Raw genomic sequence first — 53,465 nt, 5'->3', positions numbered from 1 at the left:
GTGATTGCGATTTTATTAGCATCATTTTTTTCATAATTTAAAAATTCAAAAAATTCAGTTAAACCATTTTGCATAGCAATCATAGGATTTAAAGATTTTTTGATTAAATAGTATAAAATTCCTATAACTACAATAATAAATATTATAAACTCATAAATTGAATTCATCATACTATTATGAATAGTATCATCAATATTTGCCTTTGGCATAATTGAGCAAACATCATATCCTGTTAATTTATCTTCTAAACAATAAGCTATATATTCTTTATCATTTTTATTAAATATAAAATTACCACTATTATCATTTTTATAATAATTTTGTAATTTACTTACAAATTCTTTTTTCCATTCAGGATTACCTAAATCATCTTTATTAGAACTTGAAATAATCTCATCATTTTTATCTAAAATTATAGTGCTAGAATTTTTTAAAGAATTTGCTCTAGTAATCTCATCGCTAAAATCATCAATTAAAATATTACCACCAACAACAGCTACTATTTTATTATCAATTACTACAGGTGCAAAAATAGTTGTAGCTGATTTTTTACTTGAAACATCTTGATATACTGAAGATAAATTTGCTTGTTTTAATTCTAAAGCTTCTTTATACCAAGCTCTAGTTCTACCATCAAAATTAGGGATTAATCTAAAAGTTAAATCAGATTCAGCCTTATAAACATCGCCATTTGTTAAACCTACAAATAAACCTTTAAAATCTAAAATCTTATTATCATCTTCTATTATTTGCTTAATAAAATTTGGGCTTACATCTTTTGCTTCTTCAAATTTTTTAGCAATTTTTTTAATATTATTTAATTTTACATCTATATAAGAATTTATATACAAATTCTTTAAAGTTATATCATTTCTATTTAATTCATTGTAATTTGAATTAATAATAGTTTTAACTCTATTTAATTCGTATGAAGTTAAAATTACTGATGCAATTATTAAAACTGCGGTAAGATATATGGAAATTTTTTGTGATAGTTTCATTTAAATCCTTTTTTGTAATAATTTAAAAAGGCGTAGTATAAATAAACAAAGTTAAATAAAACTTAAGTAATAATAATTATTAATTAAAAATATTAACTAAAAGAATACAATTTTAATCCTATTTTAAACAAGAATTTAAAATAGGACTTTATATTTATTTATCAATATTTTTTAAAGCCATTACGAATTGAATTCTATTCTTAACCCCTACTTTTTGATAAATAGTTGAAGTTATAGCCTTTATAGTTCTTTCACTAAGCTGCAAAATATTAGCAATTTGTGCGTTGTTTAATCCATCTTTTATATAATTTGCAACTACTTTTTCTCTATCAGTTAATAATTCATATAAATCATTATTATCTTGTTTATAGCTTTGATTAATAAGGCTTATCATATTATTAATAATATCAGGTAATAACCATATACCACCATTACTAATACAATTAATTGCATCTATAAAGTGAATTTTTTGCATTCTTGCATTTGCATAACCTTTAGCATTGCCATTTAAAAACGCTTGAGATTCTATAAAATTTGGATTTTTTGATATAGCTAGACATTTAAAATTATATTTTGATAATTCTTTTATACTATCAATATTATCGCAAATTATAACATTAGCATCTTTGTATTTAGCTATTATTACATCTAAATAATTTGTTGAATATACATTAAAATCATTCAATATTTCTTCTAAATAAGTTCTTAGCTCTTTATCTTCTACATTTATAATTATTTGCATCATCTTTCCCTTAAAGCATTTTGTTTGGTTTTAAATATTGGTTTTAATAAATAATCTAATATAGTCTTTTTACCAGTAACAATATCAGCATTTACTATCATACCCACTTTGATATTTAGTGGGTGTTCATCTGTTCCTAGATGATTTTTTTCTGTTACGATTTTTACTAAATAAAAACTCTCTCCTTTATCATTGGTTTCTGTATCGGCACTAATTTGCATAACTTGTCCTTCAAGTCCACCATAAATACTAAAATCATAAGCACTTACCTTAATAATAGCTCTTAAACCTTCTCTTAAAAATGCCACATCAGCAGGTTTAACCTTAACTTCAGCAATCAATCTATCATCAAGTGGAACTATTTCAGCTATATTTTCACCTGGCTTGATTACTCCTGAAACAGTATGAACATTAAGCTTTGAAACTATACCATTTACAGGGCTTTTTACTAAGGTTCTATCAACCCTATCATCAAGACCTATTTGACTTTTATTAATTCTAGCAATTTCAGCATTTGTTTCATTTAGTTCTTTTTTAGAATCATTAATAAAACCTAATCTTATTTCATTCAATGTAGCTTCTAATTTAGGTAGCGATAATCTTGCTTGAGATAATTCTCCCCTAATATCATTTAATTGTCTGCTAATTTGTAAATATTCAACTTCACTTACACTACCTTTTTTATAAAGACTATAAGTTAAATCATTTTGTTTAGATACTAAATTATAACTCGTGCTTAGATGGTTGATTTTTGATTTTAGTTCCTTTATTTCGCTTTCTTTTTGAGAAATTTTTTCTTTTAATTGCTCTATATTACTCTCATATAAACTTTGTTCGTTTTTTAAAGTCTGTGGGAAAATTTTATTTACTTCATCTTCGCTTAAAATACTAATATCAAATTCTTTACTATTTGCTTGAGCAAAAAGCCTAATTTTTTTAGCCAAAAGCTCACTAATTTTTACTTCACTCTCGCCTAAAGAACTCTCAAAACTTTTATTATCAATCTTAAGTAATACTTGACCTTTTTTTACAACATCACCTTCTCTTACTAATAATTCTTGAACTATACCACCTTCTAGGTTTTGAACTACTTGGTTTTGACCACTAGGCACTACCTTGCCCTGCCCCCTTGTAATCTCATCAATCTCTGCTACACTCATCCAAGCAATCAAACCAATTACACAAGTAATAATTATATAAAGCATAGTTTTTGTTTTTTGAGAGCTTTTTGATAATACAGCTTGTGATAAGCTATTCATAAAATCTAAATCATCTTTTGTATAGTTTTTCATCTACTAGCTCCTAACTTTGCTAAAACTTCTTCTTTACTTCCATCTAAAACTACCTTAGCATTATCAATTACAATTATTCTATCAACTAGATTAAGAAGTGATTGTTTATGAGTAATTACTATTAATGTTTTATCTTTGCAAGCTTCTTTTAAATTATTTATAACTTTTGCTTCTGTTTGAGTATCTATTTGATTTGTTGGCTCATCTAGTAGCATAATAGGTGTATTTGTTATAAACGCTCTTGATATTGCAATAGCTTGTCTTTGACCACCGCTTATACCTTCTCCACGCTCATAAACAGGCATATCAAATCCAAGTGGGTGAGAATTTACAAATTCACTAACGCAAGAAATATTTGCAGCTTTTATAATTTCTTCATCACTTGCATAAGGTGCTTTATAAACTATATTTTCTCTTAAAGTGCCTTTAAATAGCATAATATCTTGAGAAACATAGCCAATATGCTCTCTTAAATCCACTGGGTCAATTTGCTCAATATCAATACCATCTACATGAATACTGCCTTTACTTGGCTCATAAAGTCCCATAATTAATTTTTCTATAGTTGTTTTTCCACTACCATTTTTACCAATAATTGCAACTTTTTCTCCAGCATTAATCTTAAAGCTAACATCACTTAAAGATTCTTTTTTAGCTTCTGGATAAGCAAATGAAACATTTTTAAACTCAATACCACCTAAGAAATTATTTCTTCTTACAAATTTTTTGCCATTTTCACGCTCTACTGGCATATTCATAATATCATTAAGGCTCTTATAAGCTGTTTTAGTCTGCTCGTAATTTGATATAAGAGAAGCTACCTGACCCATAGGAGATATTGCACGAGAACTTAAAATCACACTAGCAACAAGACCACCCATACTAAGCTCCATATCCTTAATCATATAAACACCCAATACAACAATAGCAATAGTGTTAAATTGAACTAAAAACCCTGTAACCATAGGAATAGAACTAGATAATAATTTATTTTTTATACTTTTATTAGCAATTTCTCCTGTTGCTTCTTCGTATATCCATTGAGAAGAAGATGCTGCACCTAAAGTCTTAATTGTCTCAAGTGTATTTAAACTCTCAATTAAAACACCATTTTTAAATGCACTTGCTTGATATGTGCTTTCTATTGAAGTTTGTAAGGGTTTTCTAATACTAAATGTATAAATTAAAATAAGTATCATAACAACAACAGGAACTACTACTAAATGCCCTGCTAGAAAATAAATTGTTGCTAAAAATATTATACAAAATGGCAAATCCACAATAGCAGCAATACTAGCGTTTGCAAAAAAACTTTTAAGCGTATCAAATTCTTTTAGATTTTGCGCAAAAGAACCAACACTAGCAGGTCTAGAACTTAATTTAATATCCAACACTCTTTCATAAATTAATGAGCTCATAATAATATCGCTCTTTTTTGAAGCTGTTTCTAAAAAATAAGCTCTAACTAATTTAATAATCATATCAATTGTATAAACAACAAATACTCCTAAAGCTAAAACCCATAAAGTCTCAATTGCATTATTAGGCACAACCCTATCATAAACATTCATTGTAAAAAGCGGACCTGCTAAAACAAATAAGTTTATGATAAATGAAGCTAGTAAAACATCTACATAAATTGATTTTGATTTTTTAAGCGTATCCCAAAACCAATGCTCATTAGGGTTATTTTTAAGATTATTTATTTCATTTTTAATAACAAATTCTCTTTTTAAATAAAAAGCATAGCCTAAATATTCTTCTTCAATTTCTGCTTTACTAACCAATGTAGCTGCACCATCAAATCCTGGAAAAATAATACTTAATTTATCATTATCTTGAAAACTTTGTAAAATACATGCTTTTTGGTCTTTTAGCATTAAAATACAAGGCAATACTAAATTAGGAATATCTTTTAAATCTTTTTTCACTAATGTGCTAGCAAAACCAGCTCTTTTTGCAGCTCTACTAAAAAGAGATTTTTTATTATTTTTTGAAAATAGCTCTATACCGCCTAAATTTTTATCATAAGGCAACCCAGCTGTAAGTGCTTCGGCACTATAAGGATTGTTATAAAGCTTAGTAAGAATAACTAGACAATCTAGCAATTCATCTGTTTTTGTATTTATCATATTTCTTCCTTAACTTTACTTGTGTAATTTCCTTGAACTAAATTAATATTTAATTCTTTTATTTTGTTGTAAGTTTCTTCATCTTCTATACCTATTGCAATTATTTTTATTCCTTTTGAATTTAAGATAATTTCTAAAGCATTTTTAGCCCCACTAGCATTAACATCTTCTAATAAATCAAGCAATGTTCTTGCCTGAACTTTAATATAAGAAATATTTAATTCATTTAAAATACTTAAGTTTTCTTTGTTTAAAGTAAAATGGTCAAGCCCTAAAGCTATATCATAAGTCTTAGCAAATCTTGAAAACTCAATAAGATTTCTAATATTTAATTCCTTACTCATAGCAAGTTCTAAATAAACTTTTTCATTTTTTCTAGTTTTGAATATTTTTTCTAATTTTTGATAATTTTCTGCTTTTATTAAATCATTTGAAATATTTACAGAAATTCCTGATTTAAATTCTTCACTTAAAGCCTTGCTTAATACATAAATATCTAATTCTTTTGATAAATTAAGCTCATTTACAATAGGCATAAAATAAGAAGCATTTTTTAATTCATTTTTATATTTTAATCTCAAATATAATTCTTTATGATATACATTATTATCAGTATCTAAAACTTCTTGGCTAGCAAAACAAAAATCATTATTATTCATAGCGTTATAAATAAATGTTCTAAATTGCTCTTTACCTAAGATAATATTATCAGAATTATTTGATTTGTTTAAAGAATAATTAGTCTTATTTTTAATTAACAATAAGTCTAGTTCAGCAAGAATTTCATTTAGCTTTTTTCCTTCATAAGAACTTAAAGAACTGCTTATTAAAAACTCACTATCATCAAGTCCAAATTCTTTAAATAAATCTTTTATTTTATTTAGATAATTTACGCAGTTTTCTTCAAAACCTAAAGAATTCTCGCCTAAAACAGCGAAATCATTTTCATTAATTGAAAACACACATTCACTATCAAAAACCTTATCATTATCTCTTAAAATATCTGATAATCTTCCTAAAAATTCCATAGATTTATTAAAACCTAAAATCTTTTTTAGATTATAAGTTTCTTTAATACTTAATAAAAAGCAATATCCATTTGAATATTCTTCCCTACTTTTAATTGATTCAAATTTATTTATAAAATATCTTCTATTAAATAGCTTAGTTCTTTCATCTTTATAAAGCAAATCATTGTATTTATCTAGTGTTTCACTCTCTTTATCAAATATATCTTTAACCTTACCTACCATTGAGTTCATTGCCATTACCATTTTTCTAACTTCTTGGGTAAATGGTAGTTTATTTTGTATTATAAACTCGTGTTCAAGTATAGCTTCTGCTTGTTTTCTAACCTTATTTAGTGGTGCTAAAATCGCTTTTAGTGAAAAATAAATTAAAATCATAGAAACTATAAAAATAATCACTAAATTAATAAACAATTCTTTAAGGGTTGTATAAAGTTGCTCGTAAGCAAATGCAGGGCTAATTTGCACATAAATAGTGCCTATTTTATTCCATTGTCTAATCTCAAAACTCTCAACAGGAGTGCTAATATTTACAAGTTTTACAAATAAATCACTAACTCCATAAAATACTTTTTCTTTACTTTTATCATAAACTATCTCATCATTTGCGTCAGTGAATTTAATTTCTTGATAATATCCACTATCAAAAATAGCATTAATCATAAGCTCAACGCTATCTTTATCAACATTATCTAAAGTAGCAATTGATAATCCTAGTGAAGTTGCTGTATGCTTTGCATTTGCACTTAATTGCTCGTTTATAAAATCATTTGTAGTTTGATAATTTTTAACACCAACAATAGCTATTATAATTAATATAAAAACTATAGCACCTAATAAAATTTGCTTAAATAAAGTCATAAATCACCCTTTTTTAAATTCTCTAAATAACTAGACCAATCTTTTGTATATTTTGAAGATTTTGCCGATAATTTACCGCTTGATGCTTGTTGTGCTAAAAATAAGTCTTTAGCATTAAACGATAACACAGGCTTTAAATCAACTCTTTTATTTGCTCTTTTAATTGAATTTGTATTACTATCTAAAATAAAAGGAATATCGTTAGGTTTTTCATAATATGCTAAAACCATATGAGAAATCCATTTGCCATTTAAATTAGCATATACGTATGTAAAAAATAATTTTTCTTCACTAACTCCTAAATCAAGTAAGGTAAGATATTTTGCGATTACGAAATCTTCGCAATCTCCAAAACCCTTTCCAAGCGATTCAAATCTATTAGCCCAATAATCAGTCTTACCCCAAGTTATCATATCATCTTGCCATTTTATAATACTTGGGTCATTAAAAAATTCATTAACTTTTACTAATTTATTTGCATCATTTGTATTTTGTATATCTTGCATTAGCTTATCTAGTTTTTCAAGTCTTTTAACACTAACTTGTCCGTAAGTCTTCTCCATTCTAACATAAGTTTGTGGTTTAATGAATGAAGAACTAGATAAACTAATACCGATAAAAAGAGTGAATAAAATCACTCTTTTAAAAATTCTACTATACATTAATTACTTAATATCAGAGATTGAGCAAGCTTTATTAATGTATTGTTTTGCATAACCATTAACAAAACCTTCAGAAATTACACCCATATTATCAAGCATTTTGTATTGGGTTAATAAAATATTGCTCTTTGTATTAATTAATTCTTTAGCAGCTGAAAAATATTCGCTTTGAGCATCTAATACATTGATTAAATCTCTTTTACCAATTTTAAATTCATCTTCATAAGTTAAAAGTGTAGATTTAGCGTATTCAACATAATCATTTAAATAATTTAATTTATCATTACTAATTTTATATGAATTAAATGCGTATGAATTGCTTTCTTCTAATTCTCTTAAAGTAGCATTATAATCCATTTGACTTGCTAATGCCCCGATTTTACTTTTTTCAACATTTAGCTTATCTTGACCTTTATTAAATAGGTTGTATGAAAATCTTAAATAAGCACCTGCTGAAGTATCTTTAGTATCTGCTTGTAAATCTCTAAAGATTTTATCTTTTGCATAGTTTGCACTTAATTCTAAGTCTAATTTAGGTAAATAATTTCCTTTTTTAACCTTTGTTTCATATTCAAGCACATTGATATTTTCAGCTTGAATTCTCACACTTGGATTACATTTTTTACTAATTTCATTTAAGCCTTCAACTGAACTAGGAATTGCATAAGTAAATTCTGGCATTACAAGAGAATTAATATCTACATTTTTACCAAATAATCTTGTAAATCTTGATTCAGCATCTTTAAAATCGTTTTCTGCTGATAATAAGTTATTTTTAGCAAGTGCTAAACGGCTTCCTGCTTGTCTTTCTTCACTAGCTCTTGCAAAACCTGAACTTGTTCTATCTTTGATTAGAGCATAAATATCTTCGTGAGCTTTTACATTTTTTTGTGCTATTTCAAGTAATAGTTTAGTTTTTATCATATCTAAATATGCTTTAGTGCTATCATATACGATTTCATTTGAATTTTGAATTACTTTATAAGCTGTAGAATTTGTAATGTGGCTTTGTTGAGCCTTGCCATTCATATCTTTTCCACCATTAAATAAGTTTTCTGTTAAAACTATTGAAGCATCGTGAGTTGTGCCTGTTCCTTTTTGTTCAGGTTGTACATTAACTTTTTTCTTTTTATTAACATATCCACCATTTGCATATACATTTAACATTGGATAATATTCAGCACTTGCTATATCTAAGTCTTTTAAAGATTTTAAATATTCTTGTTTATAAGTATTTACACTTGGGTTTGTATCAAGAACACTAGCAATCATTTTATTTAAAGTAATTGAATTAGCGTCTTCAACATTGTTAAATGCAGGAATATTTAAACCATTATCATTTTTTTCATCTAAACTATCTAACATACTTGAAACAGATGAATTATTATCTACAACAGTTGGTTCGCTAGTTAATTCGTCATTGTTTAAATTAGTATCTACTTCACTATCAACCTTAGAAAATTTAGGTTCATTTGGTTTTCTAGTCGTAAAATAAGCGTCTTTATAGATAGAATTTGAGCGAAGATAGTTTCTAATCTCTGTTACTTTTGATTTAGACATATCAGCAGTTTCAACAACTACGGTGTGATATGTGCTATTGTTTACACTTTGTGGGTCACTAGCTCTTGCTTTTACCACCAATTCATTAGCGTATTTGCTACTATTAACAACTTTTTCAATATTTGATTTTATTTTGTTTAATGTAGCATAATCGTCTTTTTTAAAGCTGGCTATGAATATATTATATTCAGCTGCGTGCAAGCAACTAGCCGCAATAATAGATGTGATTAATGTTTTTTTCATCATTGTTCCTTAAGTTTAAAAATAAATTAAAGGTATTACTTTAATTAATTAAACTTAATATTTCCATAGATTTTTTACTTTTTTTTATAAAAAATTTTAATCTTATATAATTTTTAAGTAATTATTAAAAAATTATTTTATTTTTATAAAATTTAAAAATATTATTAATGATAAAACATCAGCACTTCCACCAAAACTAATGCTTTTACTTGAGTATAAAATATTTAATTTATTAATAATTTTTATTATTTTACTATCATCATATTTACTAAGTTTTAAGCAAGTATTTTTTACTTGTAAATAATTATCATAATTATAATTTAATCTTTTTATTAAACTCGTATCATCTATTAAATATACGATATAAAATAAAGTCTTTAATAAACTTATATCATTTTTAATCTTAAATGCTTGATAGAATTTAAAAGCCTTAAAAGTATTTAAAAATCCTTTCTCAACCTCATCTCTTATCCCCTTAATCCCAAATCTTTGAAAGCAAATCCCACCGATTGAATTAAGGTTATTATTTAACTCATTTTGACATAGATTTACACATAAATCTTTTGTAATTTTTGAGATATTTTCAAGCGATAATTCATCTTCACTTTTGCTACAAGCAAAAATCATAATCGCAAACAAAAATAAAGCACCTTTATGAGTATTTATATTATTTGTGGCATTAAACATAGATTTTTCTGCTATTTGACCTATTTTTTTAAGCCTAATAAAATCATTTCTTTTTGATAATTTTGCTAAAGTATAAAAGCTATCAAAATATTCTCTTAATTCACTTACGCTATCTAAAAAGGTATAAAAGTTCATATCATTATGAGAATTTGAACTAAATCTATCAACCAAGCCGATTTTAGGAGATAAGCTAACTTCATACAATAATGCCTTTAAAGCAGCTTTGCTAAAATTATTTTTAATACTTTTATTTATGCAAATATACACATAAAAATCATCAAATAATTCATCAAGCTTTTTATATATGCTAGATTTTGTATGAGTGTTATTTCTTTGACAAACTATGGCTAATTCATCACATAAAAAGCACCTCCTACCTGCATTTCTTAGCTTAATTGTCTCGTTATTAAAATACACATCAAAATCAAATAATCTTGAAAAATTATATTTATTTTCTAAAGATATAGTGAGTTTTTTTATATTTAAAGCTTCATCATCAATCGCAAATAAGCAAAATAATTCATCTAAATTAACACTATAATTTATGATATTTTCTAAACTAAGCACTTCGTTAATTCCGAATAAAAACAATTCTTTAACTTCACTAATATTAGCTATTTTATACATATAAGGAAGATTTAGGCTAAAGCAAATTACAGGAGTTTTATAAATATTTTCGTATTCAAGTCTTGCATTAAATCTCTTTTCTTTTTGTTCTAAAACTAGCTGAAGCAAATCTTTTTGCATAATTTCAAATTCCTTAAATGATTTTAATATAATGTATCCAAAAAACTATTAGGAATTTTAAATGAGATTATTTACAAAAATTACTTTAACATTTTTTTTAATTTCTTTTATAGTTTTAAGCATTACTTCTACATTTTTATTTTTTCAAAGCAAAAAATTAATTGAAAATGAAATAAGTCATAAAATAGAAGCTATTTCTAAAACCTTAGCAAATAATATAGATTTAAACGATGCTAATCTAAACGAAAATATAAATAAACTAAGCAAAGACTTAAACCTAGATTTTATAGTAATCATTGATAGCTCTTATAAAAGATTAACCCATCCAAATAAAAATCTTTTAGGAACTTTAGTTGAAGGTGGAGATGCTAATAGAGCAATTAGTAAAGCAGAAAGCTATATATCAATAGCAAAAGGCTCATTAAAGCGTTCAATTAGAAGCTTTAGCCCTATAATAAAAGATGAAAAGGTTGTAGGTGCTGTAATCGTTGGTGTTTTTGTTGATTATCTAAATCAAATTATCTTTGAAGAAAATAAATACAATATCGCCTTAGTAATTGCACTAATAATTATAATTTTATTATCAGCAAAATTATTAAATAAAAATATCAAAAATGTTTTATTTGGTTTAGAGCCAAAGCAAATCGCAAATCTTTTAGCAAGACAAAACGCAATTTTAAAAACCTTAAACGATGGCATAATAGCCGTTGATGACAAAAACACAATAACTCTAATAAACGATAAAGCAAAAGAGATTTTTAAACTAGCCTTAGTAGATGATGATTTAATAGGTAAAAACGCTAATATAATTCCGCATTCAAATATGAATGAAGTCTTAAGTACTAAAAAAGCCGAAATCAATCAAGAGCAAAAGCTAAATGATATAACCATTCTAACGACTAGAATTCCATTCTTTATAGATAATAACTTTGCAGGTGTAGTTGCGTCTTTTAAAGATTTAAGAGAGGTTAAAAAACTAGCTAGTGAATTATTAGATACTAAAAAATATGTAGATGCACTAAGAGCAAATCATCATGAGTTCTCAAACAAATTACACATAATAAACGCTTTAATAGAAAATAATAAATTTAATGAAGCAAAGAATTTTTGCGATGAGCTAATAAACAAAAATCAAGATAATTTAAATAGACTTACATACAACATAAAAGATAAAGTAATATTAGCCTTTTTTGAAAGTAAATTTGCATTCTTACAAGAACTAAAAATAAATGTAATTCTTAATAAAAAATCATCACTTAGCAATCTTGATGATATAAATATGCAAAACGATATTATAAGCATACTTTCAAATCTAATAAATAATTCAATAGATGCTTTAAATAATGTAAAAAATAAAAAGATAGAAATATTTATAAAAAACAATAAAAACTACCTTAAAATTCAATGTAAAGACAATGGCTGTGGTATAAAAGATAAAGCAAATTTATTTACCAAAGGCTATTCTACAAAAGGAGAATTAAGAGGATATGGGCTTTATTTATGTGCTAAAATTGCAGCTAATTATGATGGAACAATAAGTGTTAGTAAATTAAAAAACGGAAGCTCTTTTAGTGTAATTTTAAGGATTAATAATGATTAAGACAATAATAGTTGAAGATGATTTAATGGTTCAAGATATTAACAAAAACATAGTTTTATCGGTTGAAGGTTTTTGTTTAAAGGCTAGTTTTTGTGAAGTAAGTAGTGCGATAAGTTATTTATTAAATAATGAAATTGATTTAATCTTACTTGATTTAACTCTACCTAATACCGATGGCATTGAACTAATTAGAAAAATAAAAAGTGAATTTAATAAAATTGATATTATTGTAATTTCTGCTAGAAACGATAGCCTAAGCTTACAAAAAAGCTTAAACTTAGGTGTAATTGATTATATTCTAAAACCTTTTAAGCAAAATAGACTTGAAAGCTCGCTAAATCAATATAAGTTAAGAAGAAATCTACTAAATAGCAAAATCAATCAAGAAAATATTGATAAAGCTCTTTATAAACAAATTGATGAATTACCAAAAGGAATTGATAAAAATTCTTTAGCTCTTATAAAAGATAAAATAAAAGAATTTAATACTTGGTTCAATGTCAATGAATTAGAAAAACTAACAAATATTTCTAAAATATCTCTTAGAAAATATCTAACTTATTTAGAACAAATTAATTACATTGCTTCAAAACTAGAATATAAAGCCAAAGGAAGACCACAAATATATTATAAATTAAACTAATTTACTTATTTTAATTATTTAAAAGCTTTTTTAAATTACTTAAATTTACAAAATCTTAATTCTTCTTAAAATGAAAACTCAAATTATTTTTAAAGGAGTTTTTATGAAAGAAAGACAAATAGGTGGTGTAAATTTATACGCATTTTGTGTATTTGCACTTATTGTATTTTTCACTTGCTATTTTGGAAAACTTCCTAAAGATATGGTAGGCGGACTTGCTATTACTATGATTTTAGGAATACTGCTTGGCGAAATTGGTATGAAAGTGCCTATTTTAAAAAATATTGGCGGACCAGCTATATTAAGCATTTTTGTTCCATCTTGTATGGTTTATTATGGTTTATTAAATCAAAACTCAATAGATGCTATAACATTTTTCATTAAGCAATCTAATTTCTTATATCTTTATATAAGCGTTTTAGTAGTTGGAAGCATATTAAGTATGAAACGAGCAATTTTAATTGCAGGGTTTTTAAAAATGTTTATACCTTTATTTATAGGAACTTTTTTAGCTATTATAGTGGCATATTTAATAGGTTCAATTACTAGTATAGGCGGAGCTCACGCTGTATTTTATATAGCAATTCCTATCTTAAGTGGCGGAGTTGGAGAGGGAATTATCCCACTAAGTGTTGCTTATTCAGAAATTTTAGGCAATGCCAATTCATCAAATATAATAGCACTTCTAGCACCTGCTGCAATGCTTGGAAACTTATTTGCAATTGCTTATGCAGGATATTTAAAAAATCTAGCTTTAAAAAAGCCACATTTAAGTGGAAACGGGCTTTTAGTAAAAACTAAAGAAGAAAATATCAATTCTTTAAATAACGATACCTTGCCTTTTGATATTAAATTAATGGGTGCTGGTTTGCTCGTTGCGGTATGCTATTTTTTAATAGGAAAATTATTAAATATGATAATTTCAATTCCTGCTCCAATTATTATGATTATTATGGCTGCTATTACAAAAGTTTTAAACATAATGCCAAAAAGCCTAGAATACGGAGCTAATTTCATATATCAATTTGTAAGCAAAAACCTAACTTGGGCTCTTTTAGTAGGTGTTGGAGTTATTTGGACACCTTGGAAAGATGTAATTGCTGCAATTAATATTGCTTTTATAATAATTTGCTTTAGCGTAGTTACTACTATGGCACTTACTGGGTATTTTTGTGCAAAGTTTTTAAATATGTTTGAGATTGAATGCTCTTGCGTTATGGTTTGTCATTCAGGACTTGGTGGCACAGGAGATGTTGCAATTCTAGGCTCTTGTAATAGAATGGAACTTATGCCATTTGCACAGATTTCAACTAGAATTGGTGGGGCTTGCACGGTTATAGCTGCTACATTTTTATTTGCACAATTTGGAGTTTAAGATGATTAGCGTTGGAACTATTGAATCAAATGATTGTTTAATTAATATTCAAAAACATAAGGAATTTCAAATCGTATTTATAAATGAAGAAGAAAATCCTTATGCAAAACATATTAAGAACTTAATTCAAAATTATTGTAAAGAACACAAAAATACAAATGTCTTAATAGAGATAAATGATAAAGGTGCTTTAGATTTTTGTATCTTAGCAAGGCTAAAAACAGCATTAGAAAGGTTAGAAAAATGAGAAGAACATTGCTATTTATACCAGGAAATAATGCAGGAAATATTCAAAACGCAGGATTATTTGGAGCTGATGCTATTATATTTGACTTAGAAGATGCAGTAAGTCCTATGCAAAAAGATAGTGCCTTAAATCTAGTTTGCAATGCCTTAACTATGCTAAATTATGAATGTGAAAAAATAGTTAGGATTAATTTAGAGAATGCAAAAAACGATATTTTAGCACTATCAAAAACTAAAATTAATAGCATATTAATCCCAAAAGCTGAAAATGTAGAAGAGATTAAAGAACTTATCAAATACACTAAGAATTTAAATCCAAAAATTGAAATTTTACTTTTAATAGAAACTCCACTTGGCTTATTAAATGCTAAAGAATTAGCATTTTTAAATGGCGTTAGTGCTATTTGCTTTGGTGCAGAAGATTATACGAGCGAAATTGGTGCAAGAAGAAGTGAGAGTGGAGTTGAGATTGATTTTGCTAGAAATTATTTATTAAATGTATGTAAGGCTGCAAAAATAGATGCAATAGATACTCCATATACAAATATAAATGATGAAAATGGATTAATAGCCGATACAACTTATATTAAAAATCTAGGATTTGATGGCAAATTAGTAATTAGCCCAAGACATATTGATATTATTCATAATTGCTTTAAACCTAGCCAAAAAGAAATAATCTGGGCTAATCAAGTCCTAAACGCTATAAAAGAAGCCGAACTTAAAAAAAGTGGAGTAATTTCACTAAATGGCAAAATGATTGATGCACCTATTGTGAATCGTGCTAAAAAGATTTTAAAGGAAATTCTATGAATATTGATTATATTAAAGATTATGGAGAAGTAATTGCTTTTAACGGAGCATTTAGCTTAAAACCTAAAGAAAAATCACTTAAAAAGCATATAAAACTATCAAACCCAACTGATAATAAAGTCTATACAAATGTAAAAGAATTAATCAAAAAAACAGGCTTAAAAAGTGGAGATACAATATCATTTCATCATCATCTAAGAAATGGGGATAAAGTAGTAGGAATTATCTTACAAGCTTGTAAAGAGCTAGGCATAAATGATTTAAAACTAGCAATTAGTGCAATTTTTCCAACTCATGATTTTTTAGTAGAATATGCAAAAAAAGGAATAATAACTCAAATAGATACAAACTATTGCACAGGAAAAGTCGCAAATGCTATTTCTCGTGGAGAATTTAAAAAAGTAGCTATTTTTAGAACCCACGGCGGTCGTGCTAGAGCAATTTATGCTGGGGATTTAGAAATTGATGTAGCATTTATTGCAGCTAGTGCAACTGATAACGCAGGAAATATCAATGGAACAATGGGTAAAAATGCCTTTGGCTCAATTGGTTATGCTATGCCTGATGCAGACTGTGCTAAAGTTAGCGTTGCAGTAAGTGATACTATATATCCTTATCCATTAAGCAATCCTAGTATTACTCAAGATAAGATTGATTATGTTTTAATGGTTGATGAGATAGGTGATCCAAATGGTATTAAATCAGGCACAACTGATATTACAAAAGACCCAATTCAGCTAAAAATTGCTAAAACAACAGCTAATTTAATAGATGAAAGTGGGCTTTTAAAAGATGGTTTTTCATTTCAAACAGGAGCTGGTGGGATAAGCCTTGCAAGTGCTCATTATGTAAAAGAAATTATGAAAGAAAAAAATATTAAAGGCTCATTTATTATGGGCGGAATAACTGCATATTTAGTTAGTTTATATAATGAAGGGTATTTTAATAATATTTTTGATGTTCAAGGTTTTGATTTAGAAGCTTTAAAATCATTGCAAACTAATCCTAATCATTACGAAGTTAGCTCAAGTTTGTATGCAAACATTCACACAAGCTCTCCTATAGTAAATAGACTTGATTGCGTTGTTTTAGGAGCAACTGAAGTTGATACTAATTTTAATACCAATGTAATGACTAGTTCAAATGGATATATTATGGGCGGAAGTGGTGGGCATAGCGACGCTGCTGCAGGAGCAAAGCTAGCAATAATTACTACTAATTTAATTAGGACTAGAAAAGCTATCGTTAAAGAAAAAATAAACTCAATTACAACTCCAGGAGAAAGCATTAATGCACTTGTTTGCGAATACGGAATTGCACTAAATGATAAAACTTTAGCAAAAACCTTAAAAAACTCAAGGCTAAAAATACTTGATATAAAAGAATTAGCTAGTATTGCAAATGATATTTGCGGAGTTTGTGAGTATGAAAAATCAAATAAAAGAATAGTAGCCGTCGTTGAATATCGCGATGGCAGTGTAATTGATGTAATAAGACAAGTCTAAAACAATTAAAGAATTTGAAAATTAATTTTCAAATTCTTTTTAATTAAAACTCTTGCCAATTATCAAGACCTAATTTCTTCATTCTTACAACTCCCCAAAAAGCTAAAATACAAGACAATAAAGTCCAAGCAGCAGGAGCAAATAAGCTAAATTTTGCTAAATATGTAATAATTGCCGGAGTAAATCCTGCAAAAAATATTGCAACTAAATTATAAGAAATACTCAAACCACTACTTCTTACATGAGCAGGAAATAATAAACTCATAATAGCAGGTGCTAATCCAACAAAAAAACTAATTAATAAACATAAAATTATATGAATAGCAAATAATAAAAAAGCATTGCTACTACCTAATAAAACATATAAAGCCAAAAATGGAATAAAAGATAAAAGCCCAATAGAAATCATAAGAGATTTTATAAGACCAATTTTATGTGCTATAAACACTGCAAAAAAACACCCTAATGTCAAAAATATATTTCCTAAAAAACTAGCCGTATAGCCTAATTGCATATCATAGCCTAAGAATTTATGATAAAAAGTAGGCATAAAAATAATTAAACTATAAACTCCAGCAGTCCATAATGTACTAAAGAGCATACCTGTAAAAATTCTACCTTTATAATCTTTTAATAAATCTTTTAAAGGTGCTTTGTTTTTGTTCTCTTTTTGTTGCTCAATAAAAACTGCACTTTCATTAGATTTATTACGAATATATACACCAACAGGAATAATCAAAAGCCCGAAAGCAAAAGCATATTTCCAAGCACCATCATAAATATCTTGAGTAGTAAATATAGTAGTAATAATAACTCCAGCTAATGCAGATAATATATTAGCAATTCCAATGGTTGATTGCAAAAATGAAGCATATAATAATCTTTGCTTTTTATCAGCATTTTCTAATAAATAACTAGTTGCTCCACCGATTTCTCCACCTGCACTAAATCCTTGAAATAATCTTGCTACTAAAAGCATAATAGGAGCTAAATATCCTATATCTTGAAATTTTGGAGTTAATACTATAATAATTATTCCTATAGCCATTGTTGAAATAGTTAGCAATAAAGACTTTTTCCTACCATATTTATCACCTATATAACCACATAATATAGCACCAATAGGTCTTGCTATAAAACCAACCCCAAATAATAAAAAAGTATTAATCATATTAGTAATTGGGTCTGCTTCTTTTGGAAAAAAATTAGCACTAATATATACTGCAAAAAATGCGAATAAAGAAAAATCATACCATTCTAAAGCATTACCCATAGAAGCTGCTATAACGGTTCTTGTTCTATTTTTCATAACCACTCCTTAATATGTTATTTAAAATAATTTGAGTGCCAATAGCTGCATCTTCAAATGAGCTTTCTTCATCAGGATGATGAGATAAACCATTTTTGCTAGGTATAAAAATCATACCCATAGAAGCTATCTTAGCCATAAAAGCACTATCATGCCCTGCCCCACTTGGCATAATAATATTACTTACTTGTAGCTCATCTGCTGTTTGTTTTAAATTCTTAATAATTAAATCATCAGCAGGAGTAGCATTAGAATCTGATACTAATTTATAATTAGCGTCTAAATCTTTTAGCTTTTCTTCAATTTCTTTAATAAAATTTATTCTTATTAAATCATCTTCACTTCTTAAATCTATACTTATTTTTACACTATTAGAAATAACATTAGCAGCATTAGGCATTACACTACACGCCCCAACTGTTGCTACCGTATAAGCTTGTTTAGAATACTCAATAGCTTTATCATTTAACCATACGATAAATTTTGAAGAATTTAATAAAGCATCTTTTCTTAAATGCATAGCTGTTGTTCCTGCGTGATTGCTTAAACCTTTAAATTCCACATTAAATCTTGAAATACCTACAATTTTATTTACAATACCAATCTTAGTATTTAAACTCTCTAACATATTTCCTTGTTCAATATGCAATTCATAACTTTCAATAAGCTTACCTATTCCTAATTCGTTAAAAGTTCTAAATGATTTATTACCACCTGATTTGATTATCATATCTGATAATTTAGTATCATTAACTTTAATATCAAGTTGTTCTTTACTCAAATTACCAGACATTCCCCTAGAACCTACGCAAGATAAACCAAAATAATTAGGCTCTTCTCCTAAATAATCACAAAAAATTAAAGTTTTATCTAATTGTATATCTTTTAAAGCTGTAGCAATTACCATAGCAGATACAACACCTAAAACTCCATCAAATCTACCACCACTAGCAACGGTATCGCTATGAGAACCTATTATAATACATTCATTACTTTTGCCCTTTTTAATAGCTAACATATTGGCAAAATCATCATATATAACATTAAGTCCTAAATTTAAAAAATGATTTTTAATATATTTTCTACCTTCTTCATAAGTATTAGTAAATACCAATCTAGTAAAAGGACGATTTGTTTCTGTAATTTTTGCTAAATTATTTATATGAAATTTAATATCATCTGCAAGTATTTTCATATCAATTCTCGTTAGGATTTATAAATTTTGCATTAAATTTATATACATTTTTACCATCAAATACTTTATTACCCCTAACATAGTGTTCATTTATTTTATAAAGCATTTCATAGCCTTCATACAAACTATAATCAAGATTACTAAAACCATCTTTTGCATAATACTTATAAGTAGCTTCGCTTAAAATAACAAAATCAGCATCATTTCCAGCTTTTAATTCTCCTTTATTTGGCAATTTAAATAATTTCGCTGGATTAGTTGATAGTAATTTAGAAGCTAAACTTAAATCTACATTTCTTTTTTTACATTCACTTAAAAATAAAGGTAATAACACTTCAAGACCGGCAGCTCCACTAGAATTTAAAAATATATTATCATTACTTTTTCTATCTTTACTCCATCTTACATGGTCTGTTGAAACTACATCAACTAAGCCATTTTTTAAACATTCCCATATAGCTTCTTTGTTGGCTAAATCTCTTATTGGTGGGTTGATTTTAGCAATACCATTTAATCTTCTAACCTCATCTTCTTCAGAGCAAATTAAATAATGCAAACAGCATTCAACACTAGCTTTGTAGCCATCTTTTTTATAATTATTAGCAATTTCTAAAGCTCTTTTATTAGAAGCATGAACAACATGAGCTTTTGCTCTTGCACTAGCTCCTAATTCATATATAGTATTTACAGCTATATTTTCAACCCACTCAGGGCGAGATAAATTATGTGCTTTATAGTCTGTTCTTTCTTGTTTTATTTTTTCAGTTAGATAAATAACACTTTCATGGTCTTCATTATGCACTCCTACCATTACATCATATTTTGCACATTCAAGCATAACTTCATACATTAAATATGGTGGTATTCTAGGAAATCTAACAGGGTCTGTTCCGAATAAAGATAATTTAAAGCCACAAGCACCTAATTTTATTAATTCTTCAATATTTTTTATACCATCTTCTGGATTTATGGTCGCATAAAGAGCAAAATCAACATAAGAATTTTCTAAGCCATCTTTTAATTTTTTATTAAAATTATTTGCGTTTGATATAAGTAATCCTGCATCATAAGGCATTTCTACCATTACACTAATACCACCTGCACTTGCTTGTTTGCTTGCTAGTTCAAAATCTTCATTATTTGCTTGAGAACGAGAATGCACTTGAGAATCAATAGCCGATGGAAAAATAATCTTATCTCTTAAATCAATTGCGTCTTCACTAAAACCATAAATATTTGCTAATTCTTTTATGCTCTTTTGATAATCTTTTTCTAAAAATAATTCTACTCTACTAAAGAGCTCTTCTTTAACAACTAAAACACCAATACCTATAGTATCTTTTAATACTAATTTAGAAACATAAGTTTTCATTTTACTCCTTTATTAACTTATGTTTTTAGGATACTAGATATATTGATAAAAAGATAGAAAAAAATAAAAATATTAAAGCTTGTATTACTTTTAGTAACACAAGCTTAAAGAATTTGAAAATTAATTTTCAAATTCTTTCAATGATTAATTACTGCATTCGTCTAATAAATAAGCAATATGTTGCCAAGACATATTAGTAGCATCGCTAAGTCCTACTTCGCAAGTGCTAGATGAACTAAAGCCTCTTTTAACATTAGTGCTTGAATAAAATTTCTTAAAATTATTTGTAGCACTTATATTTAGCTTAGGAGTTAAAAAGCCTTTATATCCAGCAAATCCACAGCAGTATGTATCATTATCAATTACTATTTCATCAGCACATAATTTAGCTAAACTCATTATGCTATCTTCTATATGCATTTTTCTAGCAGCACACATAATATATAAACCTATTGGCTCATTTACTTTTGTGATTTTTAATCTTGGAGCAATTACTTTGTATAAATATTCACTCAAATCATAAACTTTACCTTTATGATTTTTAACTACCTTAGCTGAACAGGCAGAATGATCAATCACAACGCTGCAATTTTGATTAGATAAATACTCATTTAATTTTGCTTCATTAGCAATTTGAATATTTTCATAATTCTCATAAGCCTTTCCACAGCATAAATCATTTGGAGCGTAGATTATTCCAATTCCTGCCTTTTTACATAGACTTTCAAATACTTCTTGAATGCTTCTTTTATCACTCATTTTTGCATTAGGCTTAAATGCTTTATTTAAACAACTTGTAAAATATATAACATTTTCTTCTTGAGTATTTGTTGAATACTTATAATCATTTGCTCTAGGCAAGTAATTTCTACTTTGTGGTAAATTAAATGTAGCTAGTAAATTATTTAATTTGTAATTATCAAATTTATTAGCAATTTTTAAAGAAGTTTTTGCTAGAGCTAAAGTAGTTTCGTGGTGATTATAAGCAAAATTACCGATAATTCTTGAAATAGCTCCTTGATTTGCTTTTCTATATTTTAAGCTAAAATCAGCAAAATTAATACCTAAAGGACATACCATAGAACAAACCCCACAAGCAGCACAGGTAGTATCTACATAAAAATTATAAAGCTTTTTCATATCTTTTAATTTTTTCTTGCTATCTTCGTCGTTTAATTCTTCTAAACTCTTCATCTCTTTAAGCACTGCAATTCTTTGTCTAGGGCTTAGGCTGATTTCATTTGATGGACAAAATCTCTCGCAAAATCCACATTCCATACATAAATTTAAAGCTTCATCAACAGGGCTTTGGTTTTTGATATTTTTCTTATAAATATCTTTATCTTTTGTAATAATTACATCAGGATTAAATATATTATCTTTATCAAGAATATCTTTTATCTTGCAGTTTATAGCATAAGCTTTTTTACCCCACTCAATCTCAACAAAAGGTGCAACCATTCTTCCTGTGCCATGCTCTGCTTTGATACTTCCACCAAAACTAGCTACTACACTTGACATTTTTTCTACTAATTTTGCAAAATTTTCAAATTCGGTTTTATCATTTAAATTAGGAGTGATAATAAAGTGAATATTTCCAGCTAATGCGTGACCAAAAATAATACCTTCAAAATTAAATTCTTTAAATAAATCTTGAATAGCACTAATACCATTTGCTAAATCTTTTATCTCAAAACACACATCTTCAGTAATAACAGTAGCTCCAACAGGTCTTTTACTAGCTGCTATTGGTAAAAGCGCTTTTCTAATCTTCCACCATAAATCATATTCGCTTTTTTCTTTAGAATAATATGATTTAAAAGTTTTACTTGAAAGCTCTTTAATTTTAACTATATTTGCATTTAAAACTTCTTCATTATCGCTTTCAGTTTGAATTAATACACAGGTATTATTGTCTTTTATATCACTTAATAAATCTTTTAATTCATCATAACTACTAGCAGCTTTTAAACTAGCATAATCCATAATTTCAGCTGAATTTATAAAATCATATTTTGCAAATTCACTAATAGTATTTGCAGCGTCACTAATATCATTAAAAAACAATAAAGCACAGGCTTTATAAGGTAAATCATCAATAGTTTTAAGTCTTGCTTCACTAACAAAACCTAAAGTCCCTTCGCTACCTACAAATAAATGAGCCAAAATATCTATTTCATCATCATAATCAATGAAAGAATTTATAGCATAGCCTGTTGTGTTTTTGATTTTAAATTTGCGTTTAATTAATTCATATAATTCGCTATCATTTTTAATCTCTTCTTTAATAGCTCTAATTTCATTAATTAAATTAGCGTGAGTTCTTTTAAATTCTTCCACATTTGCTTTATCTTTAGTATCTAGGATAGTTCCATCATTTAATATCACTCTAATACTATTTAAAGTTTTATAAGAATTATCCTTAGTTCCACAGCACATACCACTTGAGTTGTTAGCAACAATACCACCAATTAAAGCTGAATTAATCGTAGCAGGGTCTGGGCCAATTTTTTTACTTAATTTAGCTAATGATAAATTAGCATTAACTCCAACAACACCACAACCTAAACTAATCTCGCTAGCATCATCATTTATAGCGATTTTTTTGAATGCAAACTTAATTACTACTAAAACACTATCCGTTGAGCTTTGACCGCTTAAGCTAGTTCCTGCTGCTCTAAAGTTTAATGGAGTTTTATATTTATTTGCTAGTCTAATTATTTCTTGTATTTCGCTCTCATTTCTTGCTATTACTACTATCTTAGGGACATATTTATAACAAGACGCATCAATTCCATAAGCAAAACATCTAAGATAGTCATTAAATATCCTATCTTTAAACATATTCTTAGCTTCATTGTAAAATAATTCATAATTATTCATACTATTTCTCCTTTTCTTTGTTAATCAAATTAATGTTATTTTACATAAATTATTTAGAATTTAAAAAAGAATTTAAAAAAAGATTTTTAATTAAAGGATTAATATGCTTACAAGTTTTATTATCTTAGCCATTGTTTTATCAATTCTAATTGGCTATAAAACTCGTTTAAATATAGGATTTTTTGCAATTATATTTGCCTATATTATCGGTGCGTTTTTTATGGATTTAAAGCCTAAAGAAATTATTTCTTATTGGCCTGTTTCTATATTTTTTGTTATTTTTGCGGTTTCGTTATTTTATAATTTCGCAAGTGTTAATGGGACATTAGAAAAACTAGCTGCATTTTTGATTAAAAAATTTGAAAATTATCCGTATTTTTTACCTTATGCTATATTTTTAGTATCGGCTTTAATTGCTGCAATGGGTGCTGGATTTTATAGTGTTTTAGCCTTTATGGCTCCAATTACTTTTTTACTCTGCGAAAAAACAGGTCTTGATAGAGTTGGTGGAGCTATGGCTATTAATTATGGTGCTTTAGGCGGGGCAAATTTTCCAACTTCTCAAAGTGGGATAATATTTCGCTCTCTTATGGAAAAATCAAGTATAAATCCCGATATTGCATTTTCTAATGCTTTTGTGATATTTTTATTTACTTTTATTTTGCCTATTTTTGTAATTAGTCTTTTTGTATTTAAAGCAAAAAAATCTAATATAAAAATAGAATTATTAAGCGAAAAAATTACTTTTAATGATAAACAAAAAACCACACTAATTTTAATGGCGCTTATGATGGTTTTTGTATTAGCTTTTCCTTTATTACACATTGCATTTCCTAATGAAAAAACTATAACTTTTATAAATTCTAAAATAGATATAGGATTAATAGCTATTGTTTTTGTAGCTATATCATTGCTTTTAAAATTAGGGGATGAAAAGCAAGTTATAGCACTTATTCCTTGGGGAACTTTGATTATGATTTGCGGAGTTGGGATACTTGTTAGCATTGCTACTAAAGCAGGCGTGATTAATCAATTATCAGGCTTTGTAGAAAGTAATGTGCCAAAAATAATTGTCCCTATTATGATGATGATAATTGCAGCTATTATGTCGCTATTTTCTAGCACTTTAGGAGTGGTTACTCCTGCACTTTTCCCACTTGTGCCTACATTAAGCAATGCAAGTGGTTTTAGTGAAGTTGTGCTATTTACTTGCATAGTAATTGGAGCACAAGCTAGTGCTATTTCTCCATTTAGCTCTGGAGGTTCATTGGTTTTAGGAGCGATTGCAAACGAGCATAAGGATAGTTTATTTAAAGGCTTACTTGTAAGAGCAATTCCTATAGGTTTTATAGCAGCATTAATTGCTGGAATTATTGTTATGAATATTTTTTAAGGAAAGCTTATGTATATAGATACTCACGCTCACATTTTTAGAGCAAATATAAGTTCGGCTAATGTAGTTAGATATGTGCCAAATTATGATGCAAGTTGCGAACAATATTTGGCTAATTTAAAGGAATTTAATTTTTCTTATGGAGTTTTAGTTCAGCCTAGCTTTTTAGGTTTTGATAATTCATATTTATTACAGGCTTTAAAAGAGCATTCTAATTTAAGGGGAATTGTGGTAATTGACCCTAATAATATTAGTGATTTAAAAGAAAAAAATGTCTGTGGATTAAGGCTTAATCTAATAGGAAAAGATAAGCCTAATTTTGATGATTATAAAGAAGCTTTAGAGTATATTAAAGAATTTAATCTTCACATAGAATTACATAAAGAATTAGATAAATTATTATTTATCATTGATGATTTAGCCAAATATAATGTAAAAATTATGATTGATCATCTTGCAAGACCTAATAAAGATACTTTTAAATTATTAGATGAGTTTAATAATTATAAAAATTTAGATATTAATTTTAAAGTAAGTGGTTTTTATAGATTAGATGAAGATTTAGCGTTTAGTAAAGATGTATTTGATAAATTAAGCGATATTTTTGATATAAAACGCTTTGTTTATGGAAGTGATTGGCCGCATACAAATTACGAAAGCAAAATAAATTATCAAAAAGCTTTAGATGATTTTTTAAAAGTTACTAATGATAAAGCTAAAATTATATTACAAGATAATGCTAAAGAACTTTTCTTTATATAAATATTTTTAATTCTTATTTAATTTAGTTAAATAAGAATTATTTTAAACTTAATATGAAAAGTCTAATCTAAATGATAAACTTCTTTCATATTAAGCCATTTTTGACCTGCATAGCCAAGCGATATTTGGCAAGGGTCTGTACAAGCCCACCACTTACGAGTATTCTCATCAGCTGCCATTTTTGCCATATCAGCTTCATAATCACTCCCTACATACTCAAAATAAGCGAATAGATATTCGCCAAAATTATAAATTGAATAATTACGAATATTACAAGCCTTTATCATCTCATTTACACCTTCCATAGGATTTGCGTGAAGTCTTTCGTATTCAGCTAATTTTTCCGGAATAACTTTTATAATTTGCCCAAATCTTTGCATTTTAAATCTCCTTTATCTTATAAATTTCTTTTGCATTTAAATAAAAAATCTTTTCTTTTAAATCATCACTTTTAAAATGATTTTCAATTATTCTAATCCATTCATTTGGTTTTAGCTCACTTACAGGATAGTTTGAGCCAAAACAAATTCTACTTTCTCCAAAAATATTAAATGCCATATCAAGTAATTTTGAATAATCCTTACCTAAAATAAAATCATCTTGACAAGATAATTTCATATAAACATTTTCTTTTTTAGCAATTTGCCTTAAACTATCTTCGCCACTAAAATCCTTAATATTTGCAAAATGATTAAAGATAATTCCTGATTTAAATTCCTTTGCAATTTTGCTAAAATTACTTAGCTCATCTTCATTTATACAAACTTCAAACATTAAATCATTTGCATTTACTAGATTAATAGTCTTTTTAAACTCACTGCCTAAGCAATATCCACTTGGCTTTGTATGTAAAACTTCTCTAAAACTAGCACCACCTATCGTAGCAAGGCATAAAGCAAGTAATTTTTTATGTTTAAAGCTAAGCATTTTTGCACTCTCTTGGCTAGGATTATTTGCATTTATTTCTACATAAACTCCACCTAAAAAATCACTTTTGCTAAACTCATCTAAATATTCATCAAAAGAAAAATCTCTTTGCAATCTAGTTGGGGCGTTTTGCACCCAACTAATATCATTTTTATCCCATATATGAAAATGCGTATCAATTATTTTCATGACTTTTTAGTCCATAAAAAGCTATATAATGCTACATATAAAAAGCAAGGAGCTAAAGCTAAAAATCCCGCACCTGTGCCATAACTATCATTTATTGAACCCATAATTGTAGGCATTATTGCACCACCACAAATACTCATTACTAAGATTGAGCCACCAAGTTTTACTTGATTTAATGGCAAATCCTTTGTAGCAACGGCAAAAATAGTAGGAAAACTAATACTCATAAAGAAAAATACTAAAATTAAAGCATAAACACTAATCATTCCATCAGCAATATATAAATAAAAGCACAATGCAACATTTATTAATGAATAAAGCCCCAAAATACTCTCACCTTTAAATTTTTTCATAAGTGGAGTTGTAACAATTCTTCCTATCATAAACGCAACAAGTGCAGCTGAGAAAAAATATGCTGATTTTTCATCGCTTAAAGCTTTTTCTCCTAAACTTGCCGTATGTTCTACTGCGTAATTTATAAAAAACGCTCCTGCTCCAACTTGAGCTGCAACATATAAAAATTGAGCTAATACGCCTAAGTTAAAATGTCTATGTTTAAATACATCGATTGATTTTGAGTTGTCTTTATACTCTACTTCTTCACTTACTTCGCTACCTTCTGGAATTTTATTAAACACAAATGCAAGTAAGATTAAAAACACCACTAAAGCAATTCCTACATAAACCATTTGCACATTAAACATATTTTCAAGTAATGCTTGTTCTTTTTCTGCAGCACTTGCATTTTCGCCACTATGAGTGATTGATAAAAACAAACTTCCGCCAATAATAGGTCCAACAAATTGCCCAAAACCATTAAAGCTTTGAGCTGCATTAATTCTAAAAGAAGCGTTTTTCTCATCTCCTAGCTTTGTCATATAAGGATTTGCATTAGTCTCAAGTGCTCCAAGCCCGCACGCAAGAATGAAAAATGCAAATAAAAACATAGAAAAACTAGCCATATTAGTTGCAGGAATTATTAGTAAGCAACCAATCGCATAAAGTGCTAATCCTGTAATAATCCCAACCTTATAAGAAAATCTTGAAGCAATCCAGCCAGCAGGAAGTGCCATCACAAAATACGCCCCAAAATAAGCCATTTGCAAGTAGCCACTATTTTGTTGAGTAATGCCTAGATGATTTTGAAAGTTTTTATTCATAACATCAACAAGTCCATAGCTAACACCCCATAAGAAAAATAATGAAGTTACTAAAATAATTGCAATTTTTACATTTTTATTCATTTTTTCTCCTTAATTTTCCCAGTTTAATGCACGATCAAGATGCATATAACCACCATCTGGAGTTAAAATCTGCCCTGTTGTGTGAGATGCTCTTGGGCTTATTGTAAATACTGCAGTATCAGCTATCTCTTCGCAAGTTGTAAAGCGATGACCTAGTGGAATAAATTTTGCAATTTCTTGATATTGCTTTTCAGGGTCAGGGAAATTTTTAATCCATTTTTCATAAAGCGGAGTCCAAACTTCAGCAGGGCAAATACAATTTACTCTAACATTATCAGGTGCAAAAGCGCAAGCCCACTCTCTTGTCATTGCTATTTGAGCGCCTTTTGCACTTGCGTATGCTGTTGTTCTTCCTTGACCTGTGATACCTGTTTTACTTGAGATATTTAAAATACTTCCTTGCTCTTTTTTAATATATGGAAGGCAGCATTTTGTCATTTCATAATAATGAAATAAATTGCTCTCATAACTTTTAATAAGCTCTTCAGTTGTAGCACTTTCAATATGAAGATTATCATTCATACCTGCATTATTAACAAGTGCGTAAATTGAGCCATATTTAGCCACAATTTGCTCTACAACTGCACTAATATCTTGCCATTTTGATAAGTCTAATTGATAAAAGCCGTAATTTGGGCAAAGTGCTTTAATTTTGCTTTCAAAATCACTATCAAGCTTAGAGCGAGATACGATAACAGGAATTGCACCTTCATTAGCTAAACACATACTAATGCCACCACCAATACCTTTTCCACCACCTGTAACAACTACAACTTTTCCTTTTAATCCTAAATCCATAATTTCTCCTTTGTTTTAATTTTTATTTAGCAAGTTGTTGCTAGTCGCCAAACGCTAAAATCATTTTGTTTATTGATTTCTGCTTTTGTTAATTTGCCTTCACTAATTTTTACGATTAGCTCTATTAATTCATCTCTAATATCTTCTTTACTCTTATTGCCATCTACGATTTCGCCTGCGTTTAAATCAATCACATCAGCCATATTTTTCGCACAAAAATTATTTGTACTTAGCTTAATCGTTGGAGTTACTGGGCTTCCTGTTGGAGTTCCACGACCTGTAGTAAATACAACTAAATTAGCCCCACCTGCAACCATAGCACTAAGCTGCTCTATATCATTTCCTGGAGTATCCATAAATGTAAGACCTTTTTTAGTAACTGGCATTGCATAATCAATCACATCTACAACTTTGCTTGTCCCTGCTTTATAAACACAACCAAGACTTTTTTCTTCAATAGTAGTTAGCCCACCTGCTATATTTCCTGGACTTGGATTTGCACCACGAATATCTGAGCCACTATTTTTTACATTTTCTTCAAAGCCATAGATTTTTTCATATATCTTTTTCTCAACTTCAGCATTAATTGCACGCCTTGCTAAGATATTTTCAGCTCCTATTAGCTCGGTTGTTTCAGCTAAAATTACAGCTCCACCATTCTCTACTACATAATCACTTAAACTTCCTAGCGATGGATTTGCACTAAGCCCACTATAAGCATCACTTCCGCCGCATTCAGTACCTAAGATAATATCGCTAAAATCACCTTCACTTAATTCACATTTACTAGCATTTTCAAGCATATCTTTAACTATTTTTATGCCTTCATTTGTTGTATTTGTAATACCACCTAGCTCTTGAATACTAATTGCTCTTATATCTTTATAAGGAGCTAAACTTTTTGCTAATTCTTTAACAGAATTTGAACTAATAGTCTCACAACCAAGCCCAACTACAAGTGCTGCATATACATTAGGATTTGCACAATTTCCAGCCATTAGCATTCTTGTTTGCTCTGCATCAAAATCAAGCTGACTACATCCGTGCTGATGAGTTACATATACAGCTTCAGGACACGCTTTAGCAATGTTTTCTACGACCTTATTAGCACATACAACGCTAGGAATTATTAAGACCTTATTTCTTAAGCCAAACTTGCCATCTTCTCTTCTATAACCTTTCAAAATTACTTTTTCGTGTTTTGAATCTTGTGCGTTTAGGTTTTTCTTATTTGCACTTTCTTGGCTTAGTCTTAAAGCATTTTCTAATTTTGAACTATCACAGCTATCTCCCCTACCACGAACGCCTTCGGTGTTGCTTGTATGAACCCACTCGCCTTTTTTTATATCAATACTAGCTGCTCCTATTACTTCGCCGTATTTAATAATAAAATCACCTTTTTTAATATCAGTTAAAGCGAATTTATGTCCGCTTTTAATATCATTTAATAAGGTAACTTCATTAAAAACTTCGCCTTTGTTTAAATCACTTATTGCAGTTGCAACATTGTCAATTTCACTAACTTTTAAAAATCTATTTTTCATAACACACTTTCTATATTTTTAACTAATTCTTTTGCATATTCGAATTTTTCATCAAGTGCTTTTAAGGTCTCTTCGCTTAGTGGGTGAATGCTTTTGTTTGCAAAAGCAAAACCACGAGCTTTAAGTAAAAGCGCAAAGCCCATAGGAAATGATAAGCTCATTCCAAATCTAATAGCAGGCAGCAAGGCTTTTTGAAGCTTGATTGCTCTTTCATAATTTTTCTCATTATATGCTTTATAAATCGCACTCATAGCGTCAGGGAAAACACATCCTGCACTTGTCATTGAACCTTTTGCACCCATCATTAAAGCTCCAAAATAATGCTCTTCACGACCCACAAATACATCAAAATCACTTGGCACAACATCTAAAATATGGTTTAGCAACAAAGCATCTCCACTGCTATCTTTAATACCTACAATATTTGGTAATTTGCTTAATTTTTCAATTAGATTTAAACTCATTGCAGGTGCAAAAAGTGGGATATTGTAAATATAAAGTGGGAGTTTTACTTTTGCTTGCAAGTCTTTTACATAAGTATAAATCGTATCATCGTTAAACTTATAATAATATGGCATCATAAGTAAAAGCGCATTAGCCCCTTTTATATAAGCTTCGTTTGCAAGGTCTAAGCTCTCTTGGTAAATACAACTTCCTATCCCACAAATAACAGGCACTTTATTATTTGCAGCTTTAATTGAAAGCTCTAGCATTTTTACTTTCATTTCGTATGGCATTGCTTGAGAATCTCCCGCACTACCATTACAAAATAAACCATCAAGTCCTTTTTCAATGCCCCATTCACATATCTTTAAAAACTCAACTTCGTTAATACCTCCATCATCTTTATATGGTGTATATAAAGCTGGTAAAGTTCCTTTTAAAATTCCCATAATTTCTCCTTAATTTTGTATATACAAAAAAATTAAATTTTATTTTTTGTATTTAAGAAAGAATATGCAAAAAATGATAAAAATTATGAAAAATAAATTAAATAAAATTAATTTTTTTGAAAAAGTGTTACTTTTTGTAAATTAAAATTTATATTTTGTATATACGAAAGAATTTTTATTAAATTTTTCTTTTGTAAAATATATAAATTTTAAAACTAAAGGCAAAAAATGATATATTTACCTAATGAATTAAGTAAAATCAGCAAAAATGTTATAAGTTCTAATTATCTTAATCTTTGTTTATATGAAACTAGAAAAAATGATGATTATTATGAAGTATTGTTTGATGATTATGCTCTTGTTTTTATAAATGATGGATATAAAATGATACATACTAAAAAGCAAGATTTTACAATTAATAAAAACGAGATTTTGTTTTTTACAAAAGGCTCATATCTGATAAAAGACTGCGTAGAAAATAACTATTATAATTCAATTATAATTTGTTTTAAAGAAAGTATTTTAATAGAACTAATTTATAAATATAAAGCCCTTTTAAATAGTAATTTTACAACCGATGAGCATATTTTTAAGCTAAATTCTAATGAATTATTAAGCTCAATTTTTACATCATTTTTGCCTTGTTTTAGTTATAAAACTAATGAAGATATTTTAAAATTAAAATTTGAAGAATTATTTTTAGCCCTACTTTATAGCAAGAATAATCAAAGTTTTTTATCATTTTTAAAAACCATAATTACCAATTTTAAACTATCTTTATATCAGATATTTTCGTATTGCGAACAAGATTTTCAAAGTGTAAATGATATGGCAAAAATATCTAATATGTCCTTAACTACTTTTAGCAAAAACTTCAAACAAAGCTTTGGAATTAGCCCTAAAGAATGGCTTGATAATAAAAAATTTGAAAAGGCAAAATTCTTATTAGAATTTTCAAACAAAAACATTACAGAAATATGTTTAGAAGTAGGATTTAACTCCCCTGCTTGGTTTATTTCACGCTATAAAAAAAGATATAATAAAACCCCAAAACAATTTCAAAAATCAAAAAACTTATATTTTTTACATTAAAACTATTAGAAATAAAATTCTTTTTTCCTTATAATTTTTTAAAAATTATTTAAGGAGAAAAGATGAAAAAATATATTTTAAGTATAGCATTACTTGCTAGTATGAATGCAATGGAAGTTAAAGAAATCAATGCTTTTGCTTCGCCTGAGAGTGTTGTGGCAAATAAAGATTATGTATTTGTCTCAAATGTGGGTCAAAAAATTGAGCCTTTAAACAAGGATTTAGATGGTTATATAAATATAATCTCAAAAGCCGATGATAAAATCAATGTATTTGTAAAGAATTTAAATGCTCCAAAAGGTATGAAGATTATTAACAATACACTTTATGTTGTAGATATTGATACTTTATACGGCTTTGATATAACAAGCAAAAAAGAAGTATTTAAGCTAGAAATTAAAGGCTCGGTATTTTTAAATGCAATTGAGAGCTTAGACAATGATACTCTTTTAGTAAGTGATACTGGCACTTATACGATTTTTGAAATCAATTTAAAAGATAAAAACTATAAAACTTTTATGAATATTGACAAAAATTATGGTGGTCCTAATGGCTTATTGATTGATAAAAATTCTTTATATGTTGTAGGGTATGACCCTAGTGAAAAAGGTGGCGGAGCTATTTTAAAAATTGATTTAGCTAGTAAAAATGTAGAAAAACTAAGTGATAATTTAGAGCAATTTGATGGAATTGTTAAAATTAATGATGATATTTTAGTATCTAGCTGGGGTAAAGAGCTAAATGGTTATATTTATAAACTTAATCAAAATAAATTAGAAAAGCTAGATTTAAAAGCACTTAAAGGACCTGCTGATATGTTTTATGATAACTATACAAACACACTTTTAGTGCCTGAAATGGCTAATAATTCTTTAGTAAAAATCAAATTATAATTAGAATTTACTATGAGAAAATCTCTCATAGTAAATCAAAAACTTAAAGCACTTTTAACCTCATCACTAGCCATTTCTATACTCCAAGCAGGTTCAAATACTAAATCAATATCAACACTATCTATTCCATCTACACTTAAAACAGAGTCTTTTACCCAAGTTATCAGTAAATCGTGCATAGGACAAGACTTAGTAGATAAGGTCATAGTGATTTTACAATATGAATTATCAATTTGTATATCATAAATAAGCCCTAAAGCTAAAATATCAAAACCCACTTCAGGGTCAATTACATTTGAAATTGCATTAATTACTTGCTTTTTCATTCTTTGCTCCTTTGTAATTTATATAAGTAAAAAAATTGATTACATTAATTAAAAGACCTATATTTAACGCTATATATAAATAAATTGATGAATTAAAATAAAGAGAAATTACTAAGCATATATTAATTAGCATAGTAAAAAAAGCTGCTTTTTTAATCACCATATCATCTAATAAAGGGACTTTTATTTTTCCGATTAATTTTGAAATAAAATGAAACCATATTAAAAATGGCAAAATCTTATAAATATGTGCGATTATAAAAGGTAAAATAGTTGCAAAAATTAATAATTTAATAGCTAAAGCATAGTCTAAAACATAAAATTCTCTCATCGCTAAAAACGAGCCAATACAAGCAAAAACAATATTTAAATTCCAATAATCTTTAGCCTTTCTTGTTCGTATTTTAAGTATATATAAACACCAAAATACAAAACAAGCTAGGGAAAAAATCGCTATACTTTTATGAAAAAATGCTAAAAAATACGCCACTAAACTAAGCCATAATAAATAATTTTTATGCTTATGAGTTAGTGCAAACATTGGCAATAATACACTAGCAGCACCTATACAAATAAATAAAATAAAACCTAACATAAAATATATATGAAGATGAAGAATTAGTTCATAATCTAAATATATAAGCCCGTTTAAAATAAGCACAATTAAACCAGCACAAACTAAGCCTAATACTAAAAAAACAACCCCACAAAACAAAGCACTTTTAGCAATATTATTAAAATCAAAAAATGATATTAAAAACAGCACAATAAAATAAAAAACACTTAAAATCATAGCAAATACGCTATATTTTAGTAATTCCAAATCATAATTTAAAAACGAATACATAATAAAGGCTAAAGAGATATTGCAAATAAAACTCACAAAAAATACACCTTTTATACTAAAGAATGCTTTTTCATAAATTACCGAGCTTAATTGATAAAGGCTACCTATTATTATATTTAAAGCAAATCCAGCAAAAAAACAATGTAAAAACGCTTTAAATTGATAACTCTCAAAATCGTAATTTGAATAAGAAAATAAAAACATAAAAGCTAATAAATAGCAAAATGCAAATATAAAATAAATAGCCACCACTTTAAATGGTGGTGCGAATGCGTTTAACATAATTTAACCCTTATGGATGGTCTTTACAAGCTTCATCAAAATTGCTATGCTCTTTAATTTTAGTAAATACTAGCCAAAAAAGTCCATCTTTTTGTGTAGTTTGAATATCATAATATGGCTTCACGCTAGGAAGTAAGCCTAAAGGATTTTTATGATTTAGCATAATTAATTTTTGATTAGGCTTTAAATTATTTAAGCCAACTCTAGCATTTATCATAGGTTCAGGTGGCATACACTGACTACTATCAAACGCTAAATATTCATCATTCTCATAAAACTCAACCGTAGCATTTGCTAAACTAACTTTTTTCCAAGATTTAAAATCAAACATTTTTTCTCCTTTTTTCTCACTATTCTAAAAAAGTTTAAAAATTTTGACTTTGACTTAAGTCAATTTGAAGTTCAAAAAAAGAAAAATTAAATACTTAAATAAATTTTTAAATCAAATTCCTAAATATATATTTGCTATAATAAACCTTATTTTTACAAGGTTAAATATGAATATAAATCAAATAATTAATTTTAAATTTAATTTTAAAAAGATTTTATACAAAGCTTTATTTATTGTTTTTATAATAATTCCACTTTTATATATTTTAATTATGAGTTTATATTTATTAGAATTTAATCCACAAAAATATAGTAAAAACTGAAAGCTTGTGAAAAATTTTTAACCGGATATTTATTTATTGATATTGCAAATACATTAAATATATTTTTTAAATATGATAGCTTTATTGTAAGACCTTTTTTAAATATAGCTAAAAATTATTATGATGAAGGTAAAAAGCTCTTGCCAGATGATAGTATTGAAGATATTATGTGGTGGGTTTTGTATTATAAACGCATGTATGGTTTAACTAATAAAACACAAGATTATAGTATGTTAGACAAGCTAAGCTACGATGATTATCAAGAAATCTATGAAATGATAAAAAGAGTGCCTTATGGCAATATTTATTATGATGTGGATATTATGACAGAATATAGACTATCTAATATGCTTGGTTTGGTTATGCTATATACAAATTATACATCAAATAGAGCTTATGAATATTATATAAAAGATTATGATAAAGCAAGTGAAATTTATGAGCTTTTAAATATAGCTTTTAATAAATACTATACATATCAAGCAGAGAAAAAATTGAATTACGCACTATATTTAGATGTCATGATAGATCTTTTAAGCACTTCGGCATTTAAATATTATAGTGAAAACAATTACTACGATGGAACTTCAAAAATAGATGTTACTAATATACCTTTACCTGATTATATTTGTAATACTACAGACACAATAAAAATTAATGAATACTTTAAAAAAGCTATTTTATTTACAGACGAAAGTAAGTTATTTATAAGGAGTATATATAAAGGTTCTGTTAATTATTTACATGCTTTACATAAATATTGCCCAGAAGATAAGGAAATAAGATACAGAATGCTTAATGTTATTGTTAATAAATTTCAACCAATGTATAAAAAAGGAGAATTAAATGATAGATGAAGTGCTTATACTAGCAATATTAAAAAGCTTTTGAATATATTTTGCATTTATTTTTAGCTGAAGACCACGAAGCCCAGCACTAAGCACAAAATACTCAAGCTCTAAAGCTCTTTCGTCAATAAATCTAACATAATCTTTTTTCATACCAAAAGGCGAACAACCGCCCCTAATATATCCTGTTTTATCCTTTAATTTATCAAGTTTTAAAAGGCTTAAGGATTTTTCTCCTACCGCCTTTGCAAAAGATTTTAAATCTATTTCTAAATCCCCTTGAATACAAGCAACATACAAGGCATTTTTGCCCTCACAAACTATGGTTTTGTAAATATATTTAATATCAATTCCTGTCTTTTTTGCTACACTAATTGCTGATAAATCATCATCTACTTCATAGCTTAATAATTCATAATCTATTTTTAAAGTATCTAAAAACCTTGCTGCATTAGTCTTTTTAATCATTTGCTATTCTCTGTCCGAATTTAATCGCACCAACTTGGCATTCAAGTTTTAAATCATCGCCTAAGATTAAAATAGTAGAACCCATCAAAAATCTTCCTAGCATTTCGCCTTTTTTTAAGCTTACATTATCATAGTTTTTCTCATAATCACTTGCATTTTTCATATTAGTTTGCACGCTTGTATCAAAATCAAATTCCATCTTGCCAACATTTACAGCCCCTACAAAAACCATATAAAAAATATCTCCACTATCTTTTTTGCAAGTTAAAACCACACGCTCATTTCTTGAATACAAATTATCATGCTTACTAAGTGCTTTTAAATTAACGCTAAAAAGCTCCGCACAAAAATATTTTAGATTTAAAACCTGCATATTACAAGGACTATGATAATTGTGATAATCCCTTGGGCTAAGATAAATATTTAAAAAATCAAGCTCATTTTTAGGAGTAAAACCTAAAAGCTCTTTAATATCATAATCTTTACCTTTTATACTAAATGCCTTTAAATTTGAGCTTTTTGCATAACTTAAAATAGTGCCATCACAAGGACTTATAAAGCCACTTTCAAATTCTCTTGGCTTTATTAATCTTCTAGTAAAAAGAGCTAATAAACTATCGTATTCTTTATAATCTTTAAACTCATCTAAAGGTATATTAAAATGCTTTACATAAGTTTTGTTTATATAATTTTGCATAATTTTTGGATATTTTATGCTTACTAATTTACCAAAAATTCTTGAAATTGTTTTTCTCATTATATTCCTTAAAGTCTAATTATTACTATTTCACTAGGTGCTAAAAAGCGTATAGATGGACCCCAAAATCCAGCACCACTACTAACATATAATTTAGTTTTTTTACCGATTTCATAAAGTCCGTGCAAAAATCCTTGCTGCATTAAAACAAAAATACTAAATGGGAAAATCTGCCCTGCGTGAGTATGCCCTGATAAAACTAAATCAAATCTACTCAAATCAAATTCCTTAGCTACAACAGGTTGATGAGCTAATAAAATATTGTATTTAGTATCATTAAAATTTTTATAAATTGGGGCTAAATCCATTGGCATTCCATATTTTGCACCCTTTAAATCATTTATACCACTAAGCACTATTTTGCCTAAATCTATGCTTTCGTTTTCTAATACTTTTATATTAGTTTGCTTTAATTTTGCTATGATTTTTGTAGCGTCGTGGTAGTATTCGTGATTGCCAGTTACATAAAAGCAAGGCTTATTAAAGGTATTTAATAAATCCAAATAATCAATATCATCTATGTTAGTATCTATTAAATCCCCAACAATTACTACATAATCAACTTCTTGTTCGTTGATTTTTGCGATTAATTTTTCTAAAAAATCTTTGTGCAAATTCTTGCCTAAATGCACATCACTTATCATTGCGATTTTTATTCCTAAATTAGCATTTAAATCTACATATTTAATAGGTGGAATTTTAATTGCCTTAAATATACCTTGTAAAAAACACCCAAATGCAACAAATAAAACGCCTAAATCACAAATCAATTTTAAAGTTTTTCTTCTATTTGTGTCTATATTCTTTACGCTTTTAAAGGCTATAAATTTAACAATATCATAAATTAAAGCGATTAAAAAGAAGAAGAAAGAAAAACCCAAAAGAATTGATAAAGTAGTATAAAGAAAATCAGGCAAAAAATTAGCTCTCATAGAGAACAAAAACACAACATTAGATATGAATAAAACTATGCAAACTACTAAAAAAAAGCCTTTAAATCTAGGGAAAATTACTCTAAATAATTGTCTATAAATATAAGCATTTGCAATAAAAACAGCAACGCAAAATGCAATAGCAAATAATAAATGGTGTAAGCTCATAATTAATTCTCGTAAAGTGATTTTAAATATTTTTCATCATGAATTATTAAGTTTTTATCATCATCAAAACTAATAATTCCATCATTTTTAAACTTAGCTAAAATTCTAGAAAAAGTCTCTGGAGCTAGATTTATAAATGAAGCTAATTGGATATGTTTTATACTCTTAAATACTTCGCTTTGTTCGCAAACTAATTTAGCTAGCTTTGCTTCAGCACTTAAAATCATTTCATTATGAACGAATTCTGATAAATAAATTAACTTTTTTGAAATTCCACTTAATAAAGCTAGAACAAAATCAACCTTAGTTAAAAACTTATTTTTAAGCTCTTCAAAATCAATCTTAATCACTTCCCCACTATTTAAAAAACTAGCACTCGCAGGAAAAGGGATATTTTCAAAATTAGCTAATTCGGCTACAAAAGAAATAGGAGTTAATTTATGCATAAAAATTTCAGCTCCTTTTTGGTTGGTTTTATAAACCTTAATATTACCTTTAATTAATAAGTGCAAATACTTACTACTTTCACCTTCCATAAATAGCATTTCGCCTTTTTCGTAGCTTTTAAGAATACAAATTTTTGCTAATTCTTCAAGCTCATTTTCGCTAAAATCTTTAAAAAAAGAAATTTTTTTTAATACTTCTTTCATTGGCACTCTTTTTACTTTCTTAAAATAGAATTATGAAAAATCATATCAAGGAATTACAAATGTTTAGATTTGCCCCATCACCTACAGGCGATATGCATATAGGGAATTTAAGGACTGCCGTTATTAATTATGTATGTGCGAAAAAATATAATAAAAAGTTTATTTTAAGGATAGAAGACACAGACACAGCTAGAAATATTCAAGGCAAAGAAGAAGAGATTAAGAGTATTTTAAATTTATTTGGGATTAATTGGGACGAATACTATGTGCAAAGCACTCATCTAGCAACTCATCAAAAATTAGCAGCAAAATTATTAGAAAATGGTTCTGCTTTTAAATGCTATTGCACCGAAACTGAATTAGAAGAGAAAAAAGAATTAGCAAAAAACGAAAAAAGAGCTTATAGATACGATGGAACTTGCGAGAATTTAAAACAAGATTTAAATAAACCATTCGTAATAAGACTTAAAAAGCCTAAAAACACAATTACTTTTAAAGATGAAATAAAAGGCGTTTTATCATTTGAGCCAAACGATGTTGATAGTTTTGTGATTTTAAGAGCTGATGGTACACCTACATATAATTTTGCATGTTCTATGGATGATATGTGCGAAGGAGTTAGCTTTATTATCCGTGGAGAAGACCATGTAAGCAATACTCCAAAACAAGAACATATAAAGGCGTCTTTAGGCTTTAATGAGAGTATGCAATATGCACATTTACCTATCATTTTAGACGAAGAAAGCGGTCAAAAAATGAGTAAAAGACAAGAGCATTCAAGCGTAAAATGGCTTTTAAATGAAGGCTTTTTGCCTGATGCGATAGCTAATTATTTACTAGCTTTAGGCAATAAAACCCCTAATGAAATTTTTACTATGAATGATGCAATTTCTTGGTTTGAAATAAGCAATATTTCTAAATCTCCGGCTAGATTTAGTATGGCAAAATTAAGATTTATAAATAGAGAGCATATTAAGATTTTAGATGATGAAATTCTAGCTAGATTATTGTTTAAAGATGAGTTTTTAGCTAAGTTTAGCAATGTAAAAGTATTAGCAAAATTAGCAAAACTTCACTTAGAAGAAGCAAGCACTTTAAATGAAATTAGAGCTAAGCTTAGTGGATATTTTCTACCATTTAATGTAGTTTTTGCTAACAATTTAGATTTTAGTGAGAGTGCGAAATTATTAAAAGCTGAATTAGAAAAATCAAACATACCTAGCAAATACGAAGAATTTAAACTAAATCACAACGCTAATTTAAAAGGCAAACAATTATTTATGAGCTTAAGATTATTGCTTAGCGGTTCAGCTCACGGCCCTGAATTAGCACAAATTTATGAGATTATGCAACCTTGTATGAGTGAGTTTTTAAAGGTAAAAGATGAGCTTTGCTGATATTGTAGTTTTACTATTTGTATTGATAATAAGAGGACTAAATATTTATTCATATTTAGTTATTGCCTATTGTTTATTTTCGTTTTTTCCACAAGCTTTTACAAGCCCTATCGGATATAAAATATACAATATTGTATATAAATTAGTAAGACCTGCCTTTGATTTAGTATATATGATAATACCGCCTAGATTTTTAAATATAGGTATGGTAAGTCTTGCTCCTATTGCTGTTTTTGTAGGAATACATTTATTACAAATCGGATTATTTGAATTAGTAAAAATCGTAAAAGGATTATTATGAAAAAATTAATTAGTATATTGTTAATTACTCAAGCTTTATTTTCATATACTTATGAAGAATTAAAAAATGAGCCAAACTCACTTGCTAAGGACTTTTTTTTATATAATTTATTAAAAAATAATGAGATAAAAAAAGAAGATTTAAAAGAATTTAAAACACATATTTTCCGTTTTGCTGGAGTTATGAAAAAAGAATATGAAAAACTAAGCAAAGATATTAAAGAAGAGCCAAAGACATTACCTGCTGATTCTTGCTATAATTATTCAATCAATTCTATAATGAACGCAGATGAAAAATGTCAGATATTTAGACTAAAAGAAATAAATTTTGCAAAAAAGTTAAGCAAAGAAAACCTAATAAAACTAGCAAATATTTATAAACAAAAAGATAAAAATCTAAGCTCGCAATTAAGCATATTAGCTAACAAAAACCCTGTGGCAGAAAGCATTAAAAAAGGTGATGGAAAAACCTTAATGAAGCTTTATTATGATGGATATAAGCTAGATGATTTTTCTCCAGGGCCACTTACTCGTGCTAGTATGATGGAACACCCTAATGCTTATAAATTTTTAAACTCAGCTATAGTAGATGATAAATATCCAAAAATAAAAGAAAAATTAGCAAGTCTTGATAAAGAAGACGCTAAAGAAGATTTAGCATTTGTATTAGGTTTAAATGCACTTATGTTTAATAAAAATGCCTTAGCAGAAAAATACTTTTTAAGAGCTAATAAAACTTATAAATATAAAAGACCAAAGGATAATGCTTTATTTTTTGCTTATTTAGCTAGTAATAAAACTAGGCATTTAGATACTTTAGCAAATAGTGATGATTTAAATATTTATAGTATTTTAGCAAAAGAGCTAACAAACACACCATTACCGACCATCATCACACCAAATCCTACAAAAAGCATAGATTATCCTATAAATAATGCTTTAGTTCAAGCTAGATTTATGAATGACATTAAAAACGCTGATACTCAAAAGCTTAGTGAAATGCAAGAATATTTTAATACCAAAAATACTCAAGGACAATATCTAGTAATTAGCGATAAATTAAGTAATTTTAAAGATAATATTTATCCAATACCATTTCCTGAAGAATTAGCCAATTATAGCGTAGAGCAAAAAGCACTAATTTTAGCTATTGCTAAACAAGAAAGCAGATTTTTACCAGCTTCTGTAAGCACTTCTTATGCTTTAGGTATGATGCAATTTATGCCTTTTGTAGCAAGACATACTGCTAAAGTTGATTTTAATGATAATGATTTTGATGTTACTCAAATGTTTGACCCAAAAATAGCTTATAAATTCGCAAACGCTCATATAAATACGCTTAAAAAAGGAGTTAAGCATCCTATATTTATAGCTTATGCTTATAACGGAGGCTTAGGATTTACTCAAAGAATGCTAAAAAAAGATTATATGTTTAATCCAAATTCTAAATTAAAATCATACGAACCATTCTTATCAATGGAGCTTGTGCCTTATTTAGAAAGTAGATTGTATGGTAAAAAAGTTTTAGCAAACTATTATATCTACCTAAAAATATTAGGTCAAAATGTAAAAATGAGTGATTTAATAAAACAAATAGATAAAAATCAATAATATAGGTATTTTTACCTATATTATCCTTAGCTTTTGCACTAAATTATAAGAGCTAAAAACCATTTAAGGCTTAAATACTAGTATAAAAAAACAATTCAAATGATTTTAATAACTTACTTTATAATAATTGATATATGCTTTAAATATTGCAGTAATAAAAAATAAATTATATTTTGGGTTTAAAATTGCTATCAAATGTTTTTAAAAATACTTAATTTTTATATATGCTTATTTAAAAACTATATGACTTATTTAAATTCTTAAAAATTATTTTATAAAATATAAGAACTCTTATTTTATATACTTTTCATACTTAATTGTAATTTACAAAATTAATTCAGAGCTTGCAATCTATTTTTGTGTAAAAATATAATATTTACTAAATTTTACCATCAATAAAAATAAACATTAAAAGATATTTTAAATTAAGATAAATTAGGAATTTCAAATTGAAATTCCTAAAATTAAGGATAAATCCTTGTAAGACTAGTTTTTAATAAATTATTATTCTACTTCTGCATCTACTGCATCATCTTTTTCGCTTTTTTTAGCGTCTTTGCTATCATCTTTTTTGTAAAGATTTTCAGCTAATTTATGACTTGCGTCGCTTAGTTTTTTCATTTTCTCATCTATTTGAGCTTTTGTTGCATTTTCGTTATTTACTACATCATTTAGCTCATTTATTGCACCCTCAATCTCTTGTTTAATTGCAGGTTCAACTTTATCTCCTAAATCATTTAGGCTTTTTTGAACTTGATGAACTAGGCTTTGAGCTTGATTTTTCGCATCTACTACTTCTCTTCTTAATTTATCAGCTTCTTTGTTTTTCTCAGCTTCGTTTATCATATTTTTAATCTCTTCATCACTTAATCCGCTTGAACCTGTGATTGTGATATTTTGAGCTTTACCACTTGCTTTATCTAATGCACTTACCGTTAAAATACCATTTGCATCAATATCAAATGTAACTTCAATTTGTGGCACACCTCTTGGAGCTGCTGGGATACCTTCAAGGTTAAAATTACCAAGAGATTTATTATCACGGCTAAACTCACGCTCACCTTGTAAAACATTAATAGTAACTGCACTTTGATTATCTTCTGCAGTTGAGAATGTTTGACTTTTTTTCGTAGGAATTGTTGCACCTTTTTCTATAATTTTACTCATAACTCCGCCTAAAGTTTCAATTCCAAGACTAAGTGGAGTAACATCAAGTAAAAGCACATCTTTTACATCACCTTGAATAATTCCTGCTTGAGTAGCAGCACCCATTGCAACAACTTCATCAGGATTTACGCTTTTATTTAGTTCTTTTCCAAATACTTTTTTAACTTCTTCTTGAACTAAAGGCACACGAGTTGAACCTCCAACCATTACTACTTCTTTAATCTCGTTTTTACTAATTCCTGCTTCACTTATAACTTCATTAATTTTTGTAATAGTTTCAGCTACAAGTGAGTCAATCATTCCTTCAAATTGAGCTTTTGTGATAGTTTTTACAAGGTGTTTTGGACCTGTTGCATCAGCTGTAATGAATGGTAAATTCACTTCAGTTTGATTTGTGCTTGAAAGCTCTTTTTTAGCGTTTTCTGCTGCTTCTTTTAATCTTTGTAAAGCCATTTTGTCATTTCTTAAATCAATTCCTTGCTCATTTTTAAACTCAGTTGCTAAGAAATCAATTAATTTATTATCAAAATCATCTCCACCTAAAAACGCATTACCACCAGTTGCTAAAACTTCTACAACACCATCACCAGTTTCTAAGATTGTAACGTCAAATGTCCCACCACCTAGGTCATATACTGCAATTTTTTCAGCACTTACTTTATCAAGACCATAAGCTAGAGCTGCTGCGGTTGGTTCGTTTATAATTCTTAATACATTTAATCCTGCGATTTGACCTGCTTCTTTAGTAGCTTTTCTTTGTGCATCGTTAAAGTATGCTGGAACGGTAATTACTGCATCAGTTACAGATGTTCCTAAATAGCTTTCAGCATCTTCTTTAAGTTTCATTAAAACTTTTGAAGAAATTTCTTGTGGAGTGTAAGTTTTACCTGCAATTTCTATCGCACAAGCACCATTTCTATCTACTATTTTATAAGGTAAATGTTTTGCCGCTTCTTTAGCATTGTCTTCATTCATCATAAGACCCATAATTCTTTTAATTGAATAAATTGTTTTTTCAGGGTTTGCTACTGCTTGGCGTTTTGCACTATCACCTACTAAAACTTCGCCTTTATCTGTAAATGCTACAATTGAAGGAGTTGTGTTTTTTCCTTCTTTATTTGGAATTACTTTTTTTTCTCCACGCTCATAAATTGCTACACATGAATTTGTTGTTCCTAAATCTATACCTATTGCTTTTCCCATAATTTTCTCCTTTTATTTTGATACGCTTACTTTGCAAGCTCTAATTATTCTGTCATTTATCATATAACCCTTTTGAAACATAGCTGCAACACAATTTGGTTCAAGCTCTGCTTCAACATGCATCATAGCTTCGTGATAACTAGGGTCAAATTCATCACCTTCATTAGCTACGATTTCTTTAATTCCGTGTTTTGCTAGGATATTTTTAAATAAACTTAAAGTATTATCAATACCTTGTTTAAGTTGTTTTGAAAACTCATCATCTGCTTCAAAATTACTAGCATTTTCTAATGCGTCTAAAACAGGTATTAAATCCTTAAGCAATCCTTCTTGTGCATATAAAACTGCACTTTGCTTATCTTTTTCTAAGCGTTTTTTATAATTTTCAAAATCTGCATTAGCTCTAAGATAAGCGTCTTTTAATTTTGCAAATTCTTCATTTGCCTTATCAAGCTCTGCTCTTAAAGCAATTTCTTCATTACTTAACTCATTTTGTTCGCATTCACAATTTTCATTGCATTCGCAAACTTCTTCGTTATTTACTACATTTTCTTCTTGCGTGGCTTTTTCGCTCATATCGCCTCCCTTAATTGATTTAAAACATTTTCATAGTCTGTAAAAATACTACCTGCAATTATTAAAGAGCTTTTATTTTGCATATAATTACAATCTAATTTAACTCCCATAAAATCAGGTAAAAATAGCTCATCATAAATCAAGTTATTAGTAAAATAATCAAGTAACTTTAAATTCATAATAGAACTAAATGAAGAAAGTTTTACAATATTTGCAAAAATTTTTTCTCCACATATAAAGTTAATTTTATTTTTAAAAGAATTTTCAATATCACTTAAAGTATTTATTAAATTTAATCTATATAAAATCGTCTTAATATCATTTATCTCGTATCCTTTTAACTGATTAAAAAGTATATTTAATTCATCGTTAAAATCAATCAAAACCCTATTTTCTATAAAATCTAAAATAATAAATCTATTTTCAATGTTTAAAATATCATTTAAAAATATTTTTTTGTTATCAACAATAAGGAAAAACAAATCATTCTCGTTAGCAACTCTTAATAAATTTAAAGTTGAGTTTAATTCTAATTTAGAATTTAATTCATAATTAAAAAATTGCTTCCAATAATATTTCATAGCTTTTTGAGTAGGAATTCTTCCACCGCTTGCGTGAAGTTTTGAAATATAACCATCACTATCAAGTTGTTTAAAATAAACTCTTATAGTACTTGCAGGAACATTCAAACTATCTTGCAATAACATAGAGCCAATTGGATTTTGCTCGCTTAAATAAGCTTTAATCATTTGCTCTAGTATAAAATCAGTTTTTTTACTCATTATCACTCATACCTTAAAATTGATAAACGAATTATATCACTTGAGTTGTTAACTATCAAGTAACTATTTAGTCTAATACACTCAACTTAATTTAGTAAAATTATTTAACCATATATTTTATACATTATTTCGTATATATTTTATTTTTTAATGTATTAATTTAAGGATATTTTGTATTTTTTATATTTTTTTACAAATATAAACTCCGTTTTAGCGAAGTTTAATTTTTAAAATCGTATAATTTAAAAATGATTGAGACGAACGATATATTTAATTTATTACATAATGCGATAGAGAGTAAAGAAAATGGTAAGAAAATTTCTTTGCAAGCAATGTCGCAGCGTTTAGGATTACCTATGCGAACTTATCAAGACTGGCGTTTAGGTAATTCTAAACCACAAGCAGTAAAAGCTGTATTTACAATGCTTTGTGAATTAGATGATGATGAGTTATTATTTTTAATGTCTCGTATAAGAAAACAATTAAAGGATTAAAAGTGATTACCGAAAAGGAAAGAATAGAACTTGATATGATATTTAATAGTATTAGAACAAGTAAAAAAAATATAATAAAAAGATATTTAAAAAATATCTGCAAAAAACTTTTATATCCTCGTAAAAAGCAATATAATCATCAATTTAATTAATTTTCAAATTCTTTAACCTAAATTAAAGAATTTGAATCATATCTTAGATATTTTAAATTATTTTATTTCAATACTTTCAATAATATCGCCTTGGCGGATACTATCAAGAACCTTTAAGCCATCTTCATTATTAACTTGACCAAAAATCGTATGAACTCCATCTAAGTGTGGTTGTGCTGAATGACAAACAAAAAATTGAGAGCCACCAGTATCACGACCAGCGTGAGCCATAGATAAAGTCCCTCTTAAATGCTTATGCTCTTGATTTTTACATTCACATTTAATATTCCAACCAGGACCACCTGTACCTGTGCCTAAAGGACAACCACCTTGAATAACGAAATTAGGAATTACTCTATGAAATTTTAGACCATTATAAAATCCATTTTTTGCTAAATGAACGAAATTTAAAGTAGCTTGCGGGCTATCTTTAAATAAAGTTAATTTCATATCACCTTTATTAGTCTTAATAATAGCTTCATTAATATTTTCTAAATCTGCAAAATTGTCATATACTTTTAACATAATTTTTCCTTATTCTATATTTGTATAAACTGCTTGAACATCATCATCTTCTTCAAGCTTATCTAATAATTTTTCAAGTTCAGTGATTTGCTCTTCACTAAGACTTATTGGATTGTTTGGAACATATTCAAGTCTTCCACTAACAAGCTCTAATTTAAGCTCATCAATTCCTGTGCTAAGCTCTTTAAAGCTATCATAAGCTCCGATAATTCTTACATTTTCTTCTTCATCTTCTAATTCTTCTAAGCCAAAATCAATTAGGCTTAATTCTAATTCTTCTAAATCCATATTAGGTTTTTTACATACAAAAACACTTTTTCTTGAAAATAAAAATTCTAAACTACCATTTACAAGTGGAGTAGCTCCGTTTTTATTAAAAATAGCTTTTATATTAGCTGCGGTTCTATTGGTATTATCAGTAGCAACTTCAACTATAATTTGCACTCCGTAATTAGCTTTAGCTTCATAATGAAGGCTTTTAATATCGTTTCCATCTTTACCTGCTGCTCTTTTTAATGCCGCGTCAATATTATCTTTTGGCATATTTTGAGCTTTTGCTGTTGCTATTGCTGAACGAAGTTTTGCGTTCATTTCAGGGTCAATTCCACCTTCTTTTGCTGCAACTTCAATAGCTTTTGCTAACTTTGGAAATATCTTACTCATCTTATCCCAACGAGCTTCTTTTGCTGCACGTCTGTATTCAAACGCTCTTCCCATATTCACCTCTTATAATTAAAATTTGGTTAAGATTTTACAAAAACAAGGATAACTAATGATTAGACCTGCTAGAATGAGTGATTATAAGGCTTGCGAGATTTTAGACTTAGCTATGGCTGAGTTTAGTGAAAACTTTTTTAACGAGAAAGACTATCATAAAAAAATAGAAAAATTTTATGAATTTTTTGGCAAGGAAAAAACTAGATTTTGTCTTGATAATTTATTTGTATATGAAAAAGACAATCAAATTATTTCAATTTGTTGTGCTTATGGCGATAGAGAATATAATGATGACGCTTTAAAGCAATATTTAAAAAATATAAACTCAAATTATGAGATTATAAAAGAATGCGATAAAAATGAATTTTATATAGATAGTGTAGCGATAATTCCTAGCTATAGAAAAATGGGGATATTAAAAGAAATGCTTGAATATGCAATTAATATAGCAAAAAATAAAGGTTATAAAAAAATTACACTAATAACCAAATCTTCACAAATATACGAAAGATATGGTTTTAAAGTAATAAATGAGTGTAAAGAATTTGAAAACTATTTTAAAATGCTAAAAGAAATTTGAATATATTAATTTACAAATAGTGCAAAAAACAATAATTATAAAAACCCATCTAATTATATTTATATTAATTTTTAAAAGGCATTTACCACCTAAATAAGCGCCTATTATCCCACCTACTCCCATAATAAGACCAAGTTTAATTAAAACATCATAAAAACACAAAAAGAAACATAAAGAACAAACATTACTTGTAGTGTTTAATAATTTAGTATTTATTGACGCTTGCTTTAGATTAAATCCTAATAAAGAAGTAAATGCTAATATCCAAAACGAGCCAGTTCCTGGTCCTATAAAACCATCATAAAATCCCAAAATAACACCAAAAATTATTAAAAATAAAGTAGTGCTTAAAATAGCTTTTTTGTTTATATTCCCTAGATTTGGCTTAAAAATAGTATAAATAAATACTAATATTAAAATAACCAAAATAAGTGGCATAATAGCTTCATTAGATATTAAAAGCAAAACATAACTTCCAAGAATTGAAAAAATTGCTGTTATTAAAATTCCAAGTCTTAATTCTTTAAATTTTATTTCTTTTCTTAAACTAAATACAGCAGAAACTGCAGCCATACTAGCTTGTAACTTACTAGTTGCAATAGCTAAAGATGGTGGCACTCCAAGTCCTAAAATCACAGGCAATGTAACAAGTCCGCCACCACCCACAATAGCATCAATAAAACCACCAATAAAAGAAGCTAAAAAACCTATAAAATATTCTAATAAACTAAATTCCATAAAGAAATTATATAATAATTTTAGTTAAATTATACAAGACTAAATAAGTTTATAAAAAGTCTTTTATATAAATAAATTTTATAATTTGTAATAAAAATTATTTTAAATAATATTCATAAGTTAGTTTAAGTAAAGTTATAAAAACAATAACTAAAAATATTTTTTTGATAGAATCACTTTTGTATTTTAAAACAAATTTAGCACCTAAAAATGCTCCAAATATACCACACATAGCCATTTTTAGACCAAGTGAATAATAAATCTTAAAATCTATCATAAATATTATAAGAGAAATCATACCACTTGCCATACATAAAGCTTTAGCATTAATACTTGCTTGTTTAATATCTTGACCTATTAAACTAATGCTAGCAAATATCCAAAATGAACCTGTAGCAGGCCCTAAAAATCCATCATAAAATCCTATTAATAAGCCAAAAAACGGATAGAATAATTTTTCACTCATTATTTGCTTAGCTTTAATGCTACCTAGTTTTGAATTGAAAATAGAATATATAAAAATCAATAAAAGAGTAAATAATATAATGGGTTTTAATGGTTCAGGATTAATTATTAAAAGAACCCTAGCACCTAAAATACCACCTATTATGCTAAAAATCATTCCTATAAATACTTTTTTAAATTCTATATATTTAAAAAGGGTTGAAAACGAACAACACATCGCAAACATTGCTTGAAATTTGTGAGTGCTAATGGCTAATTGTTCTCCTAAACCAAAAGCAATTAGCATAGGTATTATAATAAGCCCTCCACCGCCGCAAATTGCATCAATAAAGCCAGCAAATAGTGCCGATATTAAAACTACAATTTCTTGGATAATACTAATTTCTGGCATTTTTAATTAATTCTTGTAAAGAATTTTCATCATTAGTCTGAGATATTCTATATAAAGCAAAATCATATTTTAAAGGGTCTTCATTGCAAAAATTTTTTAAAGCCTTACTAAGCTCTAGCATACATTTTTGATCAGCTTGTTTTCTTTTAATAAGTCCTAACATAAGCCCCATTTTATGTGTATGCGTATCAAGTGGCATTAGTAAATCAGCAGGGCTAATTTCACTAAACAAACCTAAATCTAAATTATCATTTCTTACCATCCAACGATAATACATACAATATCTTTTATACGCACTTGTATTATTAACTTTACTAAAAAAGAATTCATACCCATCACTTCTATAATCATTCAATGAATAAATCTCAGTAATTAAAGCTTGAATAACTTCTAATATTTTATTATTTTTGCTTGTTTTATAAATTTTATGACTAAAATCTTTTATACTTGATTTTTCTTTAAATCTTTTTAGACTAATAAAAATCTCTGCTACATCTCTTTCGTTTTGAAATCTATATTTGTGATTTATTTGCCTTATTTCTTCATCACTTTTATTAAGTAAAGTAAAATCAAGTTTTTTTAAAAATTTTACTATAGCACCAGCATTTCCATACGCAAATAAAGCGCATATTAAAGCAATAAATTCTATATCTTTGCTATTAATATTATCATATACTACTTGCAATGGGTCAGGGTGTGAATATAAATTATCAATTGTATTTTTAATACCACTTTGTTCATCTAATAATTTTTTTATCATATTCTCTCTTTTAAAGAAGTAATTTTTATATAAGATTCTTCTAATCTACTTCTACTTATTTTGCCATCATCTACTGCTTGACTTATAATATCAACAACATAACTTGCTGTATCTCCATACTTTATCCTAGATAATCCAAAATATAATATATCAACTCCAGCATTTATACTATCAATTATCCTATCTTTAAAATCTATGCCATCTAAATCACCACCTAAGATATCATCACTTACTATTACCCCATTAAATGATAAATCATTTTTTAATATATTAATGATTTTCTTAGACATATTTGCTGGTTTTTTATCTAGTATAGGATAAATTTTATTTGAAACCATTATCATATCAACTTTATTAGTTTGTGTAAAATCATAAAATGGCTTTAAAAAACTTAATCTATAATCTTTAACAAAACTTGAAGAATTATTCATATCTCCAGGAAAAGTTTTAGCTGCTATTAAAATATTACTTTGCCTAAAAGCATCAGAGTATTCTCTAGCATAGATACTAAGTTTATCTAATAAATCATTAGTTATACTAGTATTTACCCCTAATGTTAAATTTAAATTAAGTCCTAATTCTTTTAAATTTAAAGCTGATTTTAGATAATTCAATCTAGCATCATTAATATTTAAATTCTGATTAATAAAATCAGGTTCTTTACAATATAAAAAATCATAATTTTTATCTAAATCTTTATAATCAATACCTAAAAATAATGGATTTACAATTGCTATATTTTTAAATCTACTTACTAATTTTTTTGCTTGTTCAATATCTGTGAAATTATTTGCCCTAAAAACTATACCACCAACTTTTCCAAGACTAGCTTCTTGACCTAATTTTCTTATATTGTATTCTTTAATATCTTTTCCATTAAAACCTATCATAATCATCTGACCAGCTAGTCTTTGGGTGCTTATATTTGATAAATTTTGAGAATACAATACAATATTTATAAATAATATAATTAAAAATTTTTTCATTTTTTTAATAAATCTTGTAAGCTAGTTTTTACATTCTTGCCATTTAAAATTAATAAAATTTCATTAGCAATAGGACAATATATATTATGTGTTTTTGCAATTTTACAAACTGATTTAGTAGTATCAATTCCTTCAGCAACTTCATTTAATTCTTGCTTAATTTCATCTTGATTATAGCCCTTTGCAAGCATTAATCCCACTCTGTAATTTCTTGATAATGTTGAGCTAGCAGTTAAAAATAAATCACCTGCTCCACTTAAACCTAGAAAAGTATTATCTTTAGCACCAAAAAACTTACCAAATCTAGTAATTTCTATAAGACCACGAGAAATAAGAGCAGCTCTTGCATTATTACCTAATTCTAATCCATCACAAATTCCACTAGCAATAGCAATAATATTTTTATATGCGCCACAAATCTCAGCACCAACAACATCATTATCAGTGTATGTCTTTATAAAACTAGGAAAAAAATTAGCAAATTCTTGATTTAACTTATCATTAACACCACTAATTACAAGTGCTGTTGGTAAATTTTTACTAACTTCTGCTGCAAAAGATGGGCCAGTTAAAACACTAATATTTTCTATTGGAAAAAACTTAGAAAATACATCGTGTAAAAACAAGTCTTGATAAATACCTTTTGAAGCGATTAATACATAATTATCATTTAAATTACTAAAGTTAGCTCTAAGATAATCATAGGTTCCTTGAGCACTTAATGCAAATATTAAATATTTACTTTTTTTAGCTTCGTTTATATCAATATATTCACCTGATTTTTTACTAAAAGAACAAATATTTACTTTGTTATTAAGTGAGATAGCATGAGCTATTGCACTACCCCACTTACCAGAACCAATTACGCTAATCATCCAAGCTTAGCCTTTAAAAGCTCATTTACTTTATTTGGATTAAAAGCTCCTTTGCCTTCTTTCATAGTCTGTCCTACAAAAAATCCAAACAACTTATCTTTACCTGACTTATATTCAGCTACCTTATCTGCATTCTTAGATAATATTTCATCTATTATTGCATTAATAGCACCATCATCACTAA

At 27.5% G+C, this 53,465-nt stretch carries 53 protein-coding genes and 1 pseudogene (1 of these 54 only partly in view); 17 read left to right on the top strand and 37 right to left on the bottom strand.

The window, feature by feature from the left end:
- The 8 genes from AVBRAN12654_RS02555 to AVBRAN12654_RS02520 form a co-directional block, all read right to left on the bottom strand.
- Positions 1 to 1,001: cache domain-containing protein (locus tag AVBRAN12654_RS02555; protein ID WP_336607021.1), on the bottom strand; the 1,001-nt coding region annotated here is incomplete at its 3' end.
- Positions 1,002 to 1,155: 154 nt separating this feature from the next.
- Positions 1,156 to 1,743: a response regulator transcription factor gene (locus AVBRAN12654_RS02550; protein ID WP_336607022.1), complete on the bottom strand. Its 588-nt coding sequence runs from the start codon at positions 1,741 to 1,743 to the stop codon at positions 1,156 to 1,158.
- Positions 1,743 to 3,035, bottom strand: a complete 1,293-nt coding sequence (locus AVBRAN12654_RS02545; protein WP_214118428.1) for an HlyD family type I secretion periplasmic adaptor subunit — start codon at positions 3,033 to 3,035, stop codon at positions 1,743 to 1,745. Before AVBRAN12654_RS02545 ends, AVBRAN12654_RS02550 begins: the two co-directional genes overlap by 1 nt.
- Entirely contained in the window at positions 3,032 to 5,167 is a 2,136-nt protein-coding gene (locus AVBRAN12654_RS02540) for a type I secretion system permease/ATPase (protein ID WP_336613872.1), read from the bottom strand. Before AVBRAN12654_RS02540 ends, AVBRAN12654_RS02545 begins: the two co-directional genes overlap by 4 nt.
- A complete protein-coding gene (locus AVBRAN12654_RS02535) occupies positions 5,164 to 7,056 on the bottom strand; it encodes a bifunctional diguanylate cyclase/phosphodiesterase (protein ID WP_214118432.1) in 1,893 nt (630 codons plus the stop codon). The genes AVBRAN12654_RS02540 and AVBRAN12654_RS02535 overlap by 4 nt, the downstream gene beginning before the upstream one ends.
- Positions 7,053 to 7,718, bottom strand: a complete 666-nt coding sequence (locus tag AVBRAN12654_RS02530; RefSeq protein WP_214120625.1) for a transglutaminase-like cysteine peptidase — start codon at positions 7,716 to 7,718, stop codon at positions 7,053 to 7,055. Before AVBRAN12654_RS02530 ends, AVBRAN12654_RS02535 begins: the two co-directional genes overlap by 4 nt.
- Before the next feature lie 3 nt (positions 7,719 to 7,721).
- Positions 7,722 to 9,521 (bottom strand): TolC family protein, encoded by a 1,800-nt coding sequence (locus tag AVBRAN12654_RS02525; protein WP_214118436.1) that lies wholly within the window; start codon positions 9,519 to 9,521, stop codon positions 7,722 to 7,724.
- A 132-nt stretch (positions 9,522 to 9,653) separates the two neighbouring features.
- Positions 9,654 to 10,955 carry a triphosphoribosyl-dephospho-CoA synthase gene (locus AVBRAN12654_RS02520; protein WP_336613871.1) on the bottom strand — a complete coding sequence of 434 codons (1,302 nt, stop codon included), beginning with the start codon at positions 10,953 to 10,955 and terminating at the stop codon, positions 9,654 to 9,656.
- Between the two features lie 61 nt (positions 10,956 to 11,016).
- Between AVBRAN12654_RS02520 and AVBRAN12654_RS02515 the strand changes: the two genes are divergently transcribed.
- The 6 genes from AVBRAN12654_RS02515 (at position 11,017) to citF (ending at position 17,137) form a co-directional block, all read left to right on the top strand.
- Positions 11,017 to 12,555 (top strand): sensor histidine kinase, encoded by a 1,539-nt coding sequence (locus tag AVBRAN12654_RS02515; RefSeq protein WP_336613870.1) that lies wholly within the window; start codon positions 11,017 to 11,019, stop codon positions 12,553 to 12,555.
- Entirely contained in the window at positions 12,548 to 13,198 is a 651-nt protein-coding gene (locus AVBRAN12654_RS02510; protein ID WP_336613869.1) for a response regulator, read from the top strand. Before AVBRAN12654_RS02515 ends, AVBRAN12654_RS02510 begins: the two co-directional genes overlap by 8 nt.
- A 103-nt stretch (positions 13,199 to 13,301) precedes the next feature.
- Positions 13,302 to 14,573: a 2-hydroxycarboxylate transporter family protein gene (locus AVBRAN12654_RS02505; RefSeq protein WP_214118450.1), complete on the top strand. Its 1,272-nt coding sequence runs from the start codon at positions 13,302 to 13,304 to the stop codon at positions 14,571 to 14,573.
- A 1-nt stretch (position 14,574) separates the two neighbouring features.
- Complete coding sequence (locus AVBRAN12654_RS02500; protein WP_214118452.1) at positions 14,575 to 14,820, top strand: hypothetical protein; 246 nt, start codon at positions 14,575 to 14,577, stop codon at positions 14,818 to 14,820.
- Complete coding sequence (locus AVBRAN12654_RS02495) at positions 14,817 to 15,632, top strand: HpcH/HpaI aldolase/citrate lyase family protein (RefSeq protein WP_336613868.1); 816 nt, start codon at positions 14,817 to 14,819, stop codon at positions 15,630 to 15,632. The genes AVBRAN12654_RS02500 and AVBRAN12654_RS02495 overlap by 4 nt, the downstream gene beginning before the upstream one ends.
- Positions 15,629 to 17,137, top strand: a complete 1,509-nt coding sequence (gene citF, locus AVBRAN12654_RS02490; RefSeq protein WP_336613867.1) for a citrate lyase subunit alpha — start codon at positions 15,629 to 15,631, stop codon at positions 17,135 to 17,137. The genes AVBRAN12654_RS02495 and citF overlap by 4 nt, the downstream gene beginning before the upstream one ends.
- A 43-nt stretch (positions 17,138 to 17,180) precedes the next feature.
- Here citF and AVBRAN12654_RS02485 read toward each other — a convergent pair whose 3' ends face one another.
- The 4 genes from AVBRAN12654_RS02485 to AVBRAN12654_RS02470 all read right to left on the bottom strand — a co-directional run bounded on the left by AVBRAN12654_RS02485 (position 17,181) and on the right by AVBRAN12654_RS02470 (position 23,896).
- On the bottom strand, positions 17,181 to 18,446 hold the full coding sequence (locus AVBRAN12654_RS02485; RefSeq protein ID WP_336608573.1) for an MFS transporter: 1,266 nt from the start codon (positions 18,444 to 18,446) through the stop codon (positions 17,181 to 17,183).
- Positions 18,436 to 19,641 carry a hydantoinase/carbamoylase family amidase gene (locus AVBRAN12654_RS02480; protein ID WP_214118460.1) on the bottom strand — a complete coding sequence of 402 codons (1,206 nt, stop codon included), beginning with the start codon at positions 19,639 to 19,641 and terminating at the stop codon, positions 18,436 to 18,438. The genes AVBRAN12654_RS02485 and AVBRAN12654_RS02480 overlap by 11 nt, the downstream gene beginning before the upstream one ends.
- 1 nt (position 19,642) lies before the next feature.
- A complete protein-coding gene (locus AVBRAN12654_RS02475; RefSeq protein WP_336613866.1) occupies positions 19,643 to 21,013 on the bottom strand; it encodes a dihydroorotase in 1,371 nt (456 codons plus the stop codon).
- A gap of 144 nt (positions 21,014 to 21,157) precedes the next feature.
- A complete protein-coding gene (locus tag AVBRAN12654_RS02470) occupies positions 21,158 to 23,896 on the bottom strand; it encodes an FAD-binding and (Fe-S)-binding domain-containing protein (RefSeq protein WP_214120166.1) in 2,739 nt (912 codons plus the stop codon).
- A gap of 103 nt (positions 23,897 to 23,999) precedes the next feature.
- Here AVBRAN12654_RS02470 and AVBRAN12654_RS02465 point away from each other — a divergent pair, with 103 nt between their 5' ends.
- Positions 24,000 to 25,289, top strand: a complete 1,290-nt coding sequence (locus AVBRAN12654_RS02465; RefSeq protein WP_214120165.1) for an SLC13 family permease — start codon at positions 24,000 to 24,002, stop codon at positions 25,287 to 25,289.
- A 9-nt stretch (positions 25,290 to 25,298) separates the two neighbouring features.
- The gene (locus AVBRAN12654_RS02460) at positions 25,299 to 26,051 is read left to right on the top strand and encodes an amidohydrolase family protein (protein WP_214120164.1); all 753 of its coding nucleotides are present in this window, start codon (positions 25,299 to 25,301) and stop codon (positions 26,049 to 26,051) included.
- A 62-nt stretch (positions 26,052 to 26,113) separates the two neighbouring features.
- On the opposite strand, the gene AVBRAN12654_RS02455 is transcribed toward AVBRAN12654_RS02460, so the two are convergent.
- The 7 genes and pseudogenes from AVBRAN12654_RS02455 to AVBRAN12654_RS02425 form a co-directional block, all read right to left on the bottom strand.
- Positions 26,114 to 26,431 (bottom strand): L-rhamnose mutarotase, encoded by a 318-nt coding sequence (locus AVBRAN12654_RS02455; RefSeq protein ID WP_214118470.1) that lies wholly within the window; start codon positions 26,429 to 26,431, stop codon positions 26,114 to 26,116.
- Position 26,432: 1 nt separating this feature from the next.
- Positions 26,433 to 27,167 carry an amidohydrolase family protein gene (locus AVBRAN12654_RS02450; RefSeq protein WP_336613865.1) on the bottom strand — a complete coding sequence of 245 codons (735 nt, stop codon included), beginning with the start codon at positions 27,165 to 27,167 and terminating at the stop codon, positions 26,433 to 26,435.
- Positions 27,164 to 28,411, bottom strand: coding sequence for an L-fucose:H+ symporter permease (gene fucP, locus AVBRAN12654_RS02445; protein WP_336613864.1), 1,248 nt, complete (start codon positions 28,409 to 28,411; stop codon positions 27,164 to 27,166). Before fucP ends, AVBRAN12654_RS02450 begins: the two co-directional genes overlap by 4 nt.
- 9 nt (positions 28,412 to 28,420) lie before the next feature.
- Positions 28,421 to 29,209, bottom strand: a complete 789-nt coding sequence (locus AVBRAN12654_RS02440; protein WP_336613863.1) for an SDR family oxidoreductase — start codon at positions 29,207 to 29,209, stop codon at positions 28,421 to 28,423.
- A gap of 26 nt (positions 29,210 to 29,235) precedes the next feature.
- Positions 29,236 to 30,396: a UxaA family hydrolase gene (locus AVBRAN12654_RS02435; RefSeq protein WP_336607079.1), complete on the bottom strand. Its 1,161-nt coding sequence runs from the start codon at positions 30,394 to 30,396 to the stop codon at positions 29,236 to 29,238.
- 99 nt (positions 30,397 to 30,495) lie between these two features.
- Positions 30,496 to 30,753 (bottom strand): annotated as a pseudogene (locus AVBRAN12654_RS02430) (UxaA family hydrolase); the annotation flags it as partial.
- Entirely contained in the window at positions 30,750 to 31,646 is an 897-nt protein-coding gene (locus AVBRAN12654_RS02425; protein ID WP_336613862.1) for a dihydrodipicolinate synthase family protein, read from the bottom strand. The gene AVBRAN12654_RS02425 and the pseudogene AVBRAN12654_RS02430, both read right to left, overlap by 4 nt.
- Positions 31,647 to 31,874: 228 nt before the next feature.
- Between AVBRAN12654_RS02425 and AVBRAN12654_RS02420 the strand changes: the two genes are divergently transcribed.
- Both AVBRAN12654_RS02420 and AVBRAN12654_RS02415 read left to right on the top strand, forming a co-directional pair.
- Positions 31,875 to 32,738 carry a helix-turn-helix domain-containing protein gene (locus AVBRAN12654_RS02420; protein WP_239803594.1) on the top strand — a complete coding sequence of 288 codons (864 nt, stop codon included), beginning with the start codon at positions 31,875 to 31,877 and terminating at the stop codon, positions 32,736 to 32,738.
- Between the two features lie 62 nt (positions 32,739 to 32,800).
- Entirely contained in the window at positions 32,801 to 33,631 is an 831-nt protein-coding gene (locus AVBRAN12654_RS02415; RefSeq protein WP_336613861.1) for an ATP-binding protein, read from the top strand.
- 35 nt (positions 33,632 to 33,666) lie between these two features.
- Here AVBRAN12654_RS02415 and AVBRAN12654_RS02410 read toward each other — a convergent pair whose 3' ends face one another.
- The 3 genes from AVBRAN12654_RS02410 to AVBRAN12654_RS02400 are packed head-to-tail and all read right to left on the bottom strand — an operon-like array spanning position 33,667 to position 35,417.
- Positions 33,667 to 33,957 (bottom strand): metal-sulfur cluster assembly factor, encoded by a 291-nt coding sequence (locus tag AVBRAN12654_RS02410; protein WP_214118489.1) that lies wholly within the window; start codon positions 33,955 to 33,957, stop codon positions 33,667 to 33,669.
- Complete coding sequence (locus tag AVBRAN12654_RS02405; RefSeq protein ID WP_336613860.1) at positions 33,938 to 35,086, bottom strand: hypothetical protein; 1,149 nt, start codon at positions 35,084 to 35,086, stop codon at positions 33,938 to 33,940. Before AVBRAN12654_RS02405 ends, AVBRAN12654_RS02410 begins: the two co-directional genes overlap by 20 nt.
- Before the next feature lie 10 nt (positions 35,087 to 35,096).
- The gene (locus AVBRAN12654_RS02400; RefSeq protein WP_214118493.1) at positions 35,097 to 35,417 is read right to left on the bottom strand and encodes a hypothetical protein; all 321 of its coding nucleotides are present in this window, start codon (positions 35,415 to 35,417) and stop codon (positions 35,097 to 35,099) included.
- A 462-nt stretch (positions 35,418 to 35,879) separates the two neighbouring features.
- On the opposite strand from AVBRAN12654_RS02400, the gene AVBRAN12654_RS02395 reads away from it, so the two are divergent.
- Positions 35,880 to 36,596: a hypothetical protein gene (locus AVBRAN12654_RS02395; protein WP_336613859.1), complete on the top strand. Its 717-nt coding sequence runs from the start codon at positions 35,880 to 35,882 to the stop codon at positions 36,594 to 36,596.
- Here the strand turns inward: AVBRAN12654_RS02395 and AVBRAN12654_RS02390 are convergent.
- From AVBRAN12654_RS02390 to AVBRAN12654_RS02375, 4 genes are read right to left on the bottom strand one after another with little or no spacing between them, the layout of a single operon-like run.
- Positions 36,582 to 37,055 carry a YbaK/EbsC family protein gene (locus tag AVBRAN12654_RS02390; protein WP_214150280.1) on the bottom strand — a complete coding sequence of 158 codons (474 nt, stop codon included), beginning with the start codon at positions 37,053 to 37,055 and terminating at the stop codon, positions 36,582 to 36,584. The genes AVBRAN12654_RS02395 and AVBRAN12654_RS02390 overlap by 15 nt on opposite strands.
- A complete protein-coding gene (locus tag AVBRAN12654_RS02385) occupies positions 37,048 to 37,812 on the bottom strand; it encodes a phosphatidylserine decarboxylase (RefSeq protein ID WP_214150281.1) in 765 nt (254 codons plus the stop codon). Before AVBRAN12654_RS02385 ends, AVBRAN12654_RS02390 begins: the two co-directional genes overlap by 8 nt.
- Positions 37,813 to 37,820: 8 nt before the next feature.
- Entirely contained in the window at positions 37,821 to 38,912 is a 1,092-nt protein-coding gene (locus tag AVBRAN12654_RS02380) for a metallophosphoesterase (RefSeq protein WP_336613858.1), read from the bottom strand.
- Between the two features lie 2 nt (positions 38,913 to 38,914).
- Positions 38,915 to 39,562 (bottom strand): Crp/Fnr family transcriptional regulator, encoded by a 648-nt coding sequence (locus tag AVBRAN12654_RS02375; protein WP_214118979.1) that lies wholly within the window; start codon positions 39,560 to 39,562, stop codon positions 38,915 to 38,917.
- Positions 39,563 to 39,621: 59 nt separating this feature from the next.
- Between AVBRAN12654_RS02375 and gltX the strand changes: the two genes are divergently transcribed.
- The 3 genes from gltX to AVBRAN12654_RS02360 are packed head-to-tail and all read left to right on the top strand — an operon-like array spanning position 39,622 to position 42,870.
- Positions 39,622 to 40,959 (top strand): glutamate--tRNA ligase, encoded by a 1,338-nt coding sequence (gene gltX / locus AVBRAN12654_RS02370; protein WP_336613857.1) that lies wholly within the window; start codon positions 39,622 to 39,624, stop codon positions 40,957 to 40,959.
- Positions 40,946 to 41,260, top strand: a complete 315-nt coding sequence (locus AVBRAN12654_RS02365) for a YggT family protein (protein ID WP_336607044.1) — start codon at positions 40,946 to 40,948, stop codon at positions 41,258 to 41,260. Before gltX ends, AVBRAN12654_RS02365 begins: the two co-directional genes overlap by 14 nt.
- Positions 41,257 to 42,870, top strand: a complete 1,614-nt coding sequence (locus AVBRAN12654_RS02360; protein ID WP_336613856.1) for a lytic transglycosylase domain-containing protein — start codon at positions 41,257 to 41,259, stop codon at positions 42,868 to 42,870. The genes AVBRAN12654_RS02365 and AVBRAN12654_RS02360 overlap by 4 nt, the downstream gene beginning before the upstream one ends.
- A gap of 504 nt (positions 42,871 to 43,374) precedes the next feature.
- Here the strand turns inward: AVBRAN12654_RS02360 and dnaK are convergent.
- From dnaK to AVBRAN12654_RS02345, 3 genes are read right to left on the bottom strand one after another with little or no spacing between them, the layout of a single operon-like run.
- Positions 43,375 to 45,240 carry a molecular chaperone DnaK gene (gene dnaK / locus AVBRAN12654_RS02355; protein WP_214118833.1) on the bottom strand — a complete coding sequence of 622 codons (1,866 nt, stop codon included), beginning with the start codon at positions 45,238 to 45,240 and terminating at the stop codon, positions 43,375 to 43,377.
- A gap of 12 nt (positions 45,241 to 45,252) precedes the next feature.
- Positions 45,253 to 45,816: a nucleotide exchange factor GrpE gene (locus AVBRAN12654_RS02350; protein ID WP_214118832.1), complete on the bottom strand. Its 564-nt coding sequence runs from the start codon at positions 45,814 to 45,816 to the stop codon at positions 45,253 to 45,255.
- A complete protein-coding gene (locus tag AVBRAN12654_RS02345) occupies positions 45,813 to 46,598 on the bottom strand; it encodes a hypothetical protein (RefSeq protein WP_336609384.1) in 786 nt (261 codons plus the stop codon). Before AVBRAN12654_RS02345 ends, AVBRAN12654_RS02350 begins: the two co-directional genes overlap by 4 nt.
- Before the next feature lie 248 nt (positions 46,599 to 46,846).
- Between AVBRAN12654_RS02345 and AVBRAN12654_RS02340 the strand changes: the two genes are divergently transcribed.
- Positions 46,847 to 47,092, top strand: coding sequence for an XRE family transcriptional regulator (locus tag AVBRAN12654_RS02340; RefSeq protein WP_214118828.1), 246 nt, complete (start codon positions 46,847 to 46,849; stop codon positions 47,090 to 47,092).
- Positions 47,093 to 47,094: 2 nt separating this feature from the next.
- Positions 47,095 to 47,244, top strand: a complete 150-nt coding sequence (locus AVBRAN12654_RS02335) for a hypothetical protein (protein ID WP_214118826.1) — start codon at positions 47,095 to 47,097, stop codon at positions 47,242 to 47,244.
- 57 nt (positions 47,245 to 47,301) lie between these two features.
- Here the strand turns inward: AVBRAN12654_RS02335 and AVBRAN12654_RS02330 are convergent, their stop codons facing one another.
- Together AVBRAN12654_RS02330 and AVBRAN12654_RS02325 are read right to left on the bottom strand one after the other, a co-directional pair.
- The gene (locus tag AVBRAN12654_RS02330; protein ID WP_214118824.1) at positions 47,302 to 47,769 is read right to left on the bottom strand and encodes a peptidylprolyl isomerase; all 468 of its coding nucleotides are present in this window, start codon (positions 47,767 to 47,769) and stop codon (positions 47,302 to 47,304) included.
- Between the two features lie 9 nt (positions 47,770 to 47,778).
- Positions 47,779 to 48,486 (bottom strand): YebC/PmpR family DNA-binding transcriptional regulator, encoded by a 708-nt coding sequence (locus AVBRAN12654_RS02325; RefSeq protein ID WP_214118822.1) that lies wholly within the window; start codon positions 48,484 to 48,486, stop codon positions 47,779 to 47,781.
- A 55-nt stretch (positions 48,487 to 48,541) separates the two neighbouring features.
- On the opposite strand from AVBRAN12654_RS02325, the gene AVBRAN12654_RS02320 reads away from it, so the two are divergent.
- Positions 48,542 to 49,066: a GNAT family N-acetyltransferase gene (locus AVBRAN12654_RS02320; protein WP_336613855.1), complete on the top strand. Its 525-nt coding sequence runs from the start codon at positions 48,542 to 48,544 to the stop codon at positions 49,064 to 49,066.
- On the opposite strand, the gene AVBRAN12654_RS02315 is transcribed toward AVBRAN12654_RS02320, so the two are convergent.
- The 6 genes from AVBRAN12654_RS02315 to gatB form a co-directional block, all read right to left on the bottom strand.
- Entirely contained in the window at positions 49,052 to 49,804 is a 753-nt protein-coding gene (locus tag AVBRAN12654_RS02315) for a TSUP family transporter (RefSeq protein WP_214150532.1), read from the bottom strand. The two genes, AVBRAN12654_RS02320 and AVBRAN12654_RS02315, sit on opposite strands and share 15 nt — an antisense overlap.
- 97 nt (positions 49,805 to 49,901) lie before the next feature.
- On the bottom strand, positions 49,902 to 50,660 hold the full coding sequence (locus tag AVBRAN12654_RS02310) for a sulfite exporter TauE/SafE family protein (protein WP_214118816.1): 759 nt from the start codon (positions 50,658 to 50,660) through the stop codon (positions 49,902 to 49,904).
- Positions 50,647 to 51,420: a TIGR02757 family protein gene (locus AVBRAN12654_RS02305; RefSeq protein WP_214118814.1), complete on the bottom strand. Its 774-nt coding sequence runs from the start codon at positions 51,418 to 51,420 to the stop codon at positions 50,647 to 50,649. Before AVBRAN12654_RS02305 ends, AVBRAN12654_RS02310 begins: the two co-directional genes overlap by 14 nt.
- The gene (locus AVBRAN12654_RS02300; RefSeq protein WP_214118812.1) at positions 51,417 to 52,406 is read right to left on the bottom strand and encodes a glycoside hydrolase family 3 N-terminal domain-containing protein; all 990 of its coding nucleotides are present in this window, start codon (positions 52,404 to 52,406) and stop codon (positions 51,417 to 51,419) included. The genes AVBRAN12654_RS02305 and AVBRAN12654_RS02300 overlap by 4 nt, the downstream gene beginning before the upstream one ends.
- Positions 52,403 to 53,281, bottom strand: coding sequence for an NAD(P)H-dependent glycerol-3-phosphate dehydrogenase (locus AVBRAN12654_RS02295; RefSeq protein WP_214150452.1), 879 nt, complete (start codon positions 53,279 to 53,281; stop codon positions 52,403 to 52,405). The genes AVBRAN12654_RS02300 and AVBRAN12654_RS02295 overlap by 4 nt, the downstream gene beginning before the upstream one ends.
- A protein-coding gene (gene gatB, locus AVBRAN12654_RS02290; protein WP_267525128.1) for an Asp-tRNA(Asn)/Glu-tRNA(Gln) amidotransferase subunit GatB crosses the window boundary here: on the bottom strand, positions 53,278 to 53,465 show its final stretch. It continues 1,231 nt past the right edge of the window; 188 of the gene's 1,419 nt are visible here — the last part of the coding sequence; the start codon falls outside the window, past its right edge — the gene reads right to left on this strand; the stop codon is at positions 53,278 to 53,280. Before gatB ends, AVBRAN12654_RS02295 begins: the two co-directional genes overlap by 4 nt.

Origin of the sequence: Campylobacter sp. RM12654, assembly GCF_020137585.1 — a bacterium.
Lineage (GTDB): Bacteria > Campylobacterota > Campylobacteria > Campylobacterales > Campylobacteraceae > Campylobacter_E.
The sequence above is the reverse complement of the archived record's forward strand: the minus strand, read 5'-3'. Positions and strand labels throughout refer to the sequence as shown.

Excerpts from the sequence above, each read along its gene's own strand:
- AVBRAN12654_RS02550 (WP_336607022.1), bottom strand. The coding sequence starts at position 1,743 with ATGCAAATAATTATAAATGTAGAAGATAAAGAGCTAAGAACTTATTTA.
- AVBRAN12654_RS02545 (WP_214118428.1), bottom strand. The coding sequence starts at position 3,035 with ATGAAAAACTATACAAAAGATGATTTAGATTTTATGAATAGCTTATCA.
- AVBRAN12654_RS02540 (WP_336613872.1), bottom strand. The coding sequence starts at position 5,167 with ATGATAAATACAAAAACAGATGAATTGCTAGATTGTCTAGTTATTCTT.
- AVBRAN12654_RS02535 (WP_214118432.1), bottom strand. The coding sequence starts at position 7,056 with ATGACTTTATTTAAGCAAATTTTATTAGGTGCTATAGTTTTTATATTA.
- AVBRAN12654_RS02530 (WP_214120625.1), bottom strand. The coding sequence starts at position 7,718 with ATGTATAGTAGAATTTTTAAAAGAGTGATTTTATTCACTCTTTTTATC.
- AVBRAN12654_RS02525 (WP_214118436.1), bottom strand. The coding sequence starts at position 9,521 with ATGAAAAAAACATTAATCACATCTATTATTGCGGCTAGTTGCTTGCAC.
- AVBRAN12654_RS02520 (WP_336613871.1), bottom strand. The coding sequence starts at position 10,955 with ATGCAAAAAGATTTGCTTCAGCTAGTTTTAGAACAAAAAGAAAAGAGA.
- AVBRAN12654_RS02515 (WP_336613870.1), top strand. The coding sequence starts at position 11,017 with ATGAGATTATTTACAAAAATTACTTTAACATTTTTTTTAATTTCTTTT.
- AVBRAN12654_RS02510 (WP_336613869.1), top strand. The coding sequence starts at position 12,548 with ATGATTAAGACAATAATAGTTGAAGATGATTTAATGGTTCAAGATATT.
- AVBRAN12654_RS02505 (WP_214118450.1), top strand. The coding sequence starts at position 13,302 with ATGAAAGAAAGACAAATAGGTGGTGTAAATTTATACGCATTTTGTGTA.
- AVBRAN12654_RS02500 (WP_214118452.1), top strand. The coding sequence starts at position 14,575 with ATGATTAGCGTTGGAACTATTGAATCAAATGATTGTTTAATTAATATT.
- AVBRAN12654_RS02495 (WP_336613868.1), top strand. The coding sequence starts at position 14,817 with ATGAGAAGAACATTGCTATTTATACCAGGAAATAATGCAGGAAATATT.
- citF (WP_336613867.1), top strand. The coding sequence starts at position 15,629 with ATGAATATTGATTATATTAAAGATTATGGAGAAGTAATTGCTTTTAAC.
- AVBRAN12654_RS02485 (WP_336608573.1), bottom strand. The coding sequence starts at position 18,446 with ATGAAAAATAGAACAAGAACCGTTATAGCAGCTTCTATGGGTAATGCT.
- AVBRAN12654_RS02480 (WP_214118460.1), bottom strand. The coding sequence starts at position 19,641 with ATGAAAATACTTGCAGATGATATTAAATTTCATATAAATAATTTAGCA.
- AVBRAN12654_RS02475 (WP_336613866.1), bottom strand. The coding sequence starts at position 21,013 with ATGAAAACTTATGTTTCTAAATTAGTATTAAAAGATACTATAGGTATT.
- AVBRAN12654_RS02470 (WP_214120166.1), bottom strand. The coding sequence starts at position 23,896 with ATGAATAATTATGAATTATTTTACAATGAAGCTAAGAATATGTTTAAA.
- AVBRAN12654_RS02465 (WP_214120165.1), top strand. The coding sequence starts at position 24,000 with ATGCTTACAAGTTTTATTATCTTAGCCATTGTTTTATCAATTCTAATT.
- AVBRAN12654_RS02460 (WP_214120164.1), top strand. The coding sequence starts at position 25,299 with ATGTATATAGATACTCACGCTCACATTTTTAGAGCAAATATAAGTTCG.
- AVBRAN12654_RS02455 (WP_214118470.1), bottom strand. The coding sequence starts at position 26,431 with ATGCAAAGATTTGGGCAAATTATAAAAGTTATTCCGGAAAAATTAGCT.
- AVBRAN12654_RS02450 (WP_336613865.1), bottom strand. The coding sequence starts at position 27,167 with ATGAAAATAATTGATACGCATTTTCATATATGGGATAAAAATGATATT.
- fucP (WP_336613864.1), bottom strand. The coding sequence starts at position 28,411 with ATGAATAAAAATGTAAAAATTGCAATTATTTTAGTAACTTCATTATTT.
- AVBRAN12654_RS02440 (WP_336613863.1), bottom strand. The coding sequence starts at position 29,209 with ATGGATTTAGGATTAAAAGGAAAAGTTGTAGTTGTTACAGGTGGTGGA.
- AVBRAN12654_RS02425 (WP_336613862.1), bottom strand. The coding sequence starts at position 31,646 with ATGGGAATTTTAAAAGGAACTTTACCAGCTTTATATACACCATATAAA.
- AVBRAN12654_RS02420 (WP_239803594.1), top strand. The coding sequence starts at position 31,875 with ATGATATATTTACCTAATGAATTAAGTAAAATCAGCAAAAATGTTATA.
- AVBRAN12654_RS02415 (WP_336613861.1), top strand. The coding sequence starts at position 32,801 with ATGAAAAAATATATTTTAAGTATAGCATTACTTGCTAGTATGAATGCA.
- AVBRAN12654_RS02410 (WP_214118489.1), bottom strand. The coding sequence starts at position 33,957 with ATGAAAAAGCAAGTAATTAATGCAATTTCAAATGTAATTGACCCTGAA.
- AVBRAN12654_RS02405 (WP_336613860.1), bottom strand. The coding sequence starts at position 35,086 with ATGTTAAACGCATTCGCACCACCATTTAAAGTGGTGGCTATTTATTTT.
- AVBRAN12654_RS02400 (WP_214118493.1), bottom strand. The coding sequence starts at position 35,417 with ATGTTTGATTTTAAATCTTGGAAAAAAGTTAGTTTAGCAAATGCTACG.
- AVBRAN12654_RS02390 (WP_214150280.1), bottom strand. The coding sequence starts at position 37,055 with ATGATTAAAAAGACTAATGCAGCAAGGTTTTTAGATACTTTAAAAATA.
- AVBRAN12654_RS02385 (WP_214150281.1), bottom strand. The coding sequence starts at position 37,812 with ATGAGAAAAACAATTTCAAGAATTTTTGGTAAATTAGTAAGCATAAAA.
- AVBRAN12654_RS02380 (WP_336613858.1), bottom strand. The coding sequence starts at position 38,912 with ATGAGCTTACACCATTTATTATTTGCTATTGCATTTTGCGTTGCTGTT.
- AVBRAN12654_RS02375 (WP_214118979.1), bottom strand. The coding sequence starts at position 39,562 with ATGAAAGAAGTATTAAAAAAAATTTCTTTTTTTAAAGATTTTAGCGAA.
- gltX (WP_336613857.1), top strand. The coding sequence starts at position 39,622 with ATGTTTAGATTTGCCCCATCACCTACAGGCGATATGCATATAGGGAAT.
- AVBRAN12654_RS02365 (WP_336607044.1), top strand. The coding sequence starts at position 40,946 with ATGAGCTTTGCTGATATTGTAGTTTTACTATTTGTATTGATAATAAGA.
- AVBRAN12654_RS02360 (WP_336613856.1), top strand. The coding sequence starts at position 41,257 with ATGAAAAAATTAATTAGTATATTGTTAATTACTCAAGCTTTATTTTCA.
- dnaK (WP_214118833.1), bottom strand. The coding sequence starts at position 45,240 with ATGGGAAAAGCAATAGGTATAGATTTAGGAACAACAAATTCATGTGTA.
- AVBRAN12654_RS02350 (WP_214118832.1), bottom strand. The coding sequence starts at position 45,816 with ATGAGCGAAAAAGCCACGCAAGAAGAAAATGTAGTAAATAACGAAGAA.
- AVBRAN12654_RS02345 (WP_336609384.1), bottom strand. The coding sequence starts at position 46,598 with ATGAGTAAAAAAACTGATTTTATACTAGAGCAAATGATTAAAGCTTAT.
- AVBRAN12654_RS02340 (WP_214118828.1), top strand. The coding sequence starts at position 46,847 with ATGATTGAGACGAACGATATATTTAATTTATTACATAATGCGATAGAG.
- AVBRAN12654_RS02330 (WP_214118824.1), bottom strand. The coding sequence starts at position 47,769 with ATGTTAAAAGTATATGACAATTTTGCAGATTTAGAAAATATTAATGAA.
- AVBRAN12654_RS02325 (WP_214118822.1), bottom strand. The coding sequence starts at position 48,486 with ATGGGAAGAGCGTTTGAATACAGACGTGCAGCAAAAGAAGCTCGTTGG.
- AVBRAN12654_RS02320 (WP_336613855.1), top strand. The coding sequence starts at position 48,542 with ATGATTAGACCTGCTAGAATGAGTGATTATAAGGCTTGCGAGATTTTA.
- AVBRAN12654_RS02315 (WP_214150532.1), bottom strand. The coding sequence starts at position 49,804 with ATGGAATTTAGTTTATTAGAATATTTTATAGGTTTTTTAGCTTCTTTT.
- AVBRAN12654_RS02310 (WP_214118816.1), bottom strand. The coding sequence starts at position 50,660 with ATGCCAGAAATTAGTATTATCCAAGAAATTGTAGTTTTAATATCGGCA.
- AVBRAN12654_RS02305 (WP_214118814.1), bottom strand. The coding sequence starts at position 51,420 with ATGATAAAAAAATTATTAGATGAACAAAGTGGTATTAAAAATACAATT.
- AVBRAN12654_RS02300 (WP_214118812.1), bottom strand. The coding sequence starts at position 52,406 with ATGAAAAAATTTTTAATTATATTATTTATAAATATTGTATTGTATTCT.
- AVBRAN12654_RS02295 (WP_214150452.1), bottom strand. The coding sequence starts at position 53,281 with ATGATTAGCGTAATTGGTTCTGGTAAGTGGGGTAGTGCAATAGCTCAT.